Below are 57,671 nucleotides of genomic sequence, written 5' to 3'. Positions count from 1 at the left end.
TTCCTGCGCCGGAGCGCAGACAGGGCCTTGAACCGGGTAATTGCCAGCAGCCAGGTAGAAACGGCGGATCGGCCCTCGAACTTGCCGGCTTGACGCCAGACGTCGAGAAACACCTCGCTGATGAGGTCTTCCGCCGCCTGCTCGTCCCGCACGAGCCTCAGCCCGAAACGATACACCCTGACATGGTGCCGCCCGTACAGCACCTGCATGGCGAGCCGGTCACCTTGAGCGATCCTGGCGATCAGGACCTCGTCCGAAGCCGCCTGTGTCACGCTCAATGCCCGTCTCGCAAAGTTGGTCGGGTCGGCGCGGCGGACGGTTCGACAGGGGGGGCAAAATTGTTCAGGATACCGCAGTCATACGGGCGCCTGTGTGATCCACCCCACATACGCGTATTGTTTTCGTCCCACCCGCGGTCGTCGGCCGCTTTCATCAAGATCGGTAACATAATACTGCAATACTTCCCTGCGGAATGCCTGTCCGGCACAGGCCGACCTCGTCCGGTTCCATAGCAGTCCTGCACGACATATGTCTCGCCAAGCCCGGCTTAGGCTCGATCGCATCGCTAACCGATGCCCTATCGCCGGCAAAAATTCTCCCGCCGAGCCTGCCACCTTGTTCTGCGCTGCACGGTTCGGATTCGGTTTCAAAGGATACCAAACCTAAAGGCTTGCCACGTAGATTTTTACGCGGACATCCACCATTGGCGGGACCATGAGCACGGCCGCGACGTCCTTTCCCGACAGGAATGCCGCTGAGGTCGCGGATCTCGTGCTCTCGCCCGAGGGGGCGGCGCCCCCCGAAGTGCTGGCGCGCCGGGCCCGGCAGCGCCGCCAGATGTATATCGGCCAAGTGGCGAGCTATTCGCTGGGCGCCTCGGTCCTGTTGCTCTACGCCTATGCTGGCGCGGTCTCCATGGTCGTTCCGTCGCTGTTCTGGCTCGGCGGTCTCCTGATCATCGGGACGTTCACCGTGCTGTCGGAAGCCGGCTTCGGCGACCGGTTCGAGGACCATTACCTCACCGTCTTCCAGATCTCGGCGCATATGGCAGTGCAGCTGGTGTTCCTGCTCGCCGTGCCCACGGTCGGGGTCGCGTTCATCGCCGTGCTGTTTCTGATCTTCGCGTTCGGCACGCTGCGGATGACCTCGAGCCAGGCGATGCTCACCTGGGGCCTTGCCACCGGCGGGCTCGCGCTGGTCTTCCTGGGCTCTGACCTGCCGATCGGACTGCCGGTTACGACCCGCCTCGAGCGAACCGCCTCGATGCTCTGCTTCGTGCTGGTGATCGGCCAGTGCGCTTTCCTCGGCCTGTTCGGCGCCACCCTGCGCAAGATCCTGTACCGGCGCAGCATCGAGCTGAAGGATGCCTATCAGCGCATCGAGGAGCTGGCCGAGCTCGACGAGCTCACCGGTTCCTACAACCGTCGCTGCATCATGCGGCTTCTCGACGCCGAGATCGAAAAGTCGCGGCAGGCATCGACGCCTTGCGCGATCGCGCTGATCGATCTCGACTGGTTCAAGCGCATCAACGACGCCCACGGCCACCCCGTCGGCGACGAAGTGCTGCGCACCTTCGCGATCACCATGTTCGCCAACATCCGTCCGGCCGATTGCTTCGGCCGCTACGGCGGCGAGGAATTCCTGCTGCTGCTGCCGGACACGTCGGGTGACGCCGCACAACGCATGCTCGAGCGCTTGCGCAGCATCGTCGCCGATCTCGACTGGAGCGCATTCTCCCTGAATATGCACGTGACCATTTCCGCGGGCGTCGTGACGCTGCGCGACGTCGATACTGCCGACACGTTTCTCGCGCGCGCCGATCGCGCGCTCTATTCCGCCAAGGCGCAAGGGCGCAACCGCATTGCAACCAGCTGACCAATCCGTTTTTTTCCTGCTGCGACAGAAGCCGCCGCCGGACCAAGCGCTCCAGGACAGGGCCATGATATCCAGATCCGCGAAGACATCCGAGAATTTGCTCGAGGAACTGCAGGCCGCGCTCTCGCACGGCACCGTCGCGCGCCGGGTCGAGACGCTGCGCCGCGTCACCGATCTGTTCGTGGGCAACGCGGTGGACTATTCCGACGACCACATCCGCGTGTTCGACGACGTATTCCAGTGCCTGATCGAGCAGATCGAGAACTCGGCCAGGGTGCTGCTCGCCGGCCGCCTCGCGCCGATCGCGGCCGCGCCGCCGAAAATCATCCGCGCACTCGCGCTCGACGAGGTCATCGAGGTCTCCGGCCCCGTGCTGTCGAGATCGGAACGGCTGGACGAGACGACCTTGATCGAGATCGCGCGCACGCGAGGCCAGGCGCATCTCAAGGCGATCTCGCTGCGACGGGTGCTGTCGGAAGCGCTGACCGACGTGCTGGTGACGCGCGGCAACGAGGACGTGGTGCAGTCGACCGTCGGCAATCCGGGCGCGCGACTCTCCGAGGGAAGCCTCACCGATCTCGTCACCCGCGCCGAACGCGACGACGACCTCGCCACCTGCATCGGCCAGCGGCCGGACCTGCCGCGCCATCACTATTTGAAGCTGATCGCGAAAGCGTCCCTGAGCGTGCGCAGGAAGCTCGAGGCCGCGCATCCGGAGCTCGTGGACGAGGTATCGAGAGTGGTGCAGGAAGTGGCCCAGCGGGTCCGCGCCGCCGCCACGACGAAGCAGACCGAGATGGCGCGCGCGCTGGTGAGGTCGCTGCACGAGGACGGCCGTCTCAACGAATTCCAGGTCACCAGTTTCGCCGAGCAGGGCAAATTCGACGAAACCAATGCGGGGCTCGCGGCGCTCGCAGGCGTCGCGGTCGAGACCGCCGAGACCATGATGATCGAAAGCCGTACCGAGGGCGTGATGGTCCTCGCCAAGGTCGCGGGCATGTCCTGGCCAAGCGTGCGCGCCATCATCGCCATGCGCGAGAAGCTCTCCGGCGGCTCGCAGACCGACATGCTGACGCTGCGCGACGCCTACGAGGCCCTGCGCAGCTCGACCGCGCAGCAGGTGCTGCGCTTCCACCGCATGCAGCAGGGTGCGACGCCGGTGGCGTGAGGCGCGACTGAGCAAGCGTCACGCGGCTCGACCGTCGAGCGTGACCTTTTTGTGAAACGCACGACGCAACCTGGCCGAAGAGATCACGCCCCGCATTCGGGATCATGCTCCAGGGCCTTCTCCCCAGGGGCATGCCATCCATGGCGCAGCACTTATGGTGTCGACGATTTTTTTGTTCTAGCCTTCCGGAGGATTTCGTCCCGGGGGGGGGCCCGTTGCGTCTTGTCAAACCGATAACACGGTCAGAACTTGAGCTTTGGCGTTTTCAGAGTTTGGCATTGTGGGGAGCGTGCGTTGGCGCCGTTGCAGCTGGCCTCTCGGCCTATCTGATCCTGAATGCCGCCAAGCCGGACCTTGCCGTAAACCTTGCACTGGACTTTCCGGTCGTTCAATCAGCCGTCCCGAACGGCGAAGCTGTCAAACGCGCTGAGAAAATCTTCTATCTCCTGTTCTACGGGTTCGGCGCCGCCGTAGCGTTTGCTGCCCTCAAGCTGCGAAAGTTCTTCGAAGGGCACTCGCTCGTTCTGTTCTACCTCTCGTCTGTGATCATCATCACAGAGCTGCATCCGTTCCTACGGGCCACGTTCGAGCCCAGATTTCAAGCGCTCGCGCTGACCGCCATGGTCGCCGCCGGTTTCATCCCGTTCGTGAAGCGCTTCCCGACCCGCATTCACATCAATGGCGATGCCGAATCCAGACCGATCGGGCTATTCGAATTTGGATGGGTCGATGCAGTGCTGATCGCTGCACTGCTGGCCCTGATCCTGCCCGGGGACGTGCAGGGCATGGCCACGCGGGCGGCCGGCGGCAATCACCCGGTATCCTACCTGACGGGGCCGGCGCTCTATCATTTCGCAAAGGGCATGGTGCCCGGCCGCGACTTCCTGGCGTTCTACGGATACGGCCCGCCTTACTTGTTGAGCAGGTTCCTCACCGCGGACGCCAATGCCCTGTATTGCCTCTACATCAGGTTCATTGCCGGAAGTCTCGTGATCTTCCACGTGTCGGCATATTGGGTGCTGCGGGACTTCTTCCAGAACCGGGCGATGCCTTTCGTCCTGGCGTTCGTGTTTCTCGCTTTGTGCCAGTACGCCGACGGCGATGCTTTCGGCGGGCCGTCCGCGCTCGCGATCCGGTACATGTTCGTGTTCATCGCCGTGGGCATTCTGGCGCGTCTCATGGTGAAACCGTCCGGTTGGTCGTTGGCCGCGTTGTCCGCCGTCTGCGCTGTTTCGATCTTTTGGAACACCGAAACGGGGATCTATACCTGGGCCGTGGCTTGTGCGGCGCTATGCGTGCGGCTGCTGGAGCGGCGCCGTGTTTGGGAGGTCGCGGCTTTCACCGGCATGTCGATCGTGTTCCTGCTGGGATTGTTCGTTGCTGCATTCGGCCCGGCGGTCCTTTCAAAGGACTTTCTGTACGTCTTCCTTGCCCCGCTCGGTCTGCACAGCTTCTCGAACTGGGTATCGATAACTCTGATCTGGCAGCCCGGCTTCGGAACGGTCTACCAGATCGTCATGCCCGCGATCGCCATCGGCACGGCGGTGAGCGTCGCCGGCGCGTGGACAGGTTCACGCACCGTCGAGCGCGCTTATCTGCTGGTTCTGTCTCTCGTCGCACTGGTTTTCATGACCAAGTGGGTGAACCGGTCGCTCGATGCGGTGTGGCAGCAGAACGCGTTTGCTTATCTTGCCGTCGGCGCGTGGTGGGGCCGATCGGCATTTCGCGCCGCTGTCGGCCGAACAAAGTCGCAATTGGTGCCGGCCGTGTCGCTGGGGGCGGTCGCCGTCGTCTCGGTCGCCGTGCTTCTGAGCGCGCAGGATCGGCGACAGCACGTGATGATCGGGCTGCGGTCGTATTTGCAGTATCCGAGCATCGCCAGCTTCAGATGGAAACGAAGCGCGGGCCCAATCAAGGTCGCACTCGACGCCAGCGACGTCGATCTGGTCAACAAGGTCTTGCCACCCGGTGGCCGCATGCTGTTGTTATCCAACCAGGATTGGCTAATTCTTCCTACTCTAGGCCGAGCCCCCAAGAGCGACTTCATGCCCTTCCGGGACATGTTCAGCCGGGATCAGGTGATCAGGAGTTTTGCCGGAGCCGACTATTTCTTTTTGGAACGCGGCGCGACCTACCAATATGATTGGTTGAAGGAGATGGTCGACCAGATCCTGCAGGAGCAGTTCGAGCACTCCGAAGAGTCCACCCGGTTCATCCTCTATCGCAGGAAGTCATGACGCAAAGCTCGCGCGGGTTGTTCGAGCGCTGACGACGGACCGCGCGGCCTGGCTGGCGCGGTCAGTATCTCAGGACTTTCGCCCCGACCGCCGCGCCGATCGCCGTCACCACCGCGGTCGCGAGCGTGTACCAGGTCGCGACGAACAGGGGCGAATCGTCGGTGCAGTGCGAGGCATAGAGCGTCGCGGCAAGCCCGGCCGACACCAGGCCGGCGAGCGCTCCGGCGAGCGCGGGGCGCGAGGGCGCGCCGTGTCGCAGGCCGAACAGCGCGCCCGCAAGCAGCGGCAGCGACATCGCCGGAATTGCGACCAGGCATACCCTGGAGTTCTTGCCCATCAAGCGCATCGTCATCGGCATGGCCGGCGCCATCATCGCCTCGCTGCCGATCGCAACTGCCAGCAGCCCGACCGGAAGCAAGAGCAGCCAGCCCCAGCCACGCAGCAGGGCTTCGGGGCGCGACAGATGCAGGCTGACGATGATCGCGGGGATCGCGAGCGACAGCGTCACCGCGAACTTCATGTCGAAGAACGGGTTGTGCATGGCCGTCATCACGTCCGGCCGCACGCCGAGGAACGTCGCGAAGACCAGGATCGACAAGGGCGCCGCCACCAGCAGCGCCATGGTCAGCACGGCGCCGACGCGCGGCGCGCGATGAGTGTTGTCGGCGGCGAGCGAACGGATGAGTTGATCGGTGTCCATGACTAGTGGTCCCGCAGTTTGGTCGTCAGCGCCGCAAGTCCGCGATGGAGTGCGACCCGCACCGCGCCCTCGCTCATCGAAAACTTCGTCGCCGTGTCCTTGATCGAAGCGCTCTCGACCGCGATCGACTGCAGCACGTCGCGCTGGCGCTGCGGCAGGGTGTTGAGCTGGGCTGCGACCTCGCCGGCGGAGGCCGTTTCCTCGGGCGCCTCGCCCGGCAGGGTTTCGGCGAAATCGTCGATGTTGACGAAGACGCGCCTGCCGCGCCGGCGCAGCGCGTCGATCAGCTTGTTGCGGCCGATGGCAAACAGCCAGGGCGCGAAGGGGGCTTCGCTGTCCCAGGTGTGACGCTTCAGATGCACCGCCAACAGAATCTCCTGCACGATATCCTCTGCCTGGTCAGGAGGCTGACCTGCCCGGGCCAAGCCTCGCCTCGCGGCCGCGCGCAGCACGGGCGTGACCGCCCTCAACAGGCGATGATACGCCGCATCATCGCCTGCCATGGCCGACCGCATCAGGCCGGTCCATTCGTCCTCACGTCCGCGCACGCGCGCCCCTCACCAAGCAATTCGGCCGTTCGTTCAATTTGTTACGCGCCCCCGACGAGATCACAAATTCGTGATCAACCTCGGGCCCAGCCGCCGATCCGGCCGTCAACGTCTGCGACGGCTCATAACAGAGATCGGCGCGTCCCGCACCCGCGGCTGGCTCCATGGGTGCCGGTTTGCCCCGGTTTTGCCCGGTGTAGCCCGAAGATTCCCATTTTCTGCCGCGCTGTCGTCACGTCCCCGGGGTCTCTGTTCGCTTCCGGGACGGGCGGAATTGGGGAGATCATCACCATGATGAAAGCCAGCGGGGGCGCGGCCCTGATTGTTCTGACCGGGCTTTTGTTGCTGTTCGGCGGCCTTATACAGGGAAGTCTTGCACAGGCGGCACCAGCCTCAGCCACAGGCAAATCGGACAGCGCGGGCAAGCAGGCCGATGCGGCCAAGCCGAGCAAGCACCGACGCCACGAGTCACGCCGCAACGGCAGCAGCAAGACGGCGCAGAAGTCGGCCGATAAGACTGATGCTCCGGCAAAGGACGAACCGAAAGCGGACACCAAGGCCGACACCGACGCGGCGGCCTCGAGCCAGATGCCGCCGGCGGTCGCCAACGCCAATGCGCAGCTCGCCGCTGATACCGCGACTTCGGCAGCGGCCTCCGCGATGACGAACCGCGCCAACGGCAATGTCCAGGCAGCAGCCGATAATACCAACGCTGCGAATGCCGAGAGCCAGAACGCCGAGATTCAGGTCGTCGCCCCCGATCAGCTCAACGACATCGACCGCGCCGCGCAACAGGACAGCCCACCGGCGCAGAAGGCGGTGATTGCCGCAACCGAGGCGCAGCCCCGGCCGGCACCGGTAATGGCGAGCAGCCAGCAGAGCTCGGCCTGGGACCAGAGCTCCCTGATCGGCAAGATCTTCATCGGCGTCGGCACGCTGCTGACGCTGGCGTCCGCCGCGCGCATGTTCATGGCGTGATCGCTGGCCTGAATTCCTGGCCTGATGTCCTGGCTTGAGAGACCGCCACCGGAACGCGCATCCCGCGGCGTGTTCCGGCGGCCCCTTGCCCCCTTGAAGCGCACCGCGTCAGCGGGCACATTGCTCGCCCGATCAAAAGCGTGGGTGGAGCATGAGCACGTTCGAACACATCATCGTCGAAAGCAAAGACGCGGTTGGCATCATCAAGCTGAACCGGCCGAAGCTGCTCAACGCGCTCTCCTTCGGCGTCTTCCGCGAGATCGCAGCTGCCGTCGACGATCTCGAGGCCGATGACGCCATCGGCTGCATCGTCGTGACCGGCAGCGAGAAGGCCTTTGCCGCCGGCGCCGACATCAAGGAGATGCAGCCGAAGGGCTTCATCGACATGTTCTCAGAGGATTTTGCCGCGATCGGCGGCGACCGCGTCGCGCGCTGCCGCAAGCCGACCATCGCCGCTGTTTCCGGCTATGCGCTCGGCGGCGGCTGCGAGCTCGCCATGATGTGCGATTTCATCATCGCCGCCGACACCGCCAAGTTCGGCCAGCCCGAGATCACGCTCGGCACCATTCCCGGCATCGGCGGTACCCAGCGCCTGACGCGCGCGATCGGCAAGTCCAAGGCGATGGACCTCTGCCTCACCGGCCGCATGATGGATGCGGCGGAAGCCGAGCGAAGCGGTCTCGTCAGCCGCATCGTGCCCGCCGACAAGCTGATGGATGAGGTGATGGCGACGGCCGAGAAGATCGCCGCAATGTCGCGCCCTGCGGCCGCGATGGCCAAGGAAGCGGTGAACCGCGCCTTCGAGACCACGCTTGCCGAGGGCATGAGCGTCGAACGCAACCTGTTCCACTCGACCTTCGCGCTGGAGGACCGCTCCGAGGGCATGGCGGCATTCATCGAGAAGCGCAAGCCGGTGAACAAGAACAGGTAATCCGGCGCACGGTCAGGCTGGTGTAAGCCTCGACCGCGTTCCCACGGAATCCCTGTGACGAAGCTGCAACAAGCACGGATTTCATGGGGGTTATCCCCGCGGCAGTTTGCCTGCGCGACCTCGGCTGGTTAAACAGTTAAGAGGCCACCGTCGGCGGGGGCGGACAGCCAAGTTAAGCGGGATTACATGATTGGGCGTACCGCCAGAGTTGGTCGCGAGATGACGCGGCATCGATCGGGCGTGAGTCCTGCGCTTGCGACATGGACCGCGCTGGCGCTGTGCTGCGCCCTGCCCTCCGCCGCCTGGGCCGAAGCCCTGCCGGAGGCACTCGCCAAGGCCTACCAGACCAATCCACAGCTCAATGCCGAACGTGCGCGACAACGCGCCACGGACGAGAACGTGCCGCAGGCCCTCGCGGGTTACCGGCCGCAGATCGTGGCGAGCCTCAGCGCCGGCCTGCAATCGGTGCGCAATCTGCTGCCCGACAACACCATCCAGACCGGCAATCTGAAGCCATGGATCATCGGCGTCACCGTGACGCAGACTCTGTTCAACGGCTTCCGCACCGCCAACAACGTGCGCGCCGCCGAACTCCAGGTGCAGTCGGGCCGCGAGGCGCTGCGCAATGTCGGCCAGGGCGTGCTGCTCGACGCGGTCACCGCCTACACCAACGTGCTCGCCAACCAGTCGCTGGTCGAGGCGCAGCGTTCCAACGTCGCCTTCCTGCGCGAGACGCTCTCGGTCACCCAGCGCCGCCTCAACGCCGGCGATGTCACGCCGACCGACAGCGCGCAGGCCGAAGCGCGCCTCAACCGCGGCCTTGCCGATCTCAACGCGGCCGAAGTCGCGCTTGCCATCAGCCAGGCGACCTATGCGCAGGTGATCGGCAATGCACCGTCGCAGCTGCGGGTCGCCGAAGCTGTCGATCGCTATCTGCCGAAGAGTCGCGAAGACGCGATGACGATGGCAATCCGCCAGCATCCGGCGGTGATGGCCGCCGGCTTCGACGTCGATGTCGCCTCCACCAACATCCGCATCGCCGAAGGCACCCTGCTGCCGAGCGCCACCATCCAGGGCAGCGCCAGCAAGAGCCGCAACAACGATCCGACGCTCGGTACCTTCGCCGAGGACCAGGCCTCGATCGTCGCCAACATCACCGCGCCGATCTACGACGGCGGCCAGGCCGCCGCGCAGACCCGGCAGGCCAAGGAGATCACGGCGCAGAGCCGGCTCGTGCTCGACCAGGTCCGCAACCAGGCGCGCACGGCGGCGGTAAGCGCCTGGGTTGCCAATGAAGGCGCCAAGATCACCGTGTCGGCCTCGGAATCCGAAGTGAAGGCCGCAACCGTCGCGCTGCAGGGCGTACAGCGCGAGGCCGCCGGCGGACAACGCACCACGGTCGACGTCTTGAACTCGCAGGCCGATCTGATTCAGGCCAAGGCCCGCCTGATCGGCGCCAACCGCGACCGCGTCATCGCCTCCTACACGCTGCTCAGCGCCATCGGCCATCTCGACGTCAAGACGCTCAGCCTGAACACGCCGGATTATCTGCCCGAGGTGCACTACCACCAGGTCCGCGATGCCTGGCACGGGCTGCGCACGCCGTCGGGGCAGTAGTTTCAAATCGTTTGGCGGGTTGCCGATGAAAAGCCGCCGCATCCATCTCACGGGTGCTTCCGGCTCCGGCGTGACGACGCTCGGTCGCGCGCTCGCCGGCCTGCCCTGCCCGATCACGCGCGTTGACGGCTCACGCCCGCTTGCGGACCTCGTCGAGCAGCTATGCAGCGAAGTGCAGCGGCTGCCAGGCTGATGTGATACTGTTCCGGCATCGTCGTTCAAATAACGAAGCAGGGAGAGAAACCATGCTCAGCCGACGCGGCGTCCCGTTCGCCTCCCTTGCCGCCGGAGCAGCCATGACCAAAGCCCACGCACGTGCCTCGCAACCCGCAACGCCGGTCAATTTCGAGGTCCCGCTGCACGCCTGCGACTGTCACACCCATATCCACGGCGATGTCGAAAAGTTTCCGTTCTTCGCGGGGCGCGTCTATACGCCGGAGCCGGCGAGCCCGGACGAAATGGCAGCCCTGCACAAGGCGCTGCATATCGAGCGCGTGGTGATCGTGACGCCGAGCGTCTACGGCGCCGACAATTCCTCCACCCTGTTCGGCATGAAGGCGCGCGGCGCGACCGCGCGCGGCGTGGCCGTGATCGACGACAGGACCACCGAGGCGCGGCTCGATACGATGCAGCAGGAAGGTTTCCGCGGCATCCGCATCAATCTTGCGACCGGCGGCATCAGCGATCCCGATGTCGGCCGCGCCCGCTTCACCGCCGCCGTCGAGCGCATGAAGGCGCGCGGCTGGCATGTGCAGCTCTATACGACGATGCCGATGATTTCCGCGATCAAGGAGCTCGTGCTGGCCGCGCCCGTGCCTGCCGTGTTCGATCATTTCGGCGGGCTCGAGGCCTCGCTCGGGCTGGAGCAGCCGGGATTCGCGGACCTGGTTGCGCTCGTCAAATCCGGCAAGGCCTATGTGAAGCTCTCCGGCGCGTATCGCTCGTCGAAGCTCGCGCCCGACTATCAGGACATGGTGCCCTATGCGCGTGCGCTGATCGCCGCGAATGCGGACCGCGTCGTCTGGGGCACCGACTGGCCGCATCCGGATTCCAGCCATGTCGAGGGACGCAAGCCCACCGACATCGCGCCGCTCTATCAGATCGACGACGGCCGCCTGCTCAACCAGCTTCCGGTGTGGGCACCGGACGCCGGTGTGCGCAAGAAGATCCTGGTCGACAACCCGGCACGCCTCTACGGATTTTGACGGTCAGCGTGCGCGGCGCGAGAAGAACGAGATCAGGACCGGCAAGGTCACGAGGATCACGATCGGCGCCAGCATCATGCCGGTGACTACGACGACCGCGAGCGGCTTCTGCACCTGCGAACCGATACCCTCGGACAGCGCCGCCGGCAGCAACCCGACGCCGGCGACGACGCAGGTCATCAGCACCGGCCGGAGCTGAAGCTCGCCGGTCCGCACCACCGCGCTCATGCGGTCCATGCCCTCTTCGATCAGCTGGTTGTACTGCGACAGGATGATGATGCCGTCCATCACGGCGATGCCGAACAGCGCGATGAACCCGATCGCCGCGGAGACGCTGAATGCCGTGCCTGTTATCAACAGCCCCAGAACGCCGCCGAAGATCGCCATCGGGATCACGCTCATCGCGAGCAGTGTATCCGTCATCGAGCCGAAATTGAACCAGAGCAGCACGCCGATCAGCGCCAGCGAGATCGGTACCACGATCGACAGCCGCCGGATCGCGTCCTGGAGATTGCCGAACTCGCCGACCCATTCCATGCGCGAGCCCGGCGGCAGCTGCACCTGTTCGGCGATCTTCTGTTGGGCCTCGCTGATGGCGCTGCCGAGATCGCGCTCGCGCACCGAGAACTTGATCGGCAGATAGCGTTCCTGCTGCTCGCGATAGATGTAGGCGGCGCCCGAGACGAGGCTGATGGTGGCGACCTCGCTCAGCGGAATCTGCGTGACGGTGCCGTTCGGCCCGGGCGCGCCGATGCGCAAATTCTGGATCGCCTCGGCACTGCGGCGATATTCCGGCGCGAGACGGACGATGATCGGGAAGTGACGATCGGAGCCGGACTCGTAGAGATCGCCCGCCGTGTCGCCGCCGATCGCGACCTTGATGGTGGCGTTGATGTCGCCCGGCGCAAGGCCATAGCGCGCAGCCTTGGCGCGGTCGATGTCGATCTGGACGGTCGGCTGCCCCAGCGAAGTGAACACCGCAAGATCGGTGACGCCCTGCACCGTGGCCAGCACCGACTTGATCTTGTTGGCGGTGTCGGTGAGCGCCTGAAGGTCGCTGCCGAACAGCTTGATCGAGTTCTCGCCCTTCACGCCGGATACGGCTTCGGAGACGTTGTCCTGGAGATATTGCGAGAAATTGAACTCGACGCCGGGGAAGCGATCGTCGAGTTGCTTGAGCAGTTGCGCGGTCAGTTCCTCCTTGTCGCGGGTGCCGGGCCATTGGCTGATCGGCTTCAGCGGCGCGAAGAACTCGGCGTTGAAGAAGCCCGCGGCGTCGGTGCCGTCGTCGGGACGGCCGTGCTGCGATACGACGGACTCGACCTCGGGCCGGGCGCGGATCACCTTGCGCATCTCGTTGACGTAGGAGTTTCCTTCCTGGAGCGAGATGGTCGGCGGCAGCGTGGCGCGAATCCAGAGATTGCCCTCTTCCAGCTTGGGCAGGAATTCGAGGCCGAGCAGCCGGCTCAGCGCCACCGTCATCAGCACGAGACCGACCGCACCTCCGAGCACGATGTTGCGGTTGGCGACCGCCCATTGCAGCAACGGCGAGTACAACCGGTGCAGGATCCGCATCACCCTGGTCTCGGTTTCCTCGACATGCGCGGGCAGGATGATCGCGGACAATGCCGGCGTGACGGTGAAGGTCGCAAGGAGCCCGCCCGCCAGCGCATAGGCATAGGTGCGGGCCATGGGCCCGAAGATGTTGCCCTCGACGCCCGACAGCGTGAACAGCGGCAGGAAGGCCGCGATGATGATCGCCGCGGCGAAGAAGATCGAGCGCGAGACGTCGGCGGCCGCGCTGAGGATGGCGTGGCTCTTCATGCCGAACAGCGTCTCATGGGACATATGCTCGGTCTCGGACATCGGCGTCGTCTGGGTCAGACGGCGGAAGATCGCCTCCACCATGATGACGGTGGCGTCGACGATGAGGCCGAAATCGATCGCGCCGACCGACAGCAGATTGGCCGATTCTCCGCGCAGCACCAGGATGATGACCGCGAAGAACAGCGCGAACGGAATGGTGGCGCCGACGATCAGCGCGCTGCGCAGGTCGCCGAGGAATATCCACTGCAACAGAACGATCAGCAGAATGCCGACGATCATGTTGTGCAGCACCGTGTGCGTGGTGAGCGCGATCAGGTCGCCGCGGTCGTAGATGCGCTCGATGCGCACGCCGGGCGGCAGGATGCTGGAGTTGTTGATCTGCCGGACGAGCTGGTGGACACGCTTGATGGTCGGCGAGCTCTGCTCGCCGCGGCGCATCAGCACGATGCCCTGCACGATGTCGTCCGCCTCGTCGATGCCGGCAATGCCGAGACGAGGCTTCTGGCCGACGGTGACGGTAGCGACGTCCTTCACCAGCACCGGATTGCCGCCGGTCTGCGCCACCATGGTATTGGCGAGATCGTCGATCGACCGGATCAGGCCGACGCCGCGCACGACGGCCGATTGCTGGCCGATATTGACGGTGTTGCCGCCGACATTGACGTTGGAATTGCCGACCGCCTGGAGCAATTGCGGCAGCGTCAGGCCGTTGGCGACCAGCTTGTTGAAGTCGACCTGGAGCTCATAGGTCTTGCTCTTGCCACCCCAGCCGGTGACGTCGATGACCCCCGGCACGGCGCGGAATCGGCGCTGCAGGATCCAGTCCTGGATGGTCTTGAGATCGAGCACGCTGTAGTTCGGCGGACCGACCAGGCGGTAGCGGAAGATCTCGCCGATCGGGCTGAGCGGCGAGATCTGCGGCTGCACGTTGCCCGGCAGCGGCGCGAGCTGCGCCAGGCGGTTCAACACCTGCTGCAACGCCTCGTCATAGGTGTAGGCGAACGAGAACTGAATCTTGACGTCGGAGAGACCGTAGAGCGAGATGGTGCGGATGGTCGTGATGTTCTTCAGGCCTGCGACCTGGGTCTCGATCGGGATGGTGATGTAGCGCTCGATCTCCTCCGCCGACAGCCCCGGCGACTGCGTCACGATGTCGACCATCGGCGGGGTCGGATCGGGATAGGCCTCGATGTTGAGCTGGTTGAACGCGATGACGCCGCCGATCAGCACGGCGACGAACATCCCGACCATCAGGAAGCGCCGGTTGACGGCAAGGGCGACGAGGCGATCCATTCAGGTCTTCAGCTTGTCTTCGTTTTCTTGGGCGGTCGATCAGCTGCCGGACGCCGCGCGGTCGATGAACAGGCTGCCTTTGACGACGATCTGCTCGCCGGGATTCAAATTTCTGGTGACCTCGACCAGGTTGCCGTTGATGAGGCCGATCTTGATTTCGCGCAGCTCGACCGACTTGTCCTCACGTGCGACCCAGAGGCGGACCTTGTCGGCCTCATAGATCAGCGCCTGCTTCGGCACGGCGGGCGCGGCGCGGTCGCCCGCCGAATAGATCGTGACGTTGGCGAACATCTCGGGCTTGAGCAGCCCGTCCTTGTTGTCGATGGTGGCGCGGACCAGCAGGCGGCGGGTGTTGGGGTCGATCGCGGCGGCAACGTAATTGATCTTGCCGGTCAAGGGGCGGCCCGGCAGCGCCATCACGTTGACGGTAATGTCCTGGCCGATACAGACCGCGGCGGCGTCGCTCTCGCGCACGAAGGCGGTGAGCCAGACCGTCGAGAGATCGCCGACCACGAAGACCGGATCGCTGGCGCCGGAATTGACGTATTGGCCGGGGCCGATCTTGCGCTGCACGACCGTGCCGGAGATCGGCGAGTAAATCGTGATCTCCCGATCGATGACGCCCTTGTCCTGGAACGTCTTGATGGCCTCGTCGGTGAAGCCGAGGATGCGCAGCTTGCTGCGCGCGGCTTCCAGCGCGGTGGCCGAGGAGCGCATGTCGTTCTGTGCCTGAACCTGCGTCGCCTCCGCCTGCTGATAATCCTTCAGCGGAATGGCGTGGCCTTCATAGAGATCCTTGGCGCGCCTGAATTGGATATCGGCAAGGTCGATCGCCGACTTCGCCTTGTTCTGCGAGGTCATCGCTGCGATGAAATCGTTCTGAGCCTGCACCGTATCCGCGGCCTCGATCGTGAACAGCGGTTGGCCCTGCTTCAGCATCTCACCCGGCTTGGCGAACAGCTTGGTGACGCGCCCCGCATAGGGCGAGAACACCGGCGTCGAACGGTCCTCGTCGACGGCGACCTTGCCTTCGGTGACATATTCGGCGCGGAAGGCTCTGGCCTTGACCGGCTCGATCGTCAGCGATGCCCATTCCGAGGGCGTCGGCGTGAAGTTCTGCGCATTCCTGCGCGACTGGCTGGATATCTCGGAGTGCTTCTTGTCCTTGGACCCCGAAGCGAGGAAGCCGTAGGCACCGGCGCCGGCAAGGCATAGTAGAACTACGGACGTGATCACCCGTTGCTTTGTAAACACCTGCAATCGCTTGGTATTTTCAACTACCATGGAGCCCGGTCGTGTCTGCGACGATCTTGGCAGATGCTTGCCTTGTCGGTCGCGCTAATAGTGCCGAATTGCGATTTCAAACAACCTAAAAAACGCTGCGCGCCTTTCGGTTTGCGTTAAAATTTTGCGACATGTCAGCTTCACGTCAGCTTCGCGCCGGCCATTGCGCCGGATGACTGCCGAGCGGCATCGCCGGACGAGACCATTGCGCCGGTGTCGTCGACAGTAGCGCCGCATGACGCACCGCCTTCAACATGCCGAAGCCAGATGGCATGCTCTCGATGAACGCAGCATGTACGGCCTCGCCCGTAAGATCCGGAGTGTTCAGTCCGCCATCGAGGCGGCCGAGATTCCACAGCCATCGCCCGGTCTGCGCCAGTGACACGCGCACGTGCCAGCTGCCGCCTTCGCGCGCCTGGCGCATCTTCGCCATCATCGCGCCGAACGCCATCAGATAACCGGTGGCGTGGTCGAGCATCTGCGCCGGCAATTCCTTCGGACCGTCGATGCCGGCGGCCCTTCCTTCCGCATCGTTGAAGCCGGTGGTGGTTTGCACCAGGGAATCGAAGCCGCGCCGCTCGGCCCAGGGGCCGGTGTGGCCATAGGCCGACAGCGTCACATAGACGATGCCGGGGTTGATCTGAGCTGCGTCCTCGGGCGCGAAGCCGAGGGCAGCGAGCGCGCGTGGACGATAGCCCTGCGAGAAGATGTCGGCGTCCCGCAACAATTCGCGCAACTGCGCCCTGCCCGTCTCGCTCTTCAACTCGATGAAGGTGGTGAGCTTGCCGCGCCCGGTATCGATGGTGAGCCAGTCGATGGCGGGCAACTCCGGACCCGACACCAGTAGCACGTCCGCACCATGCGCAGCGAGCGTGCGGCCGGCGACGGGGCCTGCGATGACGCGGGAGAGATCGAGTACGCGAAGGCCCGACAGCGGACGATCGCCTTCTGGCCACGGCTTTGGCGGGGCTTCGCCGATCTTCTCAATCGAGATCAGCGGCAATTGCGCGAGCGCGCGCGCCTGCGGCAGCGCTGACCATTCGTCGTAGGAGCGCATCAGCGCAACGACGCCGCCCGCGGCGTAAGCCGCGATTTCAAAATCCTCGCCCTTCCATTGCATCAGCGCCGCCTGCACCTTGTCGCGCTCCGCATCACAGCCGAGCACCTTGCAGACGGCATCGCGGTGATGCGGAAAATTGGTGTGGCAACGAACGAATCGATTGTCGCCGGCCCTGTAGACGCCGGCGATGGCGTCCCAGGCGGGCGGCGGCGGCTTGTCGTCGACGCGCAGATAGCGCTCGGAACGGCATTCGGCGACGGCGTGGCGCAGATCGACGCTCACGTCCTGCGTCTGGCCACTGCGCAGCCGCCAGATTTCAGCCGCGGCAAGGCCGGCGGCCGCGATGGCTGTCTGTCCGGCAATTGCGACGCGGAAAGAGGACGGAAGCTGAGGCTCCTCACCACTCAGCCGGACGCGCTCGAGCGCCGGCGCATCGCCGCCGGCGGAGGTCCAGATGTCCTTGAGAATGTCGGCAGGGCTTTGCATGGCCGCTTCTCTCCCCTAGGTTTTCGGCGACCATCCAATAGCACATAAGGAAATGCAATGGCCGCCATCGACCCCCTTACCGCAGGCGCCGTGTTCATCGCAACGGCGGCCACAGACGCGGTCTATGTCATGTTCACCTCGGCCGTGATCGCGCGAAAACGCGTGCCAGCGGCGAACTGGAGCGCGGTCTGGTACATGCTCTCCTCCTACGCCGTGATCAGCTACACCGAAAACGCCTTTTACGTTGCCTTCGCCGCGATCGGCTCTTGGGCCGGCGCCTACGCGTCGCTCACATTCTTGCACCGCCCGCCCGGCGGCCCGCCGGTCGGTGCGGCGCCGGAGTGAATGGGCCCTGCCTCTCTCCACGTCATTGCGAGGAGCTGTTGCGACGAAGCAATCCAGACTGCCTCCACGGATGCATTTCTGGATTGCTTCGCTGCGCTCGCAATAATGAATTGGAGAGTTCAGCATATCTCCGGAAACAGCTACACTCTCCACATCAACAAAAAGGAAACTCAACAATGGATCTCGGTCTCAAAGGCAAGAACGCCATCGTGCTGGGCGGCACGCGCGGCATCGGGCGGGCGATTGCGGCGACGCTCGCCGGTGAAGGCACCAATGTCGCGGTGTGCGCGCGCAATGCCGATCAGGTTGCAGCCACCGTCGCCGAGCTAAAGGCGCAGGGCGTCAACGCCACCGGCGGCCCGGTCAACGTGACCGACGGCGCGGCGCTGAAATCCTGGATCGAGGGTGCAGCCAAAGAGCTTGGCGGCATCGACATGCTGTTCTCCAATGCCGGCGCGATGGCGCAGGGCCACGATGCAGCATCGTGGGAGCAGAATTTCAGGCTCGACCTGCTCGGTGCCGTGCATGCGTTCGATGCCGCGCGGCCGTTCCTCGAAGCGAGCGGAGAAAGAAGCGGCGACGCCGCCTTCGTCATCATCTCCTCGATCTCGGCGGCGCAGGCCGACACGGCCAGCTCCTACGGCCCGATCAAGGCGGCGCTGATCCACATGGCCAAGGGACTGGCGCGGCAACATGCGAAGAAGAAGATCCGCGTGAATGTCGTGTCGCCCGGCACGGTCTATTTCAAGGGCGGGGTCTGGGAGATGGTCGAGAAGAACATGCCCGAGCGTTACAACGACGCGATGAAGCGCAATCCTACGGGACGCATGGCAACGCCGCAGGAGATCGCGAGCGCGGCGGTGTTTCTGGCAAGCCCGGTGTCGGGGTTCACCACCGGATCGAATCTCGTCGTGGACGGCGCGATCTCGAACCGGGTGAATTTTTAGGGAAGCGGAGCATCATCATCGAAGAACTTGTAGGGTGGGCAACGCGAAGCGTGCCCACCGCTTTTCGCGAAAGATCCTAGAAGGTGGGCACGGCGCTTACGCGCCTTTGCCCACCCTACGGCGACCGTGCGTGTGGCAGCACTCCGCCCCCCCACCGTCAATGAAAATCCCGTGACGGCGGCAGGACGCGGACGTTGCGGGGGTGGCGGATTTTTTGTGCCGGCATGTCCGTGAGCGCGCGAGGGTCTTCGTTGAGCGGCTCGACCACGGTGGCGCCTGCCGGCAGCGGATGCTTGCGGCTCAGAGCGTCGTTGGCGAGTCCGACCAGATCGTGCGAGCGATCAATCAGGCGCTGGGCGATGAGATGCGTCACCTTCTCGGGGCTGCTCTGGATATAACCGTGAACCTCGATGAGGCGCGCGCCCATCACCTCTTTGCGGTACTGCTCCATGATCTTGGGCCAGACCACGACATTGGCGATGCCGGTTTCGTCCTCCAGCGTCATGAACACGACGCCGCTGGCGCTGCCCGGCCGTTGCCGCACCAGCACCACGCCGGCGCAGCGGACGCGGCGCCGCTCGTTCTCGTGGCTGATCTCCCTGCAGGCGACGACGCGCTCACGCGAAAACATCTCGCGCAGGAATTCCATCGGGTGGCCCTTCAACGACAACCGGATGGTCTGGTAGTCCGCGACCACCTGCTCGGCGCGCGGCATCACGGGCAGCGGCTTGGCACGCTCGTCGGGCTGCTCGCGCGCGGTGGCGGCCTCGAACAGCGGCAGCGGCACGTCGTCGGGCAGCCGCCGCACCTGCCACAGCGCTTCGCGGCGATCGAGCCCGAGCGAGCGGAACGCGTCGGCATCCGCCAGCAGGATCAGCGCGCGCTTGGGCAGGCCGGTGTCGCGGGCGAAATCTTCGAGCGAGGTGAAGGGCCGGCGGTTCCGCGCGGCAACGATGCGGTCGGCCCAATCGAGTACTCTCTCCACATTGCCATTCCGGGGCAATGCGTCAGCATCGAGCCCGGAATCCATTCCGCCAGGCGTATGCTGCGATTCCGGGTTCGCGCTTTGCGCGCCCCGGAATGACGACTGAGAGCGTTTCAACTGCTCTTCATCCTCGTCCAGCCAGTGAAAGCCGTCGATCTGACGGAAGCCCAGGCGCACGGCGCAGTATTTGCCGTCAGTGTTCTCCAGCGTGTTTTGCGCAAAACTATAGGACACGTCGATGTCACGAATCTCGACGCCGTTCTTGCGGGCGTCGTTGACGATCTGTGCGGGCGCATAGAAGCCCATCGGCTGCGAATTCAGCAGGCCGCAGCAGAAGGCGTCGGGATGATGGTACTTCAGCCACGACGAGATGTAGACGAGCTGGGCGAAGCTCGCGGCGTGGCTTTCCGGGAAACCGTAGGAGCCAAAACCCTTGATCTGATCGAAGCAGTTTCGCGCGAATTGAGGATCATACCCTCGGCGGATCATATTGCCGATCATTTTCTCTTCGAAATTGCCGATGGTCCCGACATTGCGGAACGTCGCCATGGCACGTCGCAATCCATTGGCTTCTTCCGAGGTAAATTCTGCGGCCACGATCGCGATCCGCATCGCCTGCTCCTGAAACAGGGGCACGCCGAGCGTCTTGTGAAGAACCTCGCGAAGCTCGTTCTTGTTGCCACCTTTGGGATAGGGATATTCGATATCCGCTGGATTCATCTTCCGCCGCCGCAAGTAAGGATGCACCATGTCGCCCTGGATCGGTCCTGGCCGCACGATCGCGACTTCGATGACGAGATCGTAGAATGTCCGCGGCTTCAAGCGCGGCAGCATGTTCATCTGGGCGCGGCTCTCGACCTGGAACACGCCGAGCGACTCCCCGGCACACAGCATGTCGTAAACATCCGGGTCGTCCTGCGGAACGCTCGCCAACGCAAAACGCTCACCCTTGTGCTGGTCGATCAGATCGAAACATTTCCTGATGCAGGTCAGCATACCCAGCGCGAGCACGTCGACCTTCATCATGTTGAGCGCGTCGACGTCGTCCTTGTCCCATTCGATGAAGGTGCGGTCATCCATCGCGGCGTTGCCGATCGGGACATAGGTGTCGAGCCGGTCCTGCGTCAGCACATAGCCGCCGACATGCTGGGAGAGATGGCGCGGAAATTCGATCAGCTCGGTCGCAAGCTCGACCGCAAGATTGATCATGGGATTGCCGGGATCGAGCCCGGCCTGCCTGACCTGCATGTCGTTGAGGCCCTTGCCCCAGCTTCCCCAGACGGTGTCGGCGAGGGCTGCGGTGACGTCCTCGGTCAGGCCCAGCGCCTTGCCGACGTCGCGGATGGCGCTGCGCGGGCGATAATGGATGACGGTCGCGATGATCGCGGCACGGTGGCGGCCGTAACGGCGATAGACATATTGCATCACCTCCTCGCGCCGCGAATGCTCGAAATCGACGTCGATGTCGGGCGGCTCCAGCCGTTCCTTTGAGATGAAGCGCTCGAACAACAAATCGACCTTGGTCGGATCGACCGAGGTGATGCCGAGCACGTAGCACACGGCTGAATTCGCCGCCGAGCCGCGGCCCTGGCACAAAATGTTCTGGCTGCGCGCATAGTGGACGATGTCGTGCACGGTGAGGAAGTAATGCGCGTATTTCAGCTCGGCGATCAGCGCGAGCTCTTTATGCAAGGTGGCGCGCAGCTTCGCGTCAATGTTCTCGATGCCGCCGAAATATTTGTCGACGCCCGCCCAGGTCAGATCCTCCAGATGTCCCTGCGCGGTCTTGCCCGGCGGCACCGGTTCGTCCGGATACTGGTATTTGAGCTGGTCGAGCGAGAAGTCGATTTTCCCCGCAAAACGCATGGTCTCCGCGATCGCCTCGGGAAAATCGCGGAACAGCCGCGCCATTTCTCGCGGCGTTTTCAGAAACCGCTCGGCATTGGCTTCCAGCTTCTTCCCGACCGCCTCGATCGTGGTCTTTTCCCGGATGCAGGTCAGCACATCCTGAAGCGGACGGCGGCCGGGATCGTGATGGAGCACCTCGTTGGTCGCGAGCAGCGGCACTTTTGCTTTGGCCGCGAGATCATCGAGCCGCGTCAGCCGGCGGCGGTCATCGCCGCGATAGATCAGGCTCACCGCCAGCCACACGCCCTCGGCGCGGCTTGCTTTCAGCTTTGCAAGAATATCCAGCGCCTGCGCCGGCTCGAAGCGATGCGGCAGCGTCAGGACCAGGAGCTGGCCTTGCGAAAACTCCAGGAGATCGGCGAAGGCGAGACGGCATTCGCCCTTCTCGATCCGCGTGATGTCCTCGCCACGCTTGCCCCGGGTCAGGAGCTGGCACAGCCGGCCATAGGCGGCGCGGTCGCGTGGATAGACCAGAATGTCGGGCGTGCCGTCGCTGAAGACGATGCGCGCGCCGATCAGCAGTTTCGGCTTGTGCAGCACCTTGTCGTTGCCGAGCTCATTCCAGGCCCGCACCACGCCGGCGAGCGTGTTGTGATCGGCGATGCCGATCGCGGGAAGGCCGAGCTTGCTGGCCTGATGCACATAGGCGCGCGGATCCGAGCCGCCACGCAGGAAGGAGAAGTTGGTGGTGATGCCGATCTCGGCATAAGCGGGCGTACTCATGCGAAGAGACCGTGCACATACCAGCCGGGAGAAGCAGGCTCGCCGTCGCCGTCGAACACCTCCCCCTCGTAAAGTCCGTCGCGAAAGATCCAGAAACGCAGGCCCTCGGCGTCCTCGATTCGAAAGTAATCCCGCGTCAGCTGCTTGCCGTCCTGCCGCCACCATTCCATCGCGATGCGCTCGGGTCCCTCCACCCGCACCACGGCATGCAGCGCGCGGCGCCAGGTGAATTGATGCGGCGGTCCATCGGGCACGGCCGCGAACGGCACCTTGATCGGTTCCGGTCTGTCGAACAGCCGCAAGGGACGCAGCGGCGGCTCGCTTTCGGTCCGCGCCGGCCATTCGGCCTGCATGGCGGCAGCGAGATGATGCTGCGCCGGGGCGGCCATCACCGCGCATTCGGGGATATGGGTATCCTCGGGCAGGTGCACGACGACGCGTTTTCCGCCGATCCGCGCGGCGATGCGGTCGATCAGGGCAGAGAGCTCGTCATTGTCATGGACATGGGCGTCGAGATCGCGCTGCTCCTGCACCACGATCTCGGTGCGGCTCGCCGACAGGCGCACCATGTCGAAGCCGAAACCGGGATCGAGGGGATCGGCGAGCGCGTCAAGGCGCTCGCGGAACAGCCGGTCGATGACTTTGCTTTGCGTCACCGGCCGCCCGGCCTCGACCATGATCGCGCGTACCACACCGTCGGTGCGGAAGAACGCGGCTTCCAGCCGACGGGCGCCCTTGCCCTGCTTCTCCATTGAGGCAATCAGCGTGTCCGCCAGCCGCGACAGCGTCATCGCGATCATGGTGTCGGTCGCGATCGGCTCGGCGAAGCGCTTCTCCACGATGTAATCGGGCAGCGGTTTCCGCGGGCTGATCGGCGCATCGCCCTGCCCCAGCGCATGCGCGAGCAGCGTGGAGAAGCGCGCGCCGAACCGCGCCGTGATCTCGCTCGGCGAACGGGAGGCGACAGCGCCGATGGTCTTCAGGCCGGCACGGCGCAGGCCCGTGGTGATGGCCTCGCCCGCACCGAGCGCGGACACCGGAAACCGTTCGATCGCCGCCGCCTCCCCGCCATCGGCAACGATGCTGCTAGTTGCCTGCCGCGTCAGCGTGCGCGCACAGACCGAGGTGCCGGCGATGGCCGCGCTGACGGCAAAGCCTTGTCGGCCGAGCGCACGAACCAGCGTCTGCAACAGCGCCGCTTCGCCGCCGAACAGATGCGCGCAGCCGGTGATGTCGAGGAACAGCCCATGCGGCGGATCGAGCGCCACCAGCGGCGTGAAGCGGTCGCACCAGTCGGCGATGTCGCTGAGCGTCTTCGCATCGGCCACGACATCGGCGTCGAACACCTTTAAGTCCGGACACATCGCCCGGGCATTCGCCAGGGGCTGGCCGATGTATAGCCCCAAACGCTCGGCAGTTTCATCCAGCGCATGAATGACCAGTGCATTGTTGTCCTTGATGACGACGATGCTGGGCTCGTCTTTTTGTTTTGACGCGTTTTCTTCACGCGAACCGGCACCCACTTCGCTTGAAAACGCTCTGACCTTACCCAGCCCGGCGCTGTTGAAGAAACGTTGGATTCTGTCGATCGGCAGGCGCGGCAGCCACAGGCTGAGAATACGTCGACGGCTGACTGAACTGGCACTCATCACAATTCCATTCCATGATCCACCGGCCGCATGGGCCATGACGATTGCGCAACAGCTCGGCATCGAAGCGCGGCGCGCCCCAGGCGTCCCACACCGACCCCGGCGGCGAATGCGCCGCGCGCAGCATCCATCGTGTCTCTGCAGTCGAAGGCAGCGGCTGCGCGGCCATGCGCAGCATCAGGCCGGTGACGCCGGAACCTTGCGCGGCCAGCGTCAGCTTGCGGCTCGCCACCAGATCGAACTGCCTGGTCTCGCCCCAGAGCTCGAGCACGACCGCGCCCAGCGCATCGCAGGCGAGCGCATCGGCCGAGCTGCGCAGCGCGCTCTCGACATCGGCGGCGCGCACCATCACCACGCGGCGTGGATCGAGGCCGAGCTCGGCGAGCCCGCTCATCGACAGTGCACCCGCCTCTATCTCCGAGAAATCCTGTCGTATCCACAGCAGCGGCCGCTGCGCCGAGACGCGCCCGGCAAGCCCCATGACGAAGCCGGTCGCGGCCGTCCCCTGAGACCCCGCGCAGAACACCTCGTGGATCGCCGCGCGCGCGAGGCCGCCCTTCAGCACGTTGTCGGCTTCGCTGTGACCGAGTGCGACGCGATCGTGCGGATGCACGACCGCCGCCGTCTCGATGCGCTCGATCTGACCGCGCAAACTCGCAAGCGCGCTTCTACGTGCGCCGCTCATGCTCGCCGCTCCTTCAGGGGTGATGGCCGCCGGCTCTTAAAAATAAGAACCAGCGGCTGGCTCATTTGTTCATGATATGTTCTAATATAAAGCTAACGGCGGCCGGGGAGTCAATCGAATTGGTGCTCCGTCAGATTCGTCAGCTGAATCAAAGGGATTCCAAGATGGACGTGCAACGCAAGCTGGAAATTCTGGCGGACGCGGCCAAGTACGACGCGTCCTGCGCCTCCAGCGGCACCGAGAAGCGGGATTCCAGCGACCGCAAGGGCATGGGCTCGACCGCGCCGGGCATGGGCATCTGCCATTCCTACGCACCCGATGGCCGCTGCATCTCGTTGCTCAAGGTGCTGCTGACCAACGCCTGCAATTACGATTGCCTCTATTGCGTCAACCGCGCTTCCTCGAATGTGCCGCGCGCCCGCTTCACCATTGAGGAAGTGGTCAAGCTGACGCTCGATTTCTACCGGCGTAATTACATCGAGGGCCTGTTCCTCTCCTCCGGCATCATCCGCAGCCCCGACTACACGATGGAACAGGTGGTGGGCGTCGCGCGAAAACTGCGCGAGGAACATCACTTCCGCGGCTACATTCACCTCAAGACCATTCCCGAAGCCGACGACGCGCTGATCGCGGAGGCCGGCAAATATGCCGATCGCCTCTCCATCAACATCGAGATGCCCGAGGAGGCGAGCCTGCAGCAATTCGCGCCGGAGAAGGACGTGCGCGCGATCCGCCGCACCATGGGCCGGCTGCGGCTGAAGCTGGACGAGGCCGAAGAGAACCGCGTAGCGAAGACGAAAGCCAGGCCGCAGCGCTTCGCCCCGGCAGGCCAGAGCACGCAGATGATCGTCGGCGCCGATAGCGCCTCAGACCACACCATTCTCCACACCAGCTCCAATCTCTACGGCTCGTACAAGTTGAGACGCGTCTATTATTCCGCCTTCAGCCCGATCCCCGACGCCAGCCGCGCCTTGCCTCTGGTCCAGCCGCCGCTGCTGCGCGAGCACCGGCTCTACCAGGCCGACTGGCTGATGCGGTTCTACGGCTTCGATGTCGGCGAGATCGTCGACGACAGCGCGATGCTGCCGCTCGACATCGATCCCAAGCTCGCCTGGGCGCTGCGCCATCGCGACCGCTTCCCGCTCGACGTCAACCGCGCCAGCCGCGAGGAGCTGCTCCGCGTGCCGGGCTTCGGCACCAAGGCGGTTGAACGCATCATCGCGACGCGGCGCACCACCACGATCCGCCTGGCCGATCTCGCCCGGCTGCACGTGCCCCGCAACAAGGCGCTGCCGTTCATCGTCCTCAGCGACCACCGCCCCTCGCCGCATCGCCTCGATGCCGCCGGGCTGATCGAACGATTCAAGCCGAAAGCAACGCAACTGGGATTTGGTTTCTGATGCAGTACATCACCCTCGACAACGAAACCGATTTCGACGGCTGGCGCGAAGCAGCGCGCAGCCTCGTGCTTCATCATGTGCAGCCCACCAATGTCGCCTGGACCGTGCAAGGCCGCGACGCGGAATTATTCGCGCCGCAAGCGCCGTCTCCGATCCTCGCGGTGAATGACGGCAGCTTCAAGGTATCAGGCAAATTCGTCGATCTCGCCAAGGCCGCGATCCTGCATCGCGATCCCGAACGCTTTGCGATCCTCTATCGCCTGCTCTGGCGCCTGAAGGACAATCACGATCTCATCGAGGTCGCGACCGATCCTGACGTCGCGTTAGCTACGGCGATGGCCCGAGCGGTCCATCGCGACGAGCACAAGATGCACGCCTTCGTCCGCTTCCGCGAGATCGGCAGGGAACGCGCCGCGCATTACGTCGCCTGGTTCGAGCCGGAGCATCACATCGTCGAGCTCGCAGCCCCGTTTTTCGCCAAACGCTTCGCCGACATGCCCTGGTCGATCCTGACGCCGGAGCTCTGCGCACATTGGGACGGTCATTCGCTTTCGTTCACACCGGGTGTCAACAAGAGCGAGGCGCCGGGCGAGGATCGGCTGGAGGAGACCTGGCGGCGCTATTACGCCAGCATCTTCAATCCGGCGCGCTTGAAGGTAAAGGCGATGCAGGCCGAGATGCCGAAGAAATACTGGAGGAACCTGCCCGAGGCTTCGATCATTAAGCCCCTGATCGAGGACGCCGAACGCATGACCGGTGCCATGATCGCCAATGCCGCAACCGATCCGCACAAGCCCCAAAGGCGGCCGGAGGCTCCGATGACTCGCAAGACTGCCGCAAACGATCTCGAAGCTCTCCGTGAGGAAGCCGCGCATTGCCGCGCCTGCCATCTTTACAAGGACGCGACCCAGACCGTGTTCGGCGAGGGCCCGAAATCCGCCAACATCATGCTGGTCGGCGAACAGCCCGGCGACAAGGAAGACCTCGCCGGCCATCCCTTCGTCGGCCCCGCCGGCCAGATGCTCGACCGTGCGCTGGAGGAGGCCGGTGTCGATCGCAAGAAGGTCTATGTCACCAACGCGGTGAAGCACTTCAAATTCGTGCCGCGCGGAAAGATCCGCCTGCACCAGAAGCCGAATACGCCGGAGATCAAAGCGTGCCGGCAGTGGTATGAGCGGGAAGTCTCGGCCATCCAACCCGATCTGATCGTGGCGATGGGCGCTACCGCCGCGCAAAGCGTGTTCGGCAAGATCACACCCATCGGAAAAAACCGAGGCAGGCTCATCGACCTTCCCGACGGACGCAAAGCGCTGGTGACGGTGCACCCATCTTATTTGCTGCGGTTGCCAGATCCGGAAGCCAAGGCGCTGGAATATCGGCGCTTTGTCGAGGATTTGAAGATCGTTGCCGGCTTGCAGAAGAAAGCCGCGCGGGCCGCCTGAATACTGGCAGGAAAACGGCTTCAACCGCCGCTTGTCATCCGGCCTTCAAATCCATCGCGGACAATACCCTTACTTCAAAGTTAAGGGGCGTCCAGACATGACCGATGTTGCATTCGACCGCGCGGTAGCCGATCCCGCGCCGATCCAGCCGGCCTCGCGGCCGAATCTCGACAAGGGCTTCAATCCGCTGACGATGATCCTGTTCTTCGGCATCCTTGCCGCGGGCCTGCTGTTCGTCGCCTACAGCATCTATGTCGACGTCAACGCCACCGGCGCGCGGGTGACGACCTACCTGCCCTACATCTTGTTGTTCGTCGCGCTCCTGATCGCGCTCGGATTCGAATTCGTCAACGGCTTCCACGACACCGCCAATGCGGTGGCGACCGTGATCTACACCCATTCGCTGCCGGCCGAAGTCGCTGTGATGTGGTCGGGCTTCTTCAACTTCCTCGGCGTGCTCATGTCCTCCGGTGCGGTCGCCTTCGGCATCGTCTCGCTGCTGCCGGTCGAGTTGATCCTGCAGGTGGGCTCCAGCGCCGGCTTCGCGATGGTGTTCGCGCTGCTGATCGCCGCGATCCTGTGGAATCTCGGCACCTGGTTCTTCGGCCTGCCCGCCTCCTCCTCGCACACGCTGATCGGCTCGATCATCGGCGTCGGCGTCGCCAACGCCGTCATGCGCGGCCGCGACGGCACCTCGGGCGTGGATTGGAGCAAGGCCACCGAGATCGGCTACGCGCTGCTGCTGTCGCCGCTGTTCGGCTTCATCTGCGCCGCCGTGCTGTTGCTGCTGCTCAAGTTCATCGTGCGCAACCCCGCCCTGTATGCTGCGCCCGAAAGCAACAAGGCGCCGCCGCTCTGGATCCGCGGCCTGCTGATCGCGACCTGCACCGGCGTCAGCTTCGCGCACGGCTCGAACGACGGCCAGAAGGGCATGGGCTTGATCATGCTGATCCTGATCGGCACCGTGCCGACGGCTTACGCGCTCAATCGCGCGCTGCCGGAGTCCCAGGTCGCCCAGTTCCAGAAGGTCTCGGATGCCGCCTCCAAGGTGATCGCGGCCAAGGGCGCCGGTCACTCGATCATCGGCGACCCCCGTCCTGCGGTGACCCAGTACATCACCTCGCACCACATCAGCGAAGGCACCTACCCTTCGCTGGCGGTGCTGGTGAAGGATGTCGGCGACCAGGTCGCGAAATACGGCTCGCTCAACAAGGTGCCGGCGGAAGTGGTCGGCAACACCCGTAACGACATGTACCTGACCTCGGAAGCGATCCGCTTCCTGATGAAAGACAAGGAAAACGACCTCAACAAGGACGATGTCGCGACCCTGAACGCCTACAAGGGCGGGCTCGACAGCGCCACGAAGTTCATCCCGACCTGGGTGAAGGTCGCGGTTGCCATCGCGCTCGGCCTCGGCACCATGATCGGCTGGAAGCGCATCGTGATCACGGTCGGTGAGAAGATCGGCAAGAGCCATCTCACCTATGCGCAAGGCGCTTCGGCCGAGCTGGTGGCCGCTGCGACGATCGGCGCCGCCGACGTGTTCGGCCTGCCGGTCTCCACCACCCACGTGCTGTCGTCCGGCGTCGCCGGCACCATGGCGGCGAACGGCTCGGGTCTGCAATGGTCGACCATCCGCAATTTGCTGATGGCCTGGGTGCTGACCCTGCCCTGCGCGATCATGCTGTCGGCCACGCTCTACGTGATCTTCTCGCGGATATTCTGAAGCCGATTGGATCCCTCAAAACAAAGGGCCCGTGCAATGCACGGGCCCTCTTCATTTGTGCTTCAGGTTCAGTCTTACGACGCCGCGAGCGATTCCTCGACCAGCTTCACCCAATACGACGTGCCGAACACGATCGCCTCGTCGTTGAAATTGTAGGCGGGGTGATGCAGCCCGGCGCTGTCGCCGTTGCCGCAGAAGATGAAGGCGCCGGGGCGCGCTTCCAGCATGTAGGCGAAATCCTCGCCGCCCATCAGCGGCGGCATCTCGTGCACATTGGCATCGCCTGCGACTTGCCTGGCAATGCGCCGCGCCACCTCGGTCTCCGCGGCGTGGTTGATCACGACGGGATAGTTGCGCTGGTAGCGCAGGTCGATCTTGGCGCCGGTGATTTGCGCGACGCCCGCCACCACCTCATGCACGCGCTTCTCGACCAGCTTGCGCACCTCCGGCGACAGCGTGCGGATGGTCCCCTTCAGCGTCGCGGTCTGCGGAATGACGTTGCGGGCGTTGCCGGCGTGGAATTCGCAGATCGAGATTACGGCCGATTCCAGCGGATCGACGCTGCGCGCGACGATCGACTGCAGCGCCGTGATCACCTGTGCGCCGACCAGCACGGAATCGATGCATTTGTGCGGACGCGCGGCATGGCCGCCGAGGCCCTCTATCATGATGTCGACCTCGTCGGTCGCCGCCATGATCGGACCCGGCCGGATCGCGAACGAGCCGATCGGGATGCCCGGGCCGTTGTGCATGCCGTAGACCTGCTCGATGCCGAAGCGCTCCATCAGGCCGTCCTTGACCATGGCCGCGCCGCCCGCACCGCCTTCCTCCGCTGGCTGGAAGATCACCACCGCATCGCCGGCGAAATTGCGGGTTTCGGCGAGGTAGCGGGCGGCCCCGAGCAGCATCGCGGTGTGGCCGTCATGGCCGCAGGCGTGCATCTTGCCCGGAGTCTTGGAGGCGTAAGGCAGGTTGGTCTGCTCCTCGACGGGCAGCGCATCCATGTCGGCGCGCAGGCCGATGGTCTTGAGCCCCTCGCCGGCCGGCCTCCCGCCCTTGATCACGCCGACCACGCCGGTCCGGCCGAGGCCGGTGACGACCTCATCGCAGCCGAACTCGCGCAGGCGGTCCGCGACGAATGCTGCAGTGCGGTGAACGTCGTAGAGAAGCTCGGGGTGCTCGTGGATGTCCCGGCGCCAGGCCTGAATATCGGGTTGGAGGTCGGCGACGCGGTTCACGATGGGCATGGGGGTCTCAGGCGTTGTTGAAAATGCAGGACTGTCTAACATGCAAGCGCCAGTCCACCCACTGCCGTGGGCCGAGGGTAACCCTGTCCTCTCGTCATGGCCGGGGCTTGTAGCCAGCTTGTCTTGGCCGTCCACGTCTGACTATTAGGACGGAAAGTGCGTGGATGGCCGGGACAAGCCCGGACATGATGCGCTTGTTGGGTGGAAGCGGAATGCCGAGACGGCTCGAAGGTGAATTTGACTATATTGTCGTCGGGGCAGGTACGGCGGGCTGCATCGTCGCGAACCGCCTGTCGGCCGATCCCGGCAAACGCGTCCTCGTCCTCGAAGCAGGCGGCGACGACAACTGGATCTGGTTCCACATTCCCGTCGGCTATCTCTTTGCCATCGGCAATCCGCGCTCGGACTGGATGTTCAAGACCGAGGCCGAGCCCGGCCTGAACGGCCGTTCGCTGGCCTATCCTCGCGGCAAGGTGATCGGCGGGTGCTCGGCGATCAACGCCATGATCTCGATGCGCGGCCAGGCCGCCGATTACGATCATTGGCGCCAGCTCGGCATGACCGGCTGGGGCTATGACGATGTGCTGCCGCTGTTCAGGCGGCTCGAGGATCACTTCCTGGGGGCGAGCGAGCACCACGGCGCCGGGGGCGGCTGGCGCATCGAGGCGCCGCGGCTGTCATGGGACGTTCTCGATGCCGTCGGCGATGCCGCCGAGCAGATGGGGATCAAGCGCATCCCCGATTTCAACACCGGCGACAACGAAGGCACCAGCTATTTTCACGTCAACCAGAAGCGCGGCCGGCGCTGGTCGTCGGCGCGCGGCTTCCTCAAGCCGGCGCTGAACCGTCCGAACCTGCGGCTCGAAAAGCATGTGTTGGTCGACCGCCTGATCATCGAGCAGGGCCACGCCGTCGGCGTGCGCTTCATCCAGAACGGCGAGATGATCGAAGCGCGTGCGAAACGCGAAGTGATCCTCTCGGCAGGCTCGATCGGCTCGGTGCAGGTGCTGCATCGCTCCGGCATCGGGCCTGCCGACTGGCTGTCGCCGCTCGGCATCGACATCGTCATGGACAAGCCCGGCGTCGGCCGCAATCTGCAGGACCATCTGCAGCAGCGCGCGATCTACAAGGTCGAGGGCGTGCGAACGCTGAACGAGACCTATTACAATTTGGTCCGCCGCGGCCTGATGGGGCTCGACTACGCCTTCCGCCGCCGCGGGCCGCTGACGATGGCACCCTCGCAGCTCGGCATCTTCACGCGCTCGGACGCGACGCGCGCGCGCGCCAACATCCAGTTCCATGTGCAGCCGCTGTCGCTCGACAAGTTCGGCGATCCCCTGCACCGCTTCCCCGCCATCACCGTCAGCGCCTGCAATCTGCAACCGACCTCGCGCGGCACCGTGCGGCTGCGCTCGGCGAGCCCCGACGAGAAGCCGATCATCGCGCCGAATTACCTGTCGACCGACGACGACCGCCAGGTCGGCGCCGACGCCATCCGCACCACGCGCCGCCTGATGCAGCAGAAGGCGCTGGCCAAATATCGCCCGAGCGAATATCTGCCCGGCCCCTCCGTCGGCGATGACGATGCCTCGCTCGCAAAAGCCGCCGGCGATATCGGCACCACCATCTTCCATCCCGTCGGCACGGCCAAGATGGGCGCAGTGAGCGATCCGATGGCCGTGGTGGACGAGCGCCTCCGCTTCTACGGGCTCGAAGGCCTGCGCATCGTCGATGCCTCGATCATGCCGACCATCACCTCGGGCAACACCAACACGCCGACGGCGATGATCGCCGAGAAGGGCGCGACGATGATCCTGGAGGATGCGAAGTAGCATCTCGTCGCCATGATCAGTCCCCACCGCTTTTCCATCGGCCCGGCCGACACAGAGATCGCCATGCTGCAATGGGGCGAGAGCGGCAAGCCGCCTGCCCTGCTCGTTCATGGCACCGGATTCGTCGCGGGCGTCTGGGAAGAAGTCGCGCGCGAGCTTGCATCGAGCTACACCGTCTATGCGCTTGACCGCCGCGGCCACGGTGCGAGTCACAAGCCCGGCGACTATCACTTCCTGGACTATGCCGAGGACGTCTGCCGGGTGATCGACGCGCTCGATCTGCATGACGTCTACGGGATCGGCCACAGCGCCGGCGCGACGGATCTGCTGCTCGCGGCAAAATTCCTGCCCGGGCGCTTCACGCGCCTGTTCGTGATGGAGCCGACCATCATGGATCCGCGCGCGGCGCGCGCCGGAGGGTTGGACGACGAATCCGTCGCCCGTGTCCAAGGCACCTTGCGCCGACGCGCTGAGTTCGAGAATGCCGACGCCGTGTTCGCGCGCTACCGCGCCGCGCCGTCCTTTGCGGATTGGACCGAGACCTCACTGCAGGCGTATGTGCGCTATGGCTTCACGACGCTCGACGATGGCCGGGTACGGCTTTGCTGCACGCCGGAGATCGAGTCGGCGATCCTGCGTCCGATCTACGAAGCGATGGAGCAGGTTTACGTCGGCGACGCCCGCGGCAATCCGTTTGCAGGGCTCGCCGAGATCGACTGTCCCGTGCGCGTCACGACCGCCGCGAAGTCAGGCCCGATCTATTGGGAGATGGCGGCGCGCGCGGCATCGCTGATCCCGAAGGTCAGCACGATAGTGTTCGAGGACGCCGGGCATTGTGTCGCGCAGGAAGTGCCCACGGCCGTGCTGGAGGCTGTGCGAAAATTCGCAGAATAGCTCTCGCGCCCCAAAACCACCTCACGAAAACGTCATCGCCGTCCACGAATAAATCCACTCCTCCCCCAATCACCTCCTCGAAGCCCAATTCCGGGCGACAGGAGACGTGGGATGAGCGGACACGATCACGGGGACGACGGCGTCAGCCGCCGCAAGGTGCTGGAATGCATGACCTGGGCCGGCACCGGGGTGCTCTGGACCGTCACGGGAGGCGTGCCGCGCTCGCTCGGCATCATCGATTCCGCGCAGGCTGCGACCGCAGCGGCACCCGGCATGACGTTCCTGCAGATCAGCGACAGCCATGTCGGCTTCGACAAGCCGGCCAATCCCAACGCGCTCGGCACGCTGGAGGAGGCCGTGGGCAAGATCAATGCGATGCCGACAAAGCCGTCCTTCATGATCCACACCGGCGACATCACGCATCTGTCCAAGGCCGCCGAGTTCGACAATGCCGATCGCATCATCTCGCAGAGCAAGCTCGACGTGCATTACGTGCCCGGCGAGCATGACTTCCTGGACGAGGAGGTGAAGTTCTATCGCGAGCGCTATGGCCGGGGCACCAAGGGCCAGGGCTGGTATTCGTTCGACGCCGGCGGCGTGCACTTCATCGGCCTCGTCAACGTCGTCGATATGAAGGCCGGGGGCCTCGGCAATCTCGGCGCCGAGCAGCTCGCCTGGCTCGAAGACGATCTGCGCGGCAAGTCGAAATCGACGCCGATCGTGCTGTTCGCGCACATCCCGCTCTGGACCGTCTATCCGGAATGGGGCTGGGGCACCGAGGACGGCGGCCGTGCGCTGGAATACGTCAAGGGCTTCGGCTCGGTCACCGTGCTGAACGGACACATCCATCAAGTGATGCAGAAGGTCGAGGGCAACGTCACCTTCCACACCGCGCGCTCGACTGCCTTCCCGCAGCCGGCGCCGGGAGCTGCCTCCTCGCCCGGCCCGATGAAGGTCGAGGACGCAAAACTGCGCTCAATGCTCGGCGTCGCCAGCGTCAACTTCAAGCAGAACGAGCAGCGGCTGGCGATCATCGACACGCCGCTCCAGGGCTGATGCAGACGGAACGGAAGCTCACAATGAAGACACTCAATCGCCGCGACTTCGGTGTCGATCTCGGCCTCGCCTTGGCCGCGGCCATCCTGTTGCCCGCAACAAGCGCCCGTGCCGACGACATGGACGTGCATATCGACAATTTCGTCTTCCAGCCGGCCGAGCTCAAGATCAAGATCGGCACCACCGTGACCTGGACCAACCGGGATGACATCCCGCACACCGTGGTGTCGGCCGGCAAGTTCAGGTCCAAGACTCTGGATACCGACGACAAGTTCTCGTTCACCTTCACCAATGCGGGCGACTACAAATATTTTTGTTCGCTGCACCCGCACATGACGGGGATGATCAAGGTTGAGTAACGTCTCCAACCAAGGCATCAACGTCCTGCCCGGCCGGTGGTCCCACGCCGGCCGGGCTCCTGCGTCTCCGGCGACATCAGGCGAAACGGCAAAGCGAGCGGGAATGCCAGCGACAAGCGACGATCCAGACAAGGCGCGGCGTTTTCGCGAAGCGGCGCTGCCCCATCTCGACGACGTCTACACGCTCGCGCGCTATCTGCTGCGCGACGCCTCCGACGCGGAAGATGCGGTGCAGGAGTGCTATCTGCGCGCGCTGAAGCACTTTGACAGCTATCGCGGGCCGGCCATGAAGCCCTGGCTGTTCGCGATCCTGCGCAATGTCTGCAACGCCGAATACGCACGGCGCGCCCACAGGCCCAGCGCGCTCGAGGATACGCCCGGCGCCGAGCAGACACCGATCTGGCAGGAGAGCGAGGCGAGCCCGGAAACCGAAGCGCTGCGCAGCCGCGATGCCGGCGCCATCCGCAAGCTGATCGACGCGCTGGCGGAGCCGTTCAAGGAAACCTTCGTGCTGCGCGAGATCAACAATTTGTCCTATCGTGAAATCGCAGAGGCCGTCGGCGCGCCCATCGGCACCGTGATGTCCCGCCTCGCCCGCGCCCGCGCCATGTTGCGAGCGGCATGGACGGCGGAAGAGGAGCACTCCAGATGACCTGCGACGAAGCAAGGATCATGCTTCACGCGCTGCTCGACGGCGAGCTCGACGCCGGCCATGCGCGCGAGGTCGAAGCTCATATCGCAAGCTGCACGGCTTGCGCGGCTGAGTTTGCCGCGCAACGCGAGATGCAGCGCGTTCTCGCCGACACCAATCTGCGCTACACCGCGCCGGCAAGCCTGCGCAACCGTATCGAAGCCTCGCTGCCTGGGCCGCAACGCCAGCAACCGACCCGCCGCTCCCTGCTGCGCGGCTTTGCGATGGGCTCCGCGGTCTCCGCGCTCGCCGCAACGGGCATCGTCGCCGTCGTGCTGCGCCAGGACGACCAGCAGCGTATCCTCTCGGAAGTCGTCTCGGCGCACCTGCGCTCGCTCCAGGCCGGCCATCTCATTGACGTGGTCTCGACCGACCAGCACACCGTCAAGCCCTGGTTCAACGGCAAGCTCGACGTCGCCCCGCCCGTGATCGACCTCACCGCGCAAGGCTTCACGCTGGTCGGCGGCCGGCTCGACTATATCGACGCCCGCGCCATCGGCGCGGTGGTCTACAAGCGGCGCCAGCACGTGATCAATTTGTTCGTGGCACAGACATCGAGCACCGAACACCGGCCGCCGAAGACCCAGACCATGCAGGGCTTCAACTGTCGCCGCTGGGGCGAGCGCGGCCTGAACTTCTGGGCGGTCAGCGACATTGGCGCCGACGAGCTCGCCGAGTTCGTCGACAAGTTCGAGGCGGCGATGAAGGCGAATGTGGAGGGGTAGCCTGCATTGCGGCTCGAAAGGCACAACAACTTTTGGTTGCTGCCACAGGAGAGCGTCAGTAGATTGGTATCCATGATGCGCTCTCTCTTTTTGGCAGTTGCCGCTGTTTGGACTATCGCCTCGTCAGGGGCAGCATTTGCCCGCGACGGGCTCGCCACCACGTTGCGGGCCGTTCTCTACGAGGAAGATCCGGGCAACCCCAGGGGTAACCGCGCCGAGGGAAGCGTGACTTGGCGCGTAGAACCGACGGCGGACGCTTTCGCACCGTCAGGGGACGTGACGATACGCGGGGACGTCGAGGTGCCTTCGCGAGTCCTCAGGACGAGAATTTTCATTCGACGTAATTTCGATCCCGCATTGTCGGCCTCTCACACGGTACAGATCGAGATCGCGCCAGGCTTCGCGGCGGGGAGGATCAAACAGATCATGGGCCTTATGCTGAAGGCCAGCGAGCAAGCGAAGGGAGCGCCCGTTGCCGCGCTCTCGGTACGAATCGACGACACCCATTTTCTGATCGGCCTGTCTGCCACACCGCAGGATGCATCCAACAATTCGCGTCTGATCCGTAGCAGATCCTGGATTGACATCCCGATCCTCTACGGAACACAGCGCCGCGCCATTCTCGCAATTGAGAAGAGCAGCGAGGTCCTACCGCTTTTCGATACGGTTTTTCGTCGTTGACGCGAACACGTTCCTACACGTTCACGCGCTCCGAGACCGTGAATAGGTGCCTTGCAGCCCGGACGGTGATCCTCAGGCCGACCTTCGCACCGCGTTGTCCACCAGCGTCTTTCCGAGCGACCAGATCGCACCGGGGACCTTGTGGCTGCCGGCGATGACGTCGTCGAACGCCTTCTCGATCCAGCTGCAGTCTTCCTCGGTGATGGTGAGCGGCGGCAGCAGCTTGATGGTGTGGCTACCGTGGCCGGCGACCTGGGTCAGGATCTTGTGATCCTTGAACAGCGGCACGGTGATGAGCTGGCAGAACAGGCCCTTGTTGGCGGCCTCCAGCACGTTCCAGGAGGCACGCAGCCGCAGCGATTTCGGCGGGCCGAACTCGACGCCGATCATCAGGCCCTTGCCGCGCACTTCCTTCATCAGCTCGTAGCCGGGCACCATGCGCGTCAGCGCGAGGCGCAGCTCGGCGCCGCGCTTGGCGGCGGACTCGATCAGCTTCTCGGATTCCATGACATCGAGCGTGGCGATGCCCGCGGCCATGGCGAGGTCATTTTTCGAGAAGGTCGAACCGTGCACCACGGCGCGATCCATCTGATTAAAAATCTTGTCGAAGATGGCCTTGCGCGTTAGCACCGCGCCGACAGGCACGTGGCCGCCGGACAGCGACTTCGACAGCAGCACCATGTCGGGTTCGACGTTCCAGTGCTCGACCGCGAGGAAGCGGCCGGTCCGGCCCATGCCGGTCTGGATTTCGTCGGCGACGAACAGCGTGCCGTATTTCTTGCAGAGCGCGGCTGCGCCCGGCAGGAACTCGTCGGTGGGCATGTTGACGCCCTTGCCCTGGATCGGCTCGACCACGAAGGCTGCGACCTCGCGCGAGGCCAGCGCCTTTTCCAGCGCGGCCAGATCGTTGAACGGGATCGAGGTGCAGCCCGGCAGCAGCGGCTCGAAGCCGGTGCGGAAGTTCGAATCACCGGTCAGCGACAGCGCGCCATAGGTCAGACCGTGATAGCCGTGGGCGCAATAGACGATACCGGGGCGGCCGGTAGCGCCTCGCGCGAACTTGATCGCGGCTTCGACGCATTCGGCGCCGGAATTGGCGAAGAACACCTTGTCCAGATACGGGACATATTTCAGCAGCCGCTCGGCGAGCACTCCGGCCAGCACCGAGACGTCGAACTGGACGAGGTTGGGCAGGTCGGCATCAAGCACGCTCTTGAGCGCATCGCGCATGACCGGATGATTGCGCCCGATCGCGAACACGCCAAAGCCGGACAACAAATCGAGATAGCGCGCGCCGTCGCGATCGTAGAGATACTGCCCCTGCCCCTTCTGGAAGCCGACATCGTAGCCGATGGTCTTGAGAACCCGAACGAACTGCTCGTTCAGATACCGATTATGCAGGGTGCTGCGCTGGGCCTGACGGTCCGCGAAAAGCTGAGACATGTCTGGATTTGGGCTGTGCATCCGCTACATACTTCGCTTGAGGGCCGTCTCGTCAACTGGAAACGGACCGTGACTGAAAACGGTCTGTGCGGCCTTTTGCCCTTTTTCGGACCATCTTCGCAAGCACAGCTTTAGCCCATGTTGCACTGCCAAGGAACTATCATGCGTTTAGCCCTTTACACCGGACTAATACTGGCTGGCGGTTACACCTGCCTGACCCCGACGCTCGCCGCCGATCCCACCGGCGACTGGCGGGTTGCCGATGGCGTCGCCAACATTCGCGTCGCCCAATGCAATGGCAGCATGTGGGGCGCCGTTTCCTGGGAAAAGCAGCCCGGTGGGCGCGACGAGAACAATCCGGATGCCTCGAAGAAGACCAGGCCCACGCTGGGCATGGTGACCCTGATCGACATGAAGAAGAAGCCCGGCGCCGAGCAGTGGGAAGGGCAGGTCTACAACGCCAAGGACGGCCAGCTCTACAGCGCGACCATCACGCCTGCCGGCACCGACCAGCTCGAAATCAAGGGCTGCGTGATGGGCTTCCTCTGCGGCGGCGAGACCTGGACCCGGGTCGGCCCGCCGATCCCCTCGAGCACCGCCAACGCCATGGCCAAGAGCACGCCGAAGTCTGCCGGCACGGCGCCGAAGGCCGCAGGTACGACCGTTGCCGCCGCGCCTGCGCCCGCAGCCCCGAAGGCCGCCGGCGCAGCCAAGCCCGGTCAGAAGGGCACGGCCGACCCGGTCGGCGACATCTGCCTACTCCCTGAGATTACGGGGTTTGCCCATTAGGGCCGGCTGAAACAGCAGCACGGCGGCGAGCGTCGTCACCAGCGAGAGTGCCAGCAGCTTGCCCATGCTGGACGTACCGGGATGGCTCGACAGCCACAGGCTGCCGAACGCGGTCGCCGTCGTCAGCGCGCTGAAGAAGATCGCGCGCGTCAGGCTGGTCTGGAGCAGGTTCGTCCTGCCCGAGCGCCAGGCCACGACATAATAGATCTTGAACGCGACGCCGACGCCGAGCAGCAGCGGGAACGCGACGATATTGGCGAAGTTGAGCGGCAGGCCGACCAACACGCATATCTCGAGCGTCACAGCGCCGGCAACCAGGAGCGGCACCAGCGTCATCAGCACGTCGACGAAGCGGCGCAAGGTGATCCACAGCAGCAGGCCGATCACCAGCAGCGCGTAGATGCCGGCATGGATGAACGCCCGCACCACGGTGTCGCCGGATTTCAGGATCGAAACCGGCCCGCCGATCGCGGTCGGCTCGGCAACGAGCACCGCCGCCGCAAATTTGCGCAGCGTGTCGTTGTCGTTGGGATCGCCCTTGGGCAGCGCCTCGACGCGGATGATGCCGTCCTTGCTCTTCCAGCCGCTGACGAGATCGGGCGGCAGTGAACTGAGGGTGACCGGCCCGGCCTGCATCGCGTTCCTGAGCTGGTCGAACACGATCTTCATCGGCGTGACGAAGACGTCCTGCGCCTTGTTGCGCGTGGCCTCGTCGCCATTGGCGAGCTTTTCGAGTGCGTCTGCCAGACGGCGCGAGGCGATCGCGCCCGGCCCTTTCGCCTCGCCCGCGGTCCGGCGCAGATTGTCGACGGAGGATTTCAGCGACTCGACGTTTTCTTTGTCGCTCGGCGCCGCATCGATCTGATCGGGGTTGAGTGCGGGATTCAGCACCTTGGCGCCCTGCGCCAGCAGCTTCAGCTTCGGCGGCTGATCCTCCGGCACGAAGCTGTTGAGCGACATCACCCGCAGCACCTCAGGCACCTTCTCCAGCTTCGCCTCGACCTGTCTTGCCTGCTCGTCGGACGTGACCATCACGTTGATGGCATTGGCGCCGGTGTTGGGATCCTTGCGCAGATCGAGGAAGGTCGCGATCGATTCGGCCTTCGGGTTGCGCAGGTTCATCGGGTTGAAGTCGAACTTCATGAAGTAGAGCAGCGGCAGGCCGGCGACCGCCAGCAGCAGCGTGCCACCCACGACCAGCACACGATGCTTCTCCAGAAAGTGATCGAGCGGCGCCAGGAAGGCGTAGCCGACCGGCTCCTTTTCGCCGGGCGGGTTGAGCAGCTTCAGCATGGCCGGCAGAATGGTGATGGAGGAGAGGAACGCCACCAGCATGCCGACGCCGGCGATCTGGCCGAGCTCTGCGATGCCCTTGTAATCGGTCGGCATGAAGCAGAGGAAGCCGGCCGCGGTCGCCATCGCCGCGAGCGACAGCGGCACTGCCGAGCGCTTGGCCGCCAGCACGAGCGCGCTCGTGAGATCGTTGTGCTTGTAGCGCTCCGAGCGGTAGCGGACGCTGTACTGGATGCCGAAATCGACGCCGAGGCCGACGAACAGCACCGCAAACGCAATCGACAGCAGATTGAACGATCCGACCATCATCAGGCCGGCCGCGGTCGTCAGCGCGAGGCCGACGAAGAGATTGACGAACACCGCGAAGATGATCTTCGCCGAATGCAGCGCCAGCCACAGGATGAGCAGCACGACGAGGACGGTGCCGATGCCGTTGACGACGGCGCCTTCCTGGACGGTGGCGTATTCCTCGTTGGCGATCGGGACCGGACCGGTCAGGCGCACCCGCGCCTGGTACTTGGTCGCGAAATCCAGATCGGCTGCGGCCTTGCGGATCGCGTTGGTGGCATCCTTGCCGGGCTCCAGCGCGTTGTAGTCGAGGATCGGCTTGAACTCGATGAAGGCGCGCTTGTCGGAATCCTTCAGCGGCTCATCGCTGACGAGCTCGCGCCAGGAGAAGCTCGCATTGCCCTTGTTGAGCACGGTCTCGACCGTCTGCGCGATCAGGTTGAACGGACGCGCGGTGTTGTCGAGCTTGACCTGGCCGCGCTTGACGCCGGCAAGTCCGGTCTCCAGCGCGCCGGTCAGGCCGCGGATCGAGGGATCGCCAGCCATGATCTCGATCAGGGGCGCTGCGGATTCGAACTCGCTGGTGATCTTGCCGACCTCTTCGGTCGGCAGGAACAACAGTCCGTTCTTCTCGAAGAACTCGCCGCTGCCGAGTTGCTGCAGGGACTGGAAGTTGGTCTTGTCGTCCTTCAGCCGGGCATAGAGCGCGTCCGCCGCCGCGCTCGTCATCTCCGGGGTCCGGGCCTCGACCACGGCGAGGATCGTTTCGTTTTGATCGAACGCTTTGTCGAATTGCTGGTCGCGCTTTCGCCAATCCAGGTTCAGGGAAATCAGCGAGTTGATGTCGGTGTTGATGGCGAAGTGGTGCGCAGCGTAATAGCCCGCTCCCACCGACAGCAGGAGCCCGAGAACGACGACGAGGGAGGCAAACCGGGTGCAGGCCCTGACGATGGCAACGACGACGCTTTGCAGCACTTCTTTTCTTTCTGCGTTTAACAGCTTGCCGGAAACGCCCGCTGTTTATCGGAGTTCCCAGGCGAAACCTATTGCTGTTTTGAGTGGCACGCGCCGCCGGAAGGTTCGAGGTAAACGGCGGAAGACCGTGGCAAAATCATGCGGGGGGTCGGTATAGCCGGGGAGTTGAGGCCAGAAAGTGACGAAGGCCTGGGCATTGATCTCGCCGGTTGGCGGACACCCGTAGATTTACTATAATACCGCAAAATCGACACGGCAGCGAATCCTGAACTATATGTCCTTTCCCCGCTGCCGATTTTTTGACACAAAGTATTGCGCCTCCATGCGCGGAGCCCCGGCGGGGGTGGTTGGCTACCGCGCGCGCGAACCAATGGTGCGGATATTGCAACGCCTTGGTCAGCATCGGGTGCCGCCGGGGACTTACGAAGCGGATGGGTGCAACTTGCGTGATGGGCGTCCTATGGAAGTTTATCTGGCGCAGCCGCGCGGCTTCTGCGCGGGCGTGGTGCGTGCGATCGAGATCGTGGAACGGGCGCTGGAGAAGTACGGCCCGCCCGTCTACGTGCGCCACGAGATCGTGCATAACAAATACGTCGTCGAGAGCCTGAAGAACAAAGGGGCAATCTTCGTCGAGGAGCTGTCCGAGGTGCCGCCGAAGGCGGTGACCGTTTTCAGCGCCCATGGTGTCGCCCGCAGCGTCGAGGAAGAGGCTGCCGCGCGCGACCTTCCCGTGCTCAATGCCACCTGCCCGCTGGTCACGAAAGTTCACAATCAGGGGAAGCGGTACATCACCAGGGGCCGCACGCTGATCCTGATCGGCCATGCCGGCCACCCCGAGGTCGAGGGCACGATGGGCCAGGTTCCCGCCCCCGTGCTGCTCGTTCAAAGCGTCGAAGAGGTTAAGACCCTGAATTTGCCGGCAGATACGCCAGTGGCCTACATCACCCAGACCACCTTGTCGGTCGACGACACGAAAGACATCATTTCGGCCCTTCTGGCCCGCTTTACAGATATTCAAGGCCCGGATATCCGGGATATCTGCTATGCGACACAGAACCGACAATCTGCGGTAAGGGACTTGAGCAAGCTGGTCGACGTGATCTTGGTGGTGGGCGCTGCCAATAGCTCGAATTCGAACCGGCTTCGCGAAATCGGCACCGAGGCCGGCGTCGCGAGTTATTTGATTGCCGACGGCAGCGAGCTCAATCCGGAATGGTTGAAGAATGCGGCGAACGTCGGCATTACGGCCGGCGCTTCGGCGCCCGAGGTACTCGTGGATGACGTGATCGAAGCGATGCGGCGAATCGGACCGGTCAAGGTCCAGGTGTTGCCGGGCCGCGAGGAAAACATCGAATTCCGGCTTCCGGCCCAATTGGCTGCGAGCTGACCCACCCGAATTCAGAAGCCCAGAAAGAAACTCGTAATGGCTATTCCGTTCTTCAAGGAAATGCGTATCGGCGCCTATCTGCTCAAGCAGAAGATGCTTGGCCGCAAACGCTACCCGCTCGTGCTGATGCTGGAGCCGCTGTTCCGCTGCAACCTCGCCTGCGTCGGCTGCGGCAAGATCGACTATCCCGATGCGATCCTCAACCGCCGCATGACCGCGCAGGAGTGCTGGGACGCCGCCGACGAGTGCGGCGCGCCGATGGTCGCGATCCCCGGCGGCGAACCGCTGATCCACAAGGAGATCGGCGAGATCGTGCGCGGCCTCGTGGCGCGCAAGAAGTTCGTCTCGCTCTGCACCAACGCGCTGCTGCTGGAGAAGAAGCTCGATCTGTTCGAGCCCTCCCCGTATTTGTTCTTCTCCGTCCATCTCGACGGCCTGCGCGAGCATCACGACAAGGCGGTGTCGCAGAAGGGCGTGTTCGACCGCGCCGTGTCCGCGATCAAGGCGGCCAAGGCGCGCGGCTTCACCGTCAACGTCAACGCCACCATCTTCGACGGCCATCCGGCCGAGGAGATCGCGAAGTTCCTCGACCTCACCGTCGAGCTCGGTGTCGGCGTCTCGATGTCGCCGGGCTACGCCTATGAGCGCGCGCCGGATCAGGAGCACTTCCTCAACCGCACCAAGACCAAGAAGCTGTTCCGCGACGTCTTTGCAATGGGCAAGGGCAAGAAGTGGAATTTCATGCATTCCGGCCTGTTCCTGGACTTCCTCGCCGGCAACCAGGAATACGAGTGCACGCCGTGGGGCATGCCCGCGCGCAACATCTTCGGCTGGCAGAAGCCCTGCTATCTGCTCGGTGAAGGCTACGCCAAGACCTTCAAGGAGCTGATGGACACCACCGACTGGGAGACCTACGGCACCGGCAAGTACGAGAAGTGCGCCGACTGCATGGCCCATTGCGGCTACGAGCCGACGGCGGCGACCGCGGCCATCAACAGCCCGCTGAAGGCGATGTGGGTGTCGCTGCGCGGCATCAGGACCACCGGTCCGATGGCGCCGGAGATCGACATGAGCAAGCAGCGCCCGGCGCAGTACATCTTCTCGTCGGAAGTGCAGAAGCGGCTGTCGGAGATCCGCCAGGACGAGGCGGCCGCTGCGCAGGAGAAGGCGGCGCGGAAGGCTTCGACGGCGGCTTAAGCGGCCGCAATCAACTATCACCACGAAGGCCCGGCCGCGATCGCGACCGGGCCTTTTCTTTCGAAGCAGGTCTCGTGGAGCTCGAGGCAGGCTGTCCAACCCAGCGTCATTGCGAGCGGCGTATGTGGCACCGGCTTGCTTTTCCATCAGCACTCTTCATCGCAGACACGCACTCGCATTCTCGCGGCGCATCTCGCCCGAGCTTTGCTGTTCGTTTCGCCCCATTGATGGCCAAAGGGCGCAGGGAAGGCCGGGCGCCGGCGGCACCCGCGGTCCGCGTGCATGGAGAACGCACACGGGGTGGACTACAGGTGTCGCCGGTCGCCCGGCCTTCCCTGCGCGGATGGTTTTAACGGTGTCCTTCGTGCTCTCCTCGGGGAGCGATGCACTATTGCCCCCGTCGCGTTGCGGCTGGTCGATGTGCGCACCCGGTCGGGCCGCCGCATCACCGCAAGGCTTGACACCAGACTGCGGGCGTCAGGACCACACGACTTCTCCGTCCGCGGACGGTTTGACCTGATCGCCGGGAGCTAGCGTGTGCTCGCCCCCGGCGACGACCAAAACCGCTGTGACCGCGCCGTTCGTCCCGCGATGCGCATGACTCACGGTTGCCCGCCCTGTCATCGCCTCTCGCGCCGGCGCTGCCGCGTCCACCGCACCCCGACCCGCATCTCGTGACGATCGCGAAGCGCCCCTCTGGCAGGGCCGGGATGAGCGCTTCATGCCACAAATCCGAAATTCTGAAAAGTGGAATATTTTTGCGAGGAGGGGTTGACGGGTGTCGAGGTGTTTTGCCCGACGGGTCTTTTGGACAAGCGGCTTCACCATCGCGCCATGCGCTCACCATACTTCGCGCACCCCCTCATGGCCCGCCTGTTTCGCCGCCTTGACGAGTTTGCGATCAAAAGTGACGAAGGCCTCGCAATGTTCGGACCTCGTCAGATGCTGGGCATCGGCGAAATCCATTCCTCTCTCGACAAGGTCGAGAGCCGCTGCAACCGTCGCGCCGTCCTCGATCGTGACGGTCGGAAGCCCCGCGAAGACACGAAGCGCGTGCACGACGGCCGCGGCTTGATAGCCGTACGCGCTTCGCAACACCCATTCGACTTCGAGGAGTACCGTGACGGCAACGAAGACCCTCTCGCCGTCGATCAAGGCGCGGGCACGTGCGGATTGGGTGGCATGATCTCCGGTCAGGTAGCGGACGATCAGATTAGTATCAATCGCGATCATGCCGCCGCCTGGCTTCAGCAAGGACGGCTGCGTCCATCTGGTCCAGCGTCTTCGGCTTGCCGTGGTACGCCAGGACGCCGAACACATCCTCCGGCCGCGTCGCTGCAAAGGCCGGCGCCGGCTTCAACAGCACGCCCTCCGGCGTGTCCTCGACGGTAAGCCGCGTTCCTGTCTTCCACTCCCGCCGCCGACGAATCGCGCTGGGCAGGATGACCTGCCCCTTGGTGGAGACGATGGTGGTGAGCTTGTCCGTGTCGGCCATGGCCTGACCTTCCCGATGTAAGACGAATGTAAGATAAGCGTTGACGGGCTCACATTCAAGCGGCTCGGACGAGGTTCGCGCAGGTCAAAACAAAAGGCCCGGTCGCAAGACCGGGCCTTTCCTCTACTCTCAGTTCGAAAGACCCCGCTCAGGCCGCCTTCGACACCAGCGCCTCGCTCTCGATCAGCTCCGTCCCGATCAGATAATCCCGGCAGCCACGCAGGCTCCGCAGGGCGCGGTTGAAGTCGATGCCGGTCGAGACCAGTCCATGCAGCGCGGCCGGATTGCGCACGATGCCGAACAGCACGGCGGCGAGGTCGATCTGGCCGTTCGGCTTGATGGCGGCGCGGGCGAGCGCCGGCAGGGCGCGGTGGGCGGGATCGCTGATGACGCGGACCGCGGCGAACGGCAAGCCGGCCTCGGCGGCGTAGGCGGCCGCGATGTGGCTTTCCATGTCGACGGCGGAGGCGCCGGTCTCCGAATGCAGCGCCGCCTTGCAGGCGCGCTTGGTGACCACCTCCTCGGCACCGGCCAGGCTGCCGCGCACGACGCGGCGGCGGCCCGAGGTCAGGCGGTCGATGAGGTCGTCGCCGAGCGACAACCCTGCGGCCCAGCGGGCATCGCCGGAGAGCACCTCGGTCGCGAGCACGACATCACCCGAGCGCAAGCTCGGGTCGAGCCCGCCGGCAACGCCGAACGAGATCACGCCGCGAATCGTTTCTGGATCCACCACCGTCAGCAGCGCCCGCAACTGGGTCGGACTGCTGGACGAACAAATGACGGCCATTCCCGGCCCGGCTGCGATGCGGGCCTCCTGAACCAGTCCGGTCACGATCAAGATCGGCCGCGGATCAATGGCATTGCCCGCGGTAAGATAGTCCCCGTCCCCAAAGTCACATTCCGACCCCTACCACCCTGCTGTTGGTGTTCCGCAAGTTCCGATACCGCGCCAGTGCCCACAACGGAAAGAACTTCGGGTAACCATGATACCGCAGATAGAACACGCGGGGGAAGCCTGTGGCGGTGTACCGCTGCTCGTCCCACAGTCCTTTTTTGTCTTGTGTTGCAATCAGGTACTCCACCCCGCGGGCGACGGCCGGGTGATCAACCTCGCCTGCCGCCATCAGGGCAAGCAAGGCCCATGCCGTTTGCGAGGCGGTCGAGGGAGCGGCCTCCCACCCCCGGTAGTCGAGCCGGTAGCTGACGGCATCCTCGCCCCAGCCGCCGTCCTCGTTCTGGATCGAGGCCAGCCAGCTAGCGGCCTTGCGAATCATGGGGTCATCGTGCCGGACGCCGGCCATGTTGAGGGCGCACAGCACCGACCAGGTTCCGTAGATGAAGTTCATGCCCCAGCGGCCGTACCAGGACCCTTCCTGGTGCTGGGTCTTCCTGAGGTAGGCGACCCCGTCGGCCACGTGCTTGCTGGTCTGCGCGGTCTCGCCGAGCTGGGCCAGCATCGAGATGCAGCGCGCCGTGACGTCCTCGGTCGGCGGATCGAGCAGCGCGCCATGGTCGGAGAACGGGATGTTGTTCAGATAATATTCGAGATTGTTGACGTCGAAGGCGGCCCAGCCGCCGTCGTCGCTCTGCATGCCCTCGATCCACTCTCGGCCACGGGCGATCGCGGCGTCGTAGCCGGTCGCACCGTGCTCCCGGCGCATCCGGTCCATCGACATCACCACCACGGCGGTGTCGTCGAGATCGGGGTAATGCGCATTGTTGTACTGGAAGGCCCAGCCGCCCGGACGCACGTCGGGCCGCTTCACCGCCCAGTCGCCCTTGACCTCGAGCTCCTGCTTCGGGATCAGCCAGTCGAGGCCTTGCTTCGCCGCAGGCACCGCCTTGTCGCCGCCGGCTTCCAGCAGCGCATGCGCCGTCAACGTCGTGTCCCACACCGGCGAGACGCAGGGCTGGCAATAGGCCTCGTCGTCCTTGATCACCAGCAGCTTGTCGATGCCCCGGCGCGTGATCGCCCGTGGCGGGAAGTTCTCGTCCTTGCCGAGCGCGTCGTACATCATGACGATGTTGGCCATGGGCGGGTAGATCGCGCCCATGCCGTCCTCGCCGTTGAGCCGCTCCTCGGTGAAGGCGAGCGCCGCGTCGATCGCGCGCTTGCGAAGGCTCTTCGGAAACATCGGCTCGACCACGCGCAGGATCGCGTCGAGGCTGCGAAACAACAGGAACCAGGCCATGCTCTGATGCGGGGCCTTGGCAGTCATGCCGATCGAGCGCGGATCCTGCAGGAACAGCTCGTCGATGCCGACGCCCTTCGGGTTCTTCGCGCGCGGCTTGAGCGCGGCGATCACCATCAGCGGCACCATGGTGGTGCGCGCCCAGTAGGAGATCTTGTTGATGTGGAACGGCGACCAGAACGGCAGCAGCACGATCTCGATCGGCAGCACCGGCACCGCACGCCAGGTCACAACGCCGAACATCGCGAGCATGAAGCGCGTGAAGACATTGCTGTGAATGGCACCGCCGCGGGCGTGGATGGCCTCGCGCGCGCGCACCATGTGCGGGGCATCGACGGGATCGCCGATCATCTTCAGCGCGAAGTAAGCCTTCACGCTGGCGCTCATGTCGAACTCGCCGTCATGCACCAGCGGCCAGCCGCCATGGGCGCCCTGGATGCGGCGCAGATAGTTGGCGATCTTGGCTTCGAGCACGGTGTCGACCGGCTCGGCGAGATAATGGCGCAGGAGGACGTACTCGGCAGGAATCGTGCAGTCGGCCTCGAGCTCGAACACCCAATGGCCGTCGGGCTGCTGGAATCCGAGGACGCCCCGCGTCGCCGATGCAATGCTCGATTCCAAAACGCCCGACTGAGGGGCTTCGCGGCTGGTCGCGTTCACGGAATCCATCTCGCTCGATTGCTCCGATAGTCGATTGAATTTGGCCGGGGCGTCTGCCCGTCAGGGCCGCCTTTCAGGATCCTTTGGCGGCGATAACCAGATCTGCGGCGCGATCACCCGACCGGACCGATCCCTCGATGGTTGCAGGCAATCCCGTAGCAGTCCAATCCCCTGCAAGGAACAGGTTTTTCAGCGCAGTGACCGGCCCCGGACGCAGGGCATTCTGCGCCGGCGTCGCCGCAAATGTGGCACGGCGCTCGCGCACGATCTGCCACGGCGGCAGCTCGCCGGACACGCCGCCGGCCTTGCAGACGTCGTTCCAGATCGCCTGCGCGAGTTCCTCGCGCGGCATGTCGACCAGACGATCGCTGTTGCTGATGGTGACGGACAGCCGGTTCGGGAACGCGAACAGCCATTCCACGACGCCGCCGATCACGCCGAGGATCGGCGCCGAGCCCGGCGGCGGTGTAATCCGGAAATGCGCGTTCACGATGGCGCGGAATTCGGTCGGAGTCTTCATGCCCGGCAGCAGGCTCGCAGCAGCACGCGGCGGCACCGCCATTACGACGACATCGCCCTCACCCAGCTGGATCACATCCTCGCCGCCGAAATTCAGCGCACGGGCCTTGCCGTCAGTGCTGGTGAAGGACCGCAGCTCATGGCCGAGCTGAACGGTGTGGCCACGGTCGCCCAAGAACTTCACGGCCGGCTCGATCAGCACGGTGCTGAGACCGTCGCGCGCAATCAGGGGACGGCAGGCCTGTCCGCCGGCAAGCAGCGTCTCGCGCACGATGGCGCCGGCAAGCCCGGCCGAGCCCTCGGGCGGATCGACGTTGAGCGCCGCCAGCAGCAGCGGCTGCACCAGGCGCTGATAGAGCACGCCTTCACAAGGGATGGACTTGCCGACCAGCGTGTCCTCGGACGCCCAGATCAGCGGCGCCAGCTTCAGATAATCGGTGAGTCCGGTGTCGGGCACCCGGCGGCTCTCGTCCAGCACCCAGGTCGGCAGCCGGCCGGTGCCGAGATCGATCTGCCAGCGCTGCCCGGTCTTGATGTCGACGAAGGGAAACTGCGCGCTTTCGGGGCCGACGAGGCCCGCCTCGGTGCCGATCGCGCGCGCATAGGCGCGGGCATGGCTGTTGCCGGAGAGCAGCAGATGATTGCCGTTGTCGATGGTGAGATTGGTGGCGCCGTCGAAATAGGAGCGGCAACGGCCGCCGGCCTGGTGCGTCGCCTCGTGCACGGCGACCTTGAAGCCGGCATTGGCGAGCCGCACGGCGGCGGAGAGGCCGGAAATTCCGGCGCCGATGATGTGAGCTGTGTTTTGCATCAGATGAGAGCGTAACGGAGCAGGATCAGGATGCGCGTGATCTTCGACACACGCACCGGCTGGCGCGGCGCGTTGAAGCCGCGCGCGATCAGGAGATCCAGAATGGAATGATAGTATTTCGACATGATCCGCGGCGCGCGCACCGTGCGGCGCTTGTTGCGGTTCATGATCTCGTCCGACTTCTCGAAATACGCCTTGGCGCGCTGCGCCAGTGGCAGGCAGACCTTGGGCAGCGCGCGCTCGGTGATCACGCGGTTCGGGTCGTCGGAGGTGATGCCGGCATGCAGCAGCGCCTCGCGCGGCAGATAGAGCCGGCCGAGGCCGGCGTCCTCGTCGATGTCGCGCAGGATGTTGGTGAGCTGGAGCGCGCGGCCGAGATGATGCGCGAGCTCGATGCCGTCCTCTTCCGGCAGGCCGAACACCCGCACCGACAGCCGTCCCACGGCGCTGGCGACGCGATCGCAATACAGATCCAGCGTCGCCATGTCGGGCGCGCGGATGTCCTGCGGCACGTCCATCTCCATGCCGTCGACGATGGCGAGGAAGTCCTCGCGCTTGAGGCCGAAGGTCTTCACCGAGGCGACGTAGTCCTTCAGCCGTGGCGGCGGATTGCCCTGGTAGAGCGCGTCGATGTCGTTGCGCCAGCCCTGAAGCGCGGCGAGCCGCTCCGCGCGCGGGCCGTCGGAATCGGCGATGTCGTCGACCTGGCGGCAGAAGCTGTAGATCTGGAACATCGCTTCGCGCTGGTCATGCGGCAAGATGCGCATCGCGGCGTAGAACGAACTACCGGATGCGCTCGAGCCATAATCGGCGCCGGGCGCGGTCGCCTCAAGCGTCATGTGCAGTCCCCGGTCTGGAAATGGCCTTGCGTCCGATCGCGCGGCGGCCGGCCTCGCTGAACATTCCGGCAAGGCTGAACACGAGCAGCTCGAACTTGTTCAGGTGCACCCGCTCGCGCAGGGGATCGCGCTCCTTCAACAGGCGCACGATGCGGTCGGCATAGGCCTGGATCACCGCGACGTCGACGCCGAGACGGAAATCCCGGATCTCCGCAGCGAGCGCCCTGCCCTCGTCGAGCAGCGCTTCGTTGCGAACAGCAAGCCCCTGCAGGCAGGCCAGCATCGCCGGCGGCGACTCCGACAGCCCGAGTTGCTCGACCGAGGCACCGTGTGCTGCCAGCGCATCGCGCGGCAGGTAGACGCGGTTGAGCTCGCGGAAATCCTTGCCGCAATCCTGCAGGTGATTGTTGATCTGCAGGCCTGCGCAGAGCGCATCCGATGCGGCCCAGGTCGAAGTGCTCTCGCCGTGGACATCGAGCATGAAGCGGCCGACCGGCATCGCCGAGTAACGGCAATAGTGGATGACCTCGTCCCAATTCTCGTAGCGCAGCTTGGTCACGTCCATGCGGAACGCGATCAGCACGTCGAGCGCGTGGCGCGGCGCCATGCCGCGCTCGGCCAGTGCACGGCGCAAGATGACGGCCTCAGCCTGGGTGTCGCCCTTGCCGAGCAGTTCCGCCTCGAGCAGGTCGAGATAGCTAAGCTTCTGATCGGGCGGCAGGGTCGCGTGATCGGCAATGTCGTCGGCGGTGCGGACGAAATTGTAATACGCCAGGATCAGGGCGCGATGACGCGGATGAATGATCCAGGACGCGACGGGAAAATTCTCGTCGCGGTCACCTTTGCCGGATCGCAATTCGCTCGCAGAGGTCATCGAGGGCTGGTTTACAATCGTTTGGACAGGAAGGGCTTCTTCGCTCGCGCGGGCTCATGCCGGCGATCCGCCGCGGCCCCCATATAGGGGAATACGACCGCAAAACCAATCCTGTCTCTCGATGGCTGCCCCTTGCGGATCGAGCCCGAAAAGGCGGCCCGGGGCCGCCTTTTGTGGGCCAATGGCCGAGCTTACTGGTTGTGGTTCTTCAGGACCTGATCGCAGGCCTGCGAGATCTTGGCCCGGTTCTCCTTGAGGCAGGCCAGGATGGTAAAATCGCCCTGATCGATGACCGGACGGCAGAACTTCTGCACGTCGCGCGTGCAGGCCTTCTGCTCGGAATCCGTGCCACGCCCTGACTGGGCGAATGCCGCGGTCGAAAGGGATGCCGACAGCAGGGTGAGAGCGACGAGAAGCTTACGCATTGTATTCCTTCATTCTGACGGCAGAATCGCACCGGACCCGGACTGCACAGGGCGGAGGACCGGAGCGGATTGTTCTGGTGGCAAGTCGCCGCGGAGTAGCGGCCTCAGAGAAGGCACAAGCGCTGGCAAATGCGGCCAAATTGGCGCCACGCCCACCAAATCAGGTCTTCCCCGCGCCTTCATTGGCAGATGTAAGAGGTTGATACTACGTCATAATTTAGGAGCTCTGCGTTTTACTGCATACCTGTTGCAGAGCTGCATCTGTCCGCCCTGCCTCTCCCGCCGGAAACATACCGAAACAGGGGCAATCGGCCGCCCCAGGTCTGGCAAGAGGCGTCGTGAACCGCCATCTCTGGCGGCCGGCCTTTGAACCTGACACTGGCTCGGAGCACTAAACTTTCGATGTGGCGAGACGTTATCACGCGTAAGCGGGCGTCGTTCCAAAACGGGATATTGAGATGAAATTCTTTGGGCGATCTGGACTGGCAATCAAGGCGGCCGGCATCGGGGCGGCGCTGCTCTTCTCGGTTTCGGCAGGCCACGCTCAGTCGTCCGGCCCCTTTGCCGGTTTTGACGGCGCCTGGAGCGGCACCGGCACGGTGTCGCTGTCCGACGGCTCCACCGAGCGCATTCGCTGCAAGGCCGACTACAAGGTCGCAGGCCACGGCCTCAATCTGAAGCAGGCGCTGCATTGCGCCTCCGACAGCTACAAGTTCGACCTCACCAGCGACGTGACGAGCCAGGGCGAGCGCATCTCCGGAAATTGGAGCGAGTCCAGCCGCAACATCTTCGGCAATCTCCAGGGCACCGCCGGCGGCGGCCAGATCGACGTGTTCGTCGAGGCCAACGGCTTTGCCGCCAACCTCTCGCTGCGCACCAACGGCAGCAAGCAGACGGTGCAGATCTCTTCCAAGGGCGAGATCCGCGGCGTCAACATCACCATGACGAAGAGCTGACGCCTTCCCGCTTCGACGCCTCAAATCAAAACCGCCTTAAATCAAAACCCCTGGCTCTCTCGAGCCAGGGGTTTTTCTTGTCTCAAGGCATGGTCGCTCGTCGCGATCAAATTCAGATCGCCGGCTTGTCGGTCCCCTGCAACCTGGCGTGCAGGTTGATCAGCCACATCGCCGTCGGCCGCAGGATGAAGAGGTCGGCGACCAGCGCCATGATCATCGAGAAGGCGCCGAGCCAGCCGAACAGCCGCAGCGACGGCAGATCGGAGAACACCGTGACGACGAGGCCGCAGGCCAGCACCACTGTGGTCAGGATCAGCGCCGGGCCGACCAGCACGGTCGCGCGTTCCACCGCAAGCGCCGAGCCCACGCCCGGTTTGCTCTCCAGCCGGAGACGGTTGAGGAAGTGGATGGTGGCGCTCAAGCCGAGGCCGAACGAGACGGTGAGCGCGACGACGCTGGCGAATTGCAGCCCCTCGCCCATCGCCCACAGCACCGTTCCCGACATCACCACCGGGAAGATGCCCGGCAGGATGCAGGCGAACATCACGACCCAAGAACGGAACGCCAATCCGATGAAGATCGCGACGAGCGCGAATTCGATGGTGAGGCCGTGGTTCAGCTTCTCGATCATGCTGGCCGAGTTGCGCGCCGCGATGGCGGCGAGACCGGTCACCGCGATCTCATAACCGGGATGCTTCTTGCGGACGGCGTCGAGCTCGGCATCGAGCTTGTCGACGATCGGCAGGAGCTGGCTGGAATCCTTGTCCGGCACGCGGCCGGCGACCAGCACGGCATCCTGCTGGGCGTCGATGAAGCGCCGCACCAGATGTTCGGGAATGACGCTGATATATTCCTTCAGCGTCGCGACGTCGGCGTTGCCGGCCTTTTCCGCGAGCCAACGGCGCAGGGTCTCGACCGACCAGACATTGCCGACACCGGCCGTTTTCTCGACGGTCGAATGCACGTCCGCGATCGTCTGCAACGTCTCTGGTGAATACAGCGATTCACCCTTGGGGAACTGGATCAGCACGTTGACCGGGTTGGCGCCGGTGAGCTTGGCATCGAGCCGGTCGCTGGCGGCAACGGCCTGGCGCTTGTCCGGCACCTGGTCGGCGAGGCGATAGCGCGGCTCGAGATTGGCATAGACGATGCCGAGACTGCCGACGAACAGCAGCGCGATCAGGCTGAACAGGCCGGGGCGGCCGACCATGCGCACCGCGATCCAATAGCAGAAATTGCGCAGCGCCTGGACGCCGGCATCCGCGCTCTGGAACTTGACCGCGAACAGCTTCTCGTTGCGCACCAGCAGCACGCCGAACACCGGCACCAGCGACAGCACCGCGACCAGCGCGATGATGGTGGCGGCGAGGCCCGCTTCGCCGAACTTCCGGATCAAATCGGAGTCGGAGAACTGCAGCGCGATGAAGGAAATGCCGGCGGTGCCGTGCGTCAGCACGCAGGCCGGGCCCACCACCAGCACCGCGTTCTTGAATGCGGTGAACTTGTCCTGGCCTGCGATCAGCCGGTCGCGCGCGGCAAAAGTGAGCTGCATCGAGTCCGAGAAGCTGATCACCATGATGAGCGGCGTCATCACGTTCAGGAACATGTTGAGATTGAAATTGGCCCAGCCGAGCGCACCGAGCGCCAGCAGGATCGCGATCATCGGCGGGAACGCCGCCGCGACCATGAAGGAGACCTTGCGGAAGAAGATGATCGCGATGATGCAGCCGGCGAGAATGCCGAGGATGTTGTAGGTCAGCCCGTCGCGCTCGACCGCGTTGCGGATCTCGAGCTGCATCACCGGCACGCCGGAGAGCTGCACGTTGAGCCCGGTTTCGCCGAGGTCTTCCTTCATCAACGCGCGGATGTCGGCGACGGTCTTGGTCAGCTTGTTGGAGCCGACGACTTCCGGATCGAGCGAGAGCACGATCAGCGCCAGCGTGCCGTCTTCGGATAGCAGCTTGCCGCGGATGATCTCGTTGTTTTTGACGGTCTCGATGAACTTGTTATACGCGTCCCCCTCGGGCAGCTCGGCCGGGAAAAGCGCCGCCGGCAACTTGCCCGGCGCCGGCGCCTGGCGTGCCGAGAACAGCGAGACCAGACCGCGCGTGCCGTCGACCAGTTGCAGATCGGTCACGAAGTCACGCAGTTTCTCGAGGTTGTTCCGCGCCAGCAGATTCTTGCCCTCGACCACGACGAGAACGTCGAACTCCTCGGCCGGGAACTTCTTGGTCACCTCTTCGTACTGCTTGAACTCGCGGGTATCGGAGCGAAACAGCTGCGACAGAGAATCGTCGATCTTGATCCGGTGGATGCCGAACACGGCGCCGACGATCAGGACGAGCAGGACGATGCAGGAGACGATCGGCGCCCGCACGGCGATCAGCCCGATGCGCTCCAGCCCGAAGGCGATCGAGGACGCAGGTCCCTGCTCGACCTTGTCGACATGAACCTCATTCTCGCTGTGCTTTTCGAGCATGCCTTATCCAGTTCCTAATCGGCTCGGTCTGAGAGCTTATTGCGCGCCCCGCGAACGGCTTGAAAACGCCATACCAGCGGGAGGCTTGCCAATGGGAGGCTTGCCCTTTGAAAATGCGCGGGAAATCGCCGGCAGCGGTTTAGCAGGTGAACCGGTCTTTTCGCAAGCAGGCGAAGTGTGGCCAAATCGATCAAGAAGTGGCGATCTGGGCCGGCGGTGCCGGTCATTCGGGCAACGCCGCGCCAATTCGGCGCGGCGCGCGGTCCGCACTCTCGTCCTTCAGCGCCACGCCGCTGACCTGCCGCGCCAGCCCCTCGCGAACCAGCCAGGCGATCTTGAAGGCGGCCTCGTCGTAGCTCAACCCGGCGTGGTGGATGTTCGACACGCAATTGCGCTCGGCGTCGCTGCGGCCGGGCTTCGGCGCAAAGGTCAGATAGGCGCCGAGGCTGTCGGGCGCCGAAAGGCCCGGCCGCTCGCCGATCAGCATCAGGGCCATGCGCGCGCCGAGAAGGACGCCGATCTCGTCGCCGAGCGCGACACGCGCGCCTGAGGCGACGACGGCATGGTCGATCGCGACGTCATCTCCTTCCGCGAGCAGCGGCAGCAGGCGACTCACCAGGGCCGCCGCATGGGCGTGGACCGCCGCCGCGGACAGGCCGTCGCCGATCACGAGCGCGAGCCGGCACGGCGCCGGGGCCGCTTGTGCCAGAACCCCGGCCGAGCCGGGGTCGAGCCGCCGTCCCAGATCCGGCCGCCGCAGATAGTCCTTGCGGTCGACCGCCTGGCTCCTCACCTCGGTGACGGCAAGTCCCAGCGCGCCGAGATCGGCGGCCAGACGCGGCGCATCGAAGGCGGCATGCACGGCATCGCGGGCGCGGGCATGATCGAGCGTGAAATCGAGCAGCGCCTTGGTCGGCACGCTCGCGCCGCTACGCCCGATCGCGACCCGCGCCGGCGTGAACGCCCGCAGATCGAGGGTCGGACGGCGCGGAAGGGCCGGATCAGACATGTCGCGTCATTCGGCGGGAACGGCGGCCTCGCGCAGCCGGATCGAGTAGTTCGAGGCGTTCTGCCTGCCGCTCGATGCCGCGCGCGCAAAGGTGATGAGGTGGTGCGCGATCAGGGTGCATCCGATCAGGCCTTCGAGATCGCCGCGCCTGATGCGCCCCCACGCGAACTTCCAGAACACGCGCTTGTAGTCGCCGAGCACGCCGACCTTCCAGAAGATGTTGCGCAGCATGACGAGGCCGCGCCTGATGTTGGGCCAGGTCTTCATCTCGTCCGGTACCGGCATCTTCATGCGGTGCACATAGACGTTGTCGCACTGATGCTGGTAGCGCGCATAGACCTTCTCGGGCTCGTAGGCGACGCCCATGGCATGCTTCCAGGACGCCACGACATCGTCGTAGGGCAACAGGAAATCGACGTTGGAATCGCGGCCGTCGTCGTGAACGAGGCGCCCCTCGCGCTCCAGCCGGTCCCACAGCGGCGTCTTCGGCAGCGCCTGGAGCAGGTTGATCGTGAGCAGCGGAATCCGGGACTCCTCGACGAAGCCGAGCAGCGCCTCCGCCGTATTCGGCTTGTCGGTGTCGAGCCCCATGATGATGCCGGACACCACCTCCAGGCCGTAGGAGTTGATGGTGCGCACGCCCTCCAGGATCGGGACCATCATGTTGTGGTCCTTCTGCATCGCCTTCAGCGCTTCGGGATCCGGCGTCTCGATGCCGCAGAAGATGGTGATGAAATAGGCCTCGCGCATCTTCTCGAGGATCTCGGGCCGCTTGGCGATGTTGAGCGTCGCCTCGCAGGCAAGCCGCACCACGTAGCCGGTCCGCTTCTGCCATTCGATCAGATGCGGCAACAGATCCATCGCCGCCTTGCGGTTGCCGATGAAATTGTCATCGACGAAATAGACCGTGTCGGTCATGCCGCATTCGCGCAGGCGGTCGAGCTCGGCGATGATCTGCTCCGGCGACTTGATGCGCGGGTTGCGGCCGTAGAGGCCGGGGATGTCGCAGAACTCGCACTGATACGGACAGCCGCTGGAATACTGGATGCTGCCGAGGAAATATTTCTTCACCTCGGCGAGTTCGTAGGCCGGGATCGGAAACTCCGTCATCGGCACGCGATCCTTGGTGGTCAGCACCACCTGGACCTCGGGACGCGAGGTGTCGCGCGACAGTATCTCGATCAGCTGGTTGGTGGCATCGCCGAGCTCACCGACATGGAGATAGTCGAACGACGGATAATAGTCGGGACAGGCGCTGACGGACGGACCGCCGAGCGCGACCGGCAGATCGAATTCATGCGCGCGGCGGCAGATGTCGTTCATCTGCTGGCGCTGGATGTGCATGCCGCTGACGAAGACGGCTTCCGCCCATTCGAACTCTTCCCTGGTCGCACGACGCAGGTTCTCGTCGACGAATTTGACCTGCCACTCCTGCGGCAGATAGGCCGCGAGCAGCAAAAGCCCCTGCGGCGGCATGAAGGCGCGGACGCCATCGGTCAGGGGATAGGAATGCTCGAACGTGCCGAACGACGAGGT

The 57,671-nt window shown here is 64.5% G+C and carries 47 protein-coding genes (2 of these 47 running past the window's edge); 24 read left to right on the top strand and 23 right to left on the bottom strand.

Annotation, left to right across the window (positions count from 1 at the left end; all coding sequences use genetic code 11):
• Positions 1-278, bottom strand: the 5' portion of a protein-coding gene (locus CIT39_RS11795) for a sigma-70 family RNA polymerase sigma factor (RefSeq protein WP_162307447.1). The gene continues 292 nt to the left of window position 1, outside the view; 278 of the gene's 570 nt are visible here — the first part of the coding sequence; it begins with the start codon at positions 276-278; the stop codon falls past the left edge of the window.
• A gap of 436 nt (positions 279-714) precedes the next feature.
• Between CIT39_RS11795 and CIT39_RS11790 the strand changes: the two genes are divergently transcribed.
• From CIT39_RS11790 to CIT39_RS11780, 3 genes are all read left to right on the top strand, one after another.
• A complete protein-coding gene (locus tag CIT39_RS11790) occupies positions 715-1,875 on the top strand; it encodes a GGDEF domain-containing protein (protein ID WP_094975192.1) in 1,161 nt (386 codons plus the stop codon).
• A 64-nt stretch (positions 1,876-1,939) separates the two neighbouring features.
• Positions 1,940-3,043 (top strand): DUF2336 domain-containing protein, encoded by a 1,104-nt coding sequence (locus tag CIT39_RS11785; RefSeq protein WP_094975193.1) that lies wholly within the window; start codon positions 1,940-1,942, stop codon positions 3,041-3,043.
• Between the two features lie 215 nt (positions 3,044-3,258).
• The gene (locus CIT39_RS11780; protein WP_148667311.1) at positions 3,259-5,280 is read left to right on the top strand and encodes a hypothetical protein; all 2,022 of its coding nucleotides are present in this window, start codon (positions 3,259-3,261) and stop codon (positions 5,278-5,280) included.
• 61 nt (positions 5,281-5,341) lie between these two features.
• On the opposite strand, the gene CIT39_RS11775 is transcribed toward CIT39_RS11780, so the two are convergent.
• Positions 5,342-5,980: an NrsF family protein gene (locus CIT39_RS11775; RefSeq protein WP_094975195.1), complete on the bottom strand. Its 639-nt coding sequence runs from the start codon at positions 5,978-5,980 to the stop codon at positions 5,342-5,344.
• Between the two features lie 2 nt (positions 5,981-5,982).
• Positions 5,983-6,528 carry a sigma-70 family RNA polymerase sigma factor gene (locus tag CIT39_RS11770; protein WP_094975196.1) on the bottom strand — a complete coding sequence of 182 codons (546 nt, stop codon included), beginning with the start codon at positions 6,526-6,528 and terminating at the stop codon, positions 5,983-5,985.
• A 291-nt stretch (positions 6,529-6,819) separates the two neighbouring features.
• On the opposite strand from CIT39_RS11770, the gene CIT39_RS11765 reads away from it, so the two are divergent.
• From CIT39_RS11765 to CIT39_RS11745, 5 genes are all read left to right on the top strand, one after another.
• Positions 6,820-7,506, top strand: coding sequence for a hypothetical protein (locus CIT39_RS11765; protein ID WP_094975197.1), 687 nt, complete (start codon positions 6,820-6,822; stop codon positions 7,504-7,506).
• 151 nt (positions 7,507-7,657) lie between these two features.
• The gene (locus tag CIT39_RS11760) at positions 7,658-8,437 is read left to right on the top strand and encodes an enoyl-CoA hydratase (protein WP_094975198.1); all 780 of its coding nucleotides are present in this window, start codon (positions 7,658-7,660) and stop codon (positions 8,435-8,437) included.
• Positions 8,438-8,623: 186 nt separating this feature from the next.
• Entirely contained in the window at positions 8,624-10,054 is a 1,431-nt protein-coding gene (locus CIT39_RS11755) for a TolC family outer membrane protein (protein WP_094975199.1), read from the top strand.
• 25 nt (positions 10,055-10,079) lie between these two features.
• Positions 10,080-10,247, top strand: coding sequence for a hypothetical protein (locus CIT39_RS11750; RefSeq protein WP_155526018.1), 168 nt, complete (start codon positions 10,080-10,082; stop codon positions 10,245-10,247).
• Positions 10,248-10,299: 52 nt separating this feature from the next.
• Positions 10,300-11,259, top strand: coding sequence for an amidohydrolase family protein (locus CIT39_RS11745; RefSeq protein ID WP_094975200.1), 960 nt, complete (start codon positions 10,300-10,302; stop codon positions 11,257-11,259).
• A 3-nt stretch (positions 11,260-11,262) separates the two neighbouring features.
• On the opposite strand, the gene CIT39_RS11740 is transcribed toward CIT39_RS11745, so the two are convergent.
• The 3 genes from CIT39_RS11740 to CIT39_RS11730 form a co-directional block, all read right to left on the bottom strand.
• On the bottom strand, positions 11,263-14,379 hold the full coding sequence (locus CIT39_RS11740) for an efflux RND transporter permease subunit (protein ID WP_094975201.1): 3,117 nt from the start codon (positions 14,377-14,379) through the stop codon (positions 11,263-11,265).
• A gap of 39 nt (positions 14,380-14,418) precedes the next feature.
• Positions 14,419-15,663, bottom strand: a complete 1,245-nt coding sequence (locus tag CIT39_RS11735; RefSeq protein ID WP_094975202.1) for an efflux RND transporter periplasmic adaptor subunit — start codon at positions 15,661-15,663, stop codon at positions 14,419-14,421.
• Between the two features lie 145 nt (positions 15,664-15,808).
• Positions 15,809-17,209: a CoA transferase gene (locus CIT39_RS11730; protein WP_094975203.1), complete on the bottom strand. Its 1,401-nt coding sequence runs from the start codon at positions 17,207-17,209 to the stop codon at positions 15,809-15,811.
• A gap of 57 nt (positions 17,210-17,266) precedes the next feature.
• Here CIT39_RS11730 and CIT39_RS11725 point away from each other — a divergent pair, with 57 nt between their 5' ends.
• Together CIT39_RS11725 and CIT39_RS11720 are read left to right on the top strand one after the other, a co-directional pair.
• Positions 17,267-17,554 (top strand): hypothetical protein, encoded by a 288-nt coding sequence (locus tag CIT39_RS11725; RefSeq protein WP_092024185.1) that lies wholly within the window; start codon positions 17,267-17,269, stop codon positions 17,552-17,554.
• A gap of 176 nt (positions 17,555-17,730) precedes the next feature.
• Positions 17,731-18,501, top strand: coding sequence for an SDR family NAD(P)-dependent oxidoreductase (locus CIT39_RS11720; RefSeq protein ID WP_094975204.1), 771 nt, complete (start codon positions 17,731-17,733; stop codon positions 18,499-18,501).
• Between the two features lie 157 nt (positions 18,502-18,658).
• On the opposite strand, the gene CIT39_RS11715 is transcribed toward CIT39_RS11720, so the two are convergent.
• The 3 genes from CIT39_RS11715 to CIT39_RS11705 are packed head-to-tail and all read right to left on the bottom strand — an operon-like array spanning position 18,659 to position 24,451.
• Positions 18,659-22,117, bottom strand: a complete 3,459-nt coding sequence (locus CIT39_RS11715) for an error-prone DNA polymerase (RefSeq protein WP_094975205.1) — start codon at positions 22,115-22,117, stop codon at positions 18,659-18,661.
• On the bottom strand, positions 22,114-23,766 hold the full coding sequence (locus CIT39_RS11710; RefSeq protein WP_162308454.1) for a Y-family DNA polymerase: 1,653 nt from the start codon (positions 23,764-23,766) through the stop codon (positions 22,114-22,116). Before CIT39_RS11710 ends, CIT39_RS11715 begins: the two co-directional genes overlap by 4 nt.
• A complete protein-coding gene (locus CIT39_RS11705; protein ID WP_094975207.1) occupies positions 23,663-24,451 on the bottom strand; it encodes an ImuA family protein in 789 nt (262 codons plus the stop codon). Before CIT39_RS11705 ends, CIT39_RS11710 begins: the two co-directional genes overlap by 104 nt.
• A 164-nt stretch (positions 24,452-24,615) precedes the next feature.
• Here CIT39_RS11705 and CIT39_RS11700 point away from each other — a divergent pair, with 164 nt between their 5' ends.
• The 3 genes from CIT39_RS11700 (at position 24,616) to CIT39_RS11690 (ending at position 29,019) form a co-directional block, all read left to right on the top strand.
• A complete protein-coding gene (locus CIT39_RS11700; RefSeq protein ID WP_094975208.1) occupies positions 24,616-25,851 on the top strand; it encodes a putative DNA modification/repair radical SAM protein in 1,236 nt (411 codons plus the stop codon).
• A complete protein-coding gene (locus CIT39_RS11695; RefSeq protein ID WP_094975209.1) occupies positions 25,851-27,293 on the top strand; it encodes a UdgX family uracil-DNA binding protein in 1,443 nt (480 codons plus the stop codon). Before CIT39_RS11700 ends, CIT39_RS11695 begins: the two co-directional genes overlap by 1 nt.
• A 97-nt stretch (positions 27,294-27,390) precedes the next feature.
• Positions 27,391-29,019: an inorganic phosphate transporter gene (locus tag CIT39_RS11690; RefSeq protein WP_094975210.1), complete on the top strand. Its 1,629-nt coding sequence runs from the start codon at positions 27,391-27,393 to the stop codon at positions 29,017-29,019.
• Between the two features lie 74 nt (positions 29,020-29,093).
• Here CIT39_RS11690 and CIT39_RS11685 read toward each other — a convergent pair whose 3' ends face one another.
• Positions 29,094-30,266 carry a M20 aminoacylase family protein gene (locus CIT39_RS11685; RefSeq protein WP_094975211.1) on the bottom strand — a complete coding sequence of 391 codons (1,173 nt, stop codon included), beginning with the start codon at positions 30,264-30,266 and terminating at the stop codon, positions 29,094-29,096.
• A 212-nt stretch (positions 30,267-30,478) separates the two neighbouring features.
• On the opposite strand from CIT39_RS11685, the gene CIT39_RS11680 reads away from it, so the two are divergent.
• The 7 genes from CIT39_RS11680 (at position 30,479) to CIT39_RS11650 (ending at position 36,504) form a co-directional block, all read left to right on the top strand.
• Positions 30,479-32,098 carry a GMC family oxidoreductase gene (locus CIT39_RS11680; protein WP_094975212.1) on the top strand — a complete coding sequence of 540 codons (1,620 nt, stop codon included), beginning with the start codon at positions 30,479-30,481 and terminating at the stop codon, positions 32,096-32,098.
• A gap of 12 nt (positions 32,099-32,110) precedes the next feature.
• Positions 32,111-32,992 (top strand): alpha/beta fold hydrolase, encoded by an 882-nt coding sequence (locus tag CIT39_RS11675; RefSeq protein WP_094975213.1) that lies wholly within the window; start codon positions 32,111-32,113, stop codon positions 32,990-32,992.
• A 111-nt stretch (positions 32,993-33,103) separates the two neighbouring features.
• Positions 33,104-34,048 carry a metallophosphoesterase family protein gene (locus tag CIT39_RS11670; protein WP_094975214.1) on the top strand — a complete coding sequence of 315 codons (945 nt, stop codon included), beginning with the start codon at positions 33,104-33,106 and terminating at the stop codon, positions 34,046-34,048.
• A 23-nt stretch (positions 34,049-34,071) separates the two neighbouring features.
• Positions 34,072-34,407 (top strand): cupredoxin domain-containing protein, encoded by a 336-nt coding sequence (locus CIT39_RS11665; RefSeq protein ID WP_094975823.1) that lies wholly within the window; start codon positions 34,072-34,074, stop codon positions 34,405-34,407.
• Positions 34,408-34,510: 103 nt separating this feature from the next.
• The gene (locus tag CIT39_RS11660; RefSeq protein ID WP_094975215.1) at positions 34,511-35,059 is read left to right on the top strand and encodes a sigma-70 family RNA polymerase sigma factor; all 549 of its coding nucleotides are present in this window, start codon (positions 34,511-34,513) and stop codon (positions 35,057-35,059) included.
• Entirely contained in the window at positions 35,056-35,823 is a 768-nt protein-coding gene (locus CIT39_RS11655) for an anti-sigma factor family protein (RefSeq protein ID WP_094975216.1), read from the top strand. Before CIT39_RS11660 ends, CIT39_RS11655 begins: the two co-directional genes overlap by 4 nt.
• A gap of 72 nt (positions 35,824-35,895) precedes the next feature.
• A complete protein-coding gene (locus CIT39_RS11650) occupies positions 35,896-36,504 on the top strand; it encodes a hypothetical protein (RefSeq protein WP_094975217.1) in 609 nt (202 codons plus the stop codon).
• A gap of 72 nt (positions 36,505-36,576) precedes the next feature.
• On the opposite strand, the gene hpnO is transcribed toward CIT39_RS11650, so the two are convergent.
• The gene (hpnO, locus tag CIT39_RS11645; RefSeq protein WP_094975218.1) at positions 36,577-37,968 is read right to left on the bottom strand and encodes an aminobacteriohopanetriol synthase HpnO; all 1,392 of its coding nucleotides are present in this window, start codon (positions 37,966-37,968) and stop codon (positions 36,577-36,579) included.
• 141 nt (positions 37,969-38,109) lie between these two features.
• On the opposite strand from hpnO, the gene CIT39_RS11640 reads away from it, so the two are divergent.
• Positions 38,110-38,736: a DUF2147 domain-containing protein gene (locus CIT39_RS11640; protein ID WP_162308452.1), complete on the top strand. Its 627-nt coding sequence runs from the start codon at positions 38,110-38,112 to the stop codon at positions 38,734-38,736.
• Here CIT39_RS11640 and hpnN read toward each other — a convergent pair.
• Entirely contained in the window at positions 38,704-41,292 is a 2,589-nt protein-coding gene (hpnN, locus tag CIT39_RS11635; protein WP_094975220.1) for a hopanoid transporter HpnN, read from the bottom strand. The genes CIT39_RS11640 and hpnN overlap by 33 nt on opposite strands.
• Before the next feature lie 460 nt (positions 41,293-41,752).
• Between hpnN and ispH the strand changes: the two genes are divergently transcribed.
• Both ispH and hpnH read left to right on the top strand, forming a co-directional pair.
• Positions 41,753-42,679: a 4-hydroxy-3-methylbut-2-enyl diphosphate reductase gene (ispH, locus tag CIT39_RS11630; RefSeq protein WP_094975221.1), complete on the top strand. Its 927-nt coding sequence runs from the start codon at positions 41,753-41,755 to the stop codon at positions 42,677-42,679.
• Between the two features lie 36 nt (positions 42,680-42,715).
• Positions 42,716-43,876 (top strand): adenosyl-hopene transferase HpnH, encoded by a 1,161-nt coding sequence (gene hpnH, locus CIT39_RS11625; RefSeq protein ID WP_094975222.1) that lies wholly within the window; start codon positions 42,716-42,718, stop codon positions 43,874-43,876.
• An 840-nt stretch (positions 43,877-44,716) separates the two neighbouring features.
• Here the strand turns inward: hpnH and CIT39_RS11620 are convergent.
• The 8 genes from CIT39_RS11620 to CIT39_RS11585 form a co-directional block, all read right to left on the bottom strand.
• Positions 44,717-45,109, bottom strand: a complete 393-nt coding sequence (locus CIT39_RS11620; RefSeq protein ID WP_094975223.1) for a type II toxin-antitoxin system VapC family toxin — start codon at positions 45,107-45,109, stop codon at positions 44,717-44,719.
• Positions 45,096-45,371: an AbrB/MazE/SpoVT family DNA-binding domain-containing protein gene (locus tag CIT39_RS11615; RefSeq protein WP_094975224.1), complete on the bottom strand. Its 276-nt coding sequence runs from the start codon at positions 45,369-45,371 to the stop codon at positions 45,096-45,098. The genes CIT39_RS11620 and CIT39_RS11615 overlap by 14 nt, the downstream gene beginning before the upstream one ends.
• Before the next feature lie 148 nt (positions 45,372-45,519).
• Complete coding sequence (locus CIT39_RS11610; RefSeq protein ID WP_334273133.1) at positions 45,520-46,203, bottom strand: phosphorylase; 684 nt, start codon at positions 46,201-46,203, stop codon at positions 45,520-45,522.
• 61 nt (positions 46,204-46,264) lie between these two features.
• Positions 46,265-48,232 (bottom strand): squalene--hopene cyclase, encoded by a 1,968-nt coding sequence (shc, locus tag CIT39_RS11605; protein ID WP_094975226.1) that lies wholly within the window; start codon positions 48,230-48,232, stop codon positions 46,265-46,267.
• A gap of 64 nt (positions 48,233-48,296) precedes the next feature.
• Positions 48,297-49,553 carry a hydroxysqualene dehydroxylase HpnE gene (gene hpnE, locus CIT39_RS11600; protein ID WP_094975227.1) on the bottom strand — a complete coding sequence of 419 codons (1,257 nt, stop codon included), beginning with the start codon at positions 49,551-49,553 and terminating at the stop codon, positions 48,297-48,299.
• Entirely contained in the window at positions 49,553-50,392 is an 840-nt protein-coding gene (hpnD, locus tag CIT39_RS11595) for a presqualene diphosphate synthase HpnD (protein ID WP_094975228.1), read from the bottom strand. Before hpnD ends, hpnE begins: the two co-directional genes overlap by 1 nt.
• The gene (gene hpnC, locus CIT39_RS11590) at positions 50,382-51,266 is read right to left on the bottom strand and encodes a squalene synthase HpnC (RefSeq protein WP_094975229.1); all 885 of its coding nucleotides are present in this window, start codon (positions 51,264-51,266) and stop codon (positions 50,382-50,384) included. The genes hpnD and hpnC overlap by 11 nt, the downstream gene beginning before the upstream one ends.
• A gap of 191 nt (positions 51,267-51,457) precedes the next feature.
• On the bottom strand, positions 51,458-51,691 hold the full coding sequence (locus CIT39_RS11585) for a hypothetical protein (protein ID WP_109853900.1): 234 nt from the start codon (positions 51,689-51,691) through the stop codon (positions 51,458-51,460).
• 458 nt (positions 51,692-52,149) lie between these two features.
• Here CIT39_RS11585 and CIT39_RS11580 point away from each other — a divergent pair, with 458 nt between their 5' ends.
• The gene (locus CIT39_RS11580) at positions 52,150-52,647 is read left to right on the top strand and encodes a hypothetical protein (protein ID WP_094975230.1); all 498 of its coding nucleotides are present in this window, start codon (positions 52,150-52,152) and stop codon (positions 52,645-52,647) included.
• A 112-nt stretch (positions 52,648-52,759) separates the two neighbouring features.
• Here the strand turns inward: CIT39_RS11580 and CIT39_RS11575 are convergent, their stop codons facing one another.
• The 3 genes from CIT39_RS11575 to CIT39_RS11565 all read right to left on the bottom strand — a co-directional run.
• Entirely contained in the window at positions 52,760-55,126 is a 2,367-nt protein-coding gene (locus tag CIT39_RS11575; protein ID WP_094975231.1) for an efflux RND transporter permease subunit, read from the bottom strand.
• A gap of 223 nt (positions 55,127-55,349) precedes the next feature.
• Positions 55,350-56,135, bottom strand: coding sequence for an ethanolamine ammonia-lyase subunit EutC (gene eutC / locus CIT39_RS11570; RefSeq protein ID WP_094975232.1), 786 nt, complete (start codon positions 56,133-56,135; stop codon positions 55,350-55,352).
• 6 nt (positions 56,136-56,141) lie between these two features.
• Positions 56,142-57,671, bottom strand: partial view of a B12-binding domain-containing radical SAM protein gene (locus CIT39_RS11565; RefSeq protein WP_162308450.1) — the 3' portion only. The gene runs 57 nt beyond the window's last position; 1,530 of the gene's 1,587 nt are visible here — the last part of the coding sequence; the start codon falls outside the window, past its right edge; it ends in the stop codon at positions 56,142-56,144.

The organism is Bradyrhizobium symbiodeficiens, from assembly GCF_002266465.3.
GTDB classification, from domain to species: Bacteria; Pseudomonadota; Alphaproteobacteria; order Rhizobiales; family Xanthobacteraceae; genus Bradyrhizobium; species Bradyrhizobium symbiodeficiens.
This window is presented reverse-complemented; position numbering and strand designations above follow the sequence as displayed.

Excerpts from the sequence above, each read along its gene's own strand:
- CIT39_RS11790 (WP_094975192.1), top strand. The coding sequence starts at position 715 with ATGAGCACGGCCGCGACGTCCTTTCCCGACAGGAATGCCGCTGAGGTC.
- CIT39_RS11785 (WP_094975193.1), top strand. The coding sequence starts at position 1,940 with ATGATATCCAGATCCGCGAAGACATCCGAGAATTTGCTCGAGGAACTG.
- CIT39_RS11775 (WP_094975195.1), bottom strand. The coding sequence starts at position 5,980 with ATGGACACCGATCAACTCATCCGTTCGCTCGCCGCCGACAACACTCAT.
- CIT39_RS11765 (WP_094975197.1), top strand. The coding sequence starts at position 6,820 with ATGATGAAAGCCAGCGGGGGCGCGGCCCTGATTGTTCTGACCGGGCTT.
- CIT39_RS11760 (WP_094975198.1), top strand. The coding sequence starts at position 7,658 with ATGAGCACGTTCGAACACATCATCGTCGAAAGCAAAGACGCGGTTGGC.
- CIT39_RS11755 (WP_094975199.1), top strand. The coding sequence starts at position 8,624 with ATGATTGGGCGTACCGCCAGAGTTGGTCGCGAGATGACGCGGCATCGA.
- CIT39_RS11750 (WP_155526018.1), top strand. The coding sequence starts at position 10,080 with ATGAAAAGCCGCCGCATCCATCTCACGGGTGCTTCCGGCTCCGGCGTG.
- CIT39_RS11745 (WP_094975200.1), top strand. The coding sequence starts at position 10,300 with ATGCTCAGCCGACGCGGCGTCCCGTTCGCCTCCCTTGCCGCCGGAGCA.
- CIT39_RS11740 (WP_094975201.1), bottom strand. The coding sequence starts at position 14,379 with ATGGATCGCCTCGTCGCCCTTGCCGTCAACCGGCGCTTCCTGATGGTC.
- CIT39_RS11735 (WP_094975202.1), bottom strand. The coding sequence starts at position 15,663 with ATGGTAGTTGAAAATACCAAGCGATTGCAGGTGTTTACAAAGCAACGG.
- CIT39_RS11730 (WP_094975203.1), bottom strand. The coding sequence starts at position 17,209 with ATGCAAAGCCCTGCCGACATTCTCAAGGACATCTGGACCTCCGCCGGC.
- CIT39_RS11725 (WP_092024185.1), top strand. The coding sequence starts at position 17,267 with ATGGCCGCCATCGACCCCCTTACCGCAGGCGCCGTGTTCATCGCAACG.
- CIT39_RS11720 (WP_094975204.1), top strand. The coding sequence starts at position 17,731 with ATGGATCTCGGTCTCAAAGGCAAGAACGCCATCGTGCTGGGCGGCACG.
- CIT39_RS11715 (WP_094975205.1), bottom strand. The coding sequence starts at position 22,117 with ATGAGTACGCCCGCTTATGCCGAGATCGGCATCACCACCAACTTCTCC.
- CIT39_RS11710 (WP_162308454.1), bottom strand. The coding sequence starts at position 23,766 with ATGAGTGCCAGTTCAGTCAGCCGTCGACGTATTCTCAGCCTGTGGCTG.
- CIT39_RS11705 (WP_094975207.1), bottom strand. The coding sequence starts at position 24,451 with ATGAGCGGCGCACGTAGAAGCGCGCTTGCGAGTTTGCGCGGTCAGATC.
- CIT39_RS11700 (WP_094975208.1), top strand. The coding sequence starts at position 24,616 with ATGGACGTGCAACGCAAGCTGGAAATTCTGGCGGACGCGGCCAAGTAC.
- CIT39_RS11695 (WP_094975209.1), top strand. The coding sequence starts at position 25,851 with ATGCAGTACATCACCCTCGACAACGAAACCGATTTCGACGGCTGGCGC.
- CIT39_RS11690 (WP_094975210.1), top strand. The coding sequence starts at position 27,391 with ATGACCGATGTTGCATTCGACCGCGCGGTAGCCGATCCCGCGCCGATC.
- CIT39_RS11685 (WP_094975211.1), bottom strand. The coding sequence starts at position 30,266 with ATGCCCATCGTGAACCGCGTCGCCGACCTCCAACCCGATATTCAGGCC.
- CIT39_RS11680 (WP_094975212.1), top strand. The coding sequence starts at position 30,479 with ATGCCGAGACGGCTCGAAGGTGAATTTGACTATATTGTCGTCGGGGCA.
- CIT39_RS11675 (WP_094975213.1), top strand. The coding sequence starts at position 32,111 with ATGATCAGTCCCCACCGCTTTTCCATCGGCCCGGCCGACACAGAGATC.
- CIT39_RS11670 (WP_094975214.1), top strand. The coding sequence starts at position 33,104 with ATGAGCGGACACGATCACGGGGACGACGGCGTCAGCCGCCGCAAGGTG.
- CIT39_RS11665 (WP_094975823.1), top strand. The coding sequence starts at position 34,072 with ATGAAGACACTCAATCGCCGCGACTTCGGTGTCGATCTCGGCCTCGCC.
- CIT39_RS11660 (WP_094975215.1), top strand. The coding sequence starts at position 34,511 with ATGCCAGCGACAAGCGACGATCCAGACAAGGCGCGGCGTTTTCGCGAA.
- CIT39_RS11655 (WP_094975216.1), top strand. The coding sequence starts at position 35,056 with ATGACCTGCGACGAAGCAAGGATCATGCTTCACGCGCTGCTCGACGGC.
- CIT39_RS11650 (WP_094975217.1), top strand. The coding sequence starts at position 35,896 with ATGATGCGCTCTCTCTTTTTGGCAGTTGCCGCTGTTTGGACTATCGCC.
- hpnO (WP_094975218.1), bottom strand. The coding sequence starts at position 37,968 with ATGCACAGCCCAAATCCAGACATGTCTCAGCTTTTCGCGGACCGTCAG.
- CIT39_RS11640 (WP_162308452.1), top strand. The coding sequence starts at position 38,110 with ATGCGTTTAGCCCTTTACACCGGACTAATACTGGCTGGCGGTTACACC.
- ispH (WP_094975221.1), top strand. The coding sequence starts at position 41,753 with ATGGAAGTTTATCTGGCGCAGCCGCGCGGCTTCTGCGCGGGCGTGGTG.
- hpnH (WP_094975222.1), top strand. The coding sequence starts at position 42,716 with ATGGCTATTCCGTTCTTCAAGGAAATGCGTATCGGCGCCTATCTGCTC.
- CIT39_RS11620 (WP_094975223.1), bottom strand. The coding sequence starts at position 45,109 with ATGATCGCGATTGATACTAATCTGATCGTCCGCTACCTGACCGGAGAT.
- CIT39_RS11615 (WP_094975224.1), bottom strand. The coding sequence starts at position 45,371 with ATGGCCGACACGGACAAGCTCACCACCATCGTCTCCACCAAGGGGCAG.
- shc (WP_094975226.1), bottom strand. The coding sequence starts at position 48,232 with ATGGATTCCGTGAACGCGACCAGCCGCGAAGCCCCTCAGTCGGGCGTT.
- hpnE (WP_094975227.1), bottom strand. The coding sequence starts at position 49,553 with ATGCAAAACACAGCTCACATCATCGGCGCCGGAATTTCCGGCCTCTCC.
- hpnD (WP_094975228.1), bottom strand. The coding sequence starts at position 50,392 with ATGACGCTTGAGGCGACCGCGCCCGGCGCCGATTATGGCTCGAGCGCA.
- hpnC (WP_094975229.1), bottom strand. The coding sequence starts at position 51,266 with ATGACCTCTGCGAGCGAATTGCGATCCGGCAAAGGTGACCGCGACGAG.
- CIT39_RS11585 (WP_109853900.1), bottom strand. The coding sequence starts at position 51,691 with ATGCGTAAGCTTCTCGTCGCTCTCACCCTGCTGTCGGCATCCCTTTCG.
- CIT39_RS11580 (WP_094975230.1), top strand. The coding sequence starts at position 52,150 with ATGAAATTCTTTGGGCGATCTGGACTGGCAATCAAGGCGGCCGGCATC.
- CIT39_RS11575 (WP_094975231.1), bottom strand. The coding sequence starts at position 55,126 with ATGCTCGAAAAGCACAGCGAGAATGAGGTTCATGTCGACAAGGTCGAG.
- eutC (WP_094975232.1), bottom strand. The coding sequence starts at position 56,135 with ATGTCTGATCCGGCCCTTCCGCGCCGTCCGACCCTCGATCTGCGGGCG.